At 66.9% G+C, this 56761-nt stretch carries 53 protein-coding genes (2 of these 53 only partly in view); 36 read left to right on the top strand and 17 right to left on the bottom strand.

All coding sequences use genetic code 11. The features are described 5' to 3' along the window. The 9 genes from LC066_RS01350 to LC066_RS01310 all read left to right on the top strand — a co-directional run. Positions 1-588 carry the 3' portion of a methyltetrahydrofolate cobalamin methyltransferase gene (locus tag LC066_RS01350; RefSeq protein WP_224896222.1) on the top strand. Its footprint begins 372 nt before the window's first position, so 588 of the gene's 960 nt are visible here — the last part of the coding sequence; the start codon falls outside the window, past its left edge; its stop codon occupies positions 586-588. A 266-nt stretch (positions 589-854) separates the two neighbouring features. Then, positions 855-1130, top strand: a complete 276-nt coding sequence (locus LC066_RS01345; protein WP_222480259.1) for an STAS domain-containing protein — start codon at positions 855-857, stop codon at positions 1128-1130. Continuing rightward, a complete protein-coding gene (locus LC066_RS01340) occupies positions 1127-1492 on the top strand; it encodes a response regulator (RefSeq protein WP_222480257.1) in 366 nt (121 codons plus the stop codon). The genes LC066_RS01345 and LC066_RS01340 overlap by 4 nt, the downstream gene beginning before the upstream one ends. Positions 1493-1506: 14 nt before the next feature. Next, on the top strand, positions 1507-3675 hold the full coding sequence (locus tag LC066_RS01335) for a chemotaxis protein CheA (RefSeq protein WP_224896221.1): 2169 nt from the start codon (positions 1507-1509) through the stop codon (positions 3673-3675). Next, positions 3668-4126 (top strand): chemotaxis protein CheW, encoded by a 459-nt coding sequence (locus LC066_RS01330; protein ID WP_222480253.1) that lies wholly within the window; start codon positions 3668-3670, stop codon positions 4124-4126. The genes LC066_RS01335 and LC066_RS01330 overlap by 8 nt, the downstream gene beginning before the upstream one ends. Continuing rightward, on the top strand, positions 4123-4983 hold the full coding sequence (locus tag LC066_RS01325; RefSeq protein ID WP_224896220.1) for a CheR family methyltransferase: 861 nt from the start codon (positions 4123-4125) through the stop codon (positions 4981-4983). The genes LC066_RS01330 and LC066_RS01325 overlap by 4 nt, the downstream gene beginning before the upstream one ends. A gap of 19 nt (positions 4984-5002) precedes the next feature. Beyond that, complete coding sequence (locus LC066_RS01320; protein ID WP_224896219.1) at positions 5003-5389, top strand: response regulator; 387 nt, start codon at positions 5003-5005, stop codon at positions 5387-5389. Next, the gene (locus tag LC066_RS01315; protein ID WP_224896218.1) at positions 5389-5817 is read left to right on the top strand and encodes a hypothetical protein; all 429 of its coding nucleotides are present in this window, start codon (positions 5389-5391) and stop codon (positions 5815-5817) included. Before LC066_RS01320 ends, LC066_RS01315 begins: the two co-directional genes overlap by 1 nt. A gap of 352 nt (positions 5818-6169) precedes the next feature. Then, positions 6170-6925: a LuxR family transcriptional regulator gene (locus LC066_RS01310; RefSeq protein ID WP_222480246.1), complete on the top strand. Its 756-nt coding sequence runs from the start codon at positions 6170-6172 to the stop codon at positions 6923-6925. Positions 6926-7276: 351 nt separating this feature from the next. Here LC066_RS01310 and LC066_RS01305 read toward each other — a convergent pair whose 3' ends face one another. From LC066_RS01305 to rpsB, 3 genes are all read right to left on the bottom strand, one after another. Further along, entirely contained in the window at positions 7277-8551 is a 1275-nt protein-coding gene (locus tag LC066_RS01305) for an MFS transporter (protein ID WP_224896217.1), read from the bottom strand. Between the two features lie 201 nt (positions 8552-8752). Further along, a complete protein-coding gene (gene tsf, locus LC066_RS01300) occupies positions 8753-9628 on the bottom strand; it encodes a translation elongation factor Ts (protein ID WP_222480242.1) in 876 nt (291 codons plus the stop codon). A gap of 79 nt (positions 9629-9707) precedes the next feature. Next, entirely contained in the window at positions 9708-10484 is a 777-nt protein-coding gene (gene rpsB / locus LC066_RS01295) for a 30S ribosomal protein S2 (RefSeq protein WP_222480241.1), read from the bottom strand. Between the two features lie 266 nt (positions 10485-10750). Here rpsB and LC066_RS01290 point away from each other — a divergent pair, with 266 nt between their 5' ends. Both LC066_RS01290 and LC066_RS01285 read left to right on the top strand, forming a co-directional pair. Beyond that, positions 10751-11656, top strand: coding sequence for a PfkB family carbohydrate kinase (locus tag LC066_RS01290; RefSeq protein WP_224896216.1), 906 nt, complete (start codon positions 10751-10753; stop codon positions 11654-11656). Between the two features lie 154 nt (positions 11657-11810). Next, complete coding sequence (locus tag LC066_RS01285; RefSeq protein ID WP_222480239.1) at positions 11811-12497, top strand: DUF502 domain-containing protein; 687 nt, start codon at positions 11811-11813, stop codon at positions 12495-12497. Positions 12498-12507: 10 nt separating this feature from the next. Here the strand turns inward: LC066_RS01285 and LC066_RS01280 are convergent, their stop codons facing one another. Next, positions 12508-13554, bottom strand: a complete 1047-nt coding sequence (locus LC066_RS01280; RefSeq protein WP_222480237.1) for a patatin-like phospholipase family protein — start codon at positions 13552-13554, stop codon at positions 12508-12510. Between the two features lie 63 nt (positions 13555-13617). Further along, the gene (locus LC066_RS01275; RefSeq protein WP_222480235.1) at positions 13618-14391 is read right to left on the bottom strand and encodes a 3-hydroxybutyrate dehydrogenase; all 774 of its coding nucleotides are present in this window, start codon (positions 14389-14391) and stop codon (positions 13618-13620) included. A 508-nt stretch (positions 14392-14899) separates the two neighbouring features. Here LC066_RS01275 and LC066_RS01270 point away from each other — a divergent pair. Further along, entirely contained in the window at positions 14900-16621 is a 1722-nt protein-coding gene (locus LC066_RS01270; RefSeq protein WP_224896215.1) for an extracellular solute-binding protein, read from the top strand. Positions 16622-16719: 98 nt separating this feature from the next. Further along, the gene (locus LC066_RS01265) at positions 16720-17067 is read left to right on the top strand and encodes a hypothetical protein (RefSeq protein WP_224896214.1); all 348 of its coding nucleotides are present in this window, start codon (positions 16720-16722) and stop codon (positions 17065-17067) included. Positions 17068-17080: 13 nt separating this feature from the next. On the opposite strand, the gene LC066_RS01260 is transcribed toward LC066_RS01265, so the two are convergent. Continuing rightward, entirely contained in the window at positions 17081-17704 is a 624-nt protein-coding gene (locus tag LC066_RS01260; protein WP_085890003.1) for a helix-turn-helix domain-containing protein, read from the bottom strand. Positions 17705-17784: 80 nt separating this feature from the next. Between LC066_RS01260 and LC066_RS01255 the strand changes: the two genes are divergently transcribed. The 4 genes from LC066_RS01255 (at position 17785) to LC066_RS01240 (ending at position 22741) form a co-directional block, all read left to right on the top strand. After that, a complete protein-coding gene (locus LC066_RS01255; RefSeq protein ID WP_224896213.1) occupies positions 17785-19308 on the top strand; it encodes a class I adenylate-forming enzyme family protein in 1524 nt (507 codons plus the stop codon). After that, positions 19305-19970, top strand: coding sequence for a DsbA family oxidoreductase (locus tag LC066_RS01250; protein WP_222480227.1), 666 nt, complete (start codon positions 19305-19307; stop codon positions 19968-19970). Before LC066_RS01255 ends, LC066_RS01250 begins: the two co-directional genes overlap by 4 nt. 172 nt (positions 19971-20142) lie before the next feature. Then, entirely contained in the window at positions 20143-21360 is a 1218-nt protein-coding gene (locus tag LC066_RS01245; RefSeq protein WP_224896212.1) for a multidrug effflux MFS transporter, read from the top strand. A gap of 166 nt (positions 21361-21526) precedes the next feature. Then, positions 21527-22741: an NADP-dependent isocitrate dehydrogenase gene (locus LC066_RS01240; protein WP_224896211.1), complete on the top strand. Its 1215-nt coding sequence runs from the start codon at positions 21527-21529 to the stop codon at positions 22739-22741. A 94-nt stretch (positions 22742-22835) separates the two neighbouring features. Here the strand turns inward: LC066_RS01240 and LC066_RS01235 are convergent, their stop codons facing one another. The 3 genes from LC066_RS01235 to LC066_RS01225 form a co-directional block, all read right to left on the bottom strand. Further along, a complete protein-coding gene (locus LC066_RS01235) occupies positions 22836-23231 on the bottom strand; it encodes a hypothetical protein (protein ID WP_224896210.1) in 396 nt (131 codons plus the stop codon). A 541-nt stretch (positions 23232-23772) separates the two neighbouring features. Next, positions 23773-25842, bottom strand: coding sequence for a methyl-accepting chemotaxis protein (locus LC066_RS01230; protein ID WP_224896209.1), 2070 nt, complete (start codon positions 25840-25842; stop codon positions 23773-23775). Positions 25843-26015: 173 nt separating this feature from the next. Continuing rightward, entirely contained in the window at positions 26016-26576 is a 561-nt protein-coding gene (locus LC066_RS01225; RefSeq protein ID WP_224896208.1) for a type 1 glutamine amidotransferase domain-containing protein, read from the bottom strand. Between the two features lie 289 nt (positions 26577-26865). Here LC066_RS01225 and LC066_RS01220 point away from each other — a divergent pair, with 289 nt between their 5' ends. From LC066_RS01220 to LC066_RS01210, 3 genes are all read left to right on the top strand, one after another. Continuing rightward, positions 26866-27492 carry a YitT family protein gene (locus LC066_RS01220; protein WP_222480216.1) on the top strand — a complete coding sequence of 209 codons (627 nt, stop codon included), beginning with the start codon at positions 26866-26868 and terminating at the stop codon, positions 27490-27492. A gap of 105 nt (positions 27493-27597) precedes the next feature. Further along, positions 27598-28245: a YitT family protein gene (locus LC066_RS01215; RefSeq protein ID WP_222480214.1), complete on the top strand. Its 648-nt coding sequence runs from the start codon at positions 27598-27600 to the stop codon at positions 28243-28245. 42 nt (positions 28246-28287) lie between these two features. Then, positions 28288-28620: a DMT family transporter gene (locus LC066_RS01210; protein WP_222480212.1), complete on the top strand. Its 333-nt coding sequence runs from the start codon at positions 28288-28290 to the stop codon at positions 28618-28620. A 66-nt stretch (positions 28621-28686) separates the two neighbouring features. Here the strand turns inward: LC066_RS01210 and LC066_RS01205 are convergent, their stop codons facing one another. Continuing rightward, a complete protein-coding gene (locus LC066_RS01205) occupies positions 28687-29559 on the bottom strand; it encodes an NAD(P)-dependent oxidoreductase (protein ID WP_224896207.1) in 873 nt (290 codons plus the stop codon). 164 nt (positions 29560-29723) lie between these two features. Here LC066_RS01205 and LC066_RS01200 point away from each other — a divergent pair, with 164 nt between their 5' ends. From LC066_RS01200 to LC066_RS01175, 6 genes are all read left to right on the top strand, one after another. Next, positions 29724-32219 carry a penicillin acylase family protein gene (locus tag LC066_RS01200; RefSeq protein ID WP_224896206.1) on the top strand — a complete coding sequence of 832 codons (2496 nt, stop codon included), beginning with the start codon at positions 29724-29726 and terminating at the stop codon, positions 32217-32219. Positions 32220-32413: 194 nt separating this feature from the next. Continuing rightward, positions 32414-33790, top strand: a complete 1377-nt coding sequence (gene trkA, locus LC066_RS01195; protein ID WP_222480206.1) for a Trk system potassium transporter TrkA — start codon at positions 32414-32416, stop codon at positions 33788-33790. Positions 33791-33896: 106 nt separating this feature from the next. Then, entirely contained in the window at positions 33897-35354 is a 1458-nt protein-coding gene (locus LC066_RS01190; protein WP_224896703.1) for a TrkH family potassium uptake protein, read from the top strand. Positions 35355-35489: 135 nt separating this feature from the next. Next, positions 35490-35729: an RNA chaperone Hfq gene (hfq, locus tag LC066_RS01185; RefSeq protein WP_085890017.1), complete on the top strand. Its 240-nt coding sequence runs from the start codon at positions 35490-35492 to the stop codon at positions 35727-35729. Then, a complete protein-coding gene (gene hflX / locus LC066_RS01180) occupies positions 35726-37000 on the top strand; it encodes a GTPase HflX (RefSeq protein ID WP_222480201.1) in 1275 nt (424 codons plus the stop codon). The genes hfq and hflX overlap by 4 nt, the downstream gene beginning before the upstream one ends. A 221-nt stretch (positions 37001-37221) precedes the next feature. Beyond that, the gene (locus tag LC066_RS01175) at positions 37222-38679 is read left to right on the top strand and encodes a trehalase family glycosidase (RefSeq protein WP_224896205.1); all 1458 of its coding nucleotides are present in this window, start codon (positions 37222-37224) and stop codon (positions 38677-38679) included. Between the two features lie 13 nt (positions 38680-38692). Here LC066_RS01175 and LC066_RS01170 read toward each other — a convergent pair whose 3' ends face one another. Both LC066_RS01170 and LC066_RS01165 read right to left on the bottom strand, forming a co-directional pair. After that, positions 38693-39157 carry a DNA polymerase III subunit chi gene (locus tag LC066_RS01170; RefSeq protein WP_224896204.1) on the bottom strand — a complete coding sequence of 155 codons (465 nt, stop codon included), beginning with the start codon at positions 39155-39157 and terminating at the stop codon, positions 38693-38695. Between the two features lie 4 nt (positions 39158-39161). Further along, positions 39162-40631 (bottom strand): leucyl aminopeptidase, encoded by a 1470-nt coding sequence (locus LC066_RS01165; protein WP_224896203.1) that lies wholly within the window; start codon positions 40629-40631, stop codon positions 39162-39164. Between the two features lie 290 nt (positions 40632-40921). Between LC066_RS01165 and lptF the strand changes: the two genes are divergently transcribed. The 5 genes from lptF to rsmA all read left to right on the top strand — a co-directional run bounded on the left by lptF (position 40922) and on the right by rsmA (position 47654). Further along, complete coding sequence (gene lptF / locus LC066_RS01160) at positions 40922-42079, top strand: LPS export ABC transporter permease LptF (RefSeq protein ID WP_224896202.1); 1158 nt, start codon at positions 40922-40924, stop codon at positions 42077-42079. Beyond that, the gene (gene lptG, locus LC066_RS01155; protein WP_224896201.1) at positions 42076-43191 is read left to right on the top strand and encodes an LPS export ABC transporter permease LptG; all 1116 of its coding nucleotides are present in this window, start codon (positions 42076-42078) and stop codon (positions 43189-43191) included. Before lptF ends, lptG begins: the two co-directional genes overlap by 4 nt. Then, complete coding sequence (locus LC066_RS01150) at positions 43192-45372, top strand: LPS-assembly protein LptD (protein ID WP_224896200.1); 2181 nt, start codon at positions 43192-43194, stop codon at positions 45370-45372. It begins immediately after the preceding gene. A gap of 167 nt (positions 45373-45539) precedes the next feature. Then, a complete protein-coding gene (locus tag LC066_RS01145; RefSeq protein ID WP_224896199.1) occupies positions 45540-46808 on the top strand; it encodes a peptidylprolyl isomerase in 1269 nt (422 codons plus the stop codon). A gap of 3 nt (positions 46809-46811) precedes the next feature. Further along, positions 46812-47654, top strand: coding sequence for a 16S rRNA (adenine(1518)-N(6)/adenine(1519)-N(6))-dimethyltransferase RsmA (gene rsmA / locus LC066_RS01140; RefSeq protein WP_224896198.1), 843 nt, complete (start codon positions 46812-46814; stop codon positions 47652-47654). 150 nt (positions 47655-47804) lie between these two features. On the opposite strand, the gene LC066_RS01135 is transcribed toward rsmA, so the two are convergent. From LC066_RS01135 to LC066_RS01115, 5 genes are all read right to left on the bottom strand, one after another. Further along, complete coding sequence (locus tag LC066_RS01135) at positions 47805-48590, bottom strand: DUF4167 domain-containing protein (protein ID WP_224896197.1); 786 nt, start codon at positions 48588-48590, stop codon at positions 47805-47807. A gap of 213 nt (positions 48591-48803) precedes the next feature. Next, positions 48804-49643, bottom strand: coding sequence for a peptide chain release factor N(5)-glutamine methyltransferase (prmC, locus tag LC066_RS01130; protein WP_224896196.1), 840 nt, complete (start codon positions 49641-49643; stop codon positions 48804-48806). Further along, positions 49640-50689, bottom strand: a complete 1050-nt coding sequence (gene prfA, locus LC066_RS01125; protein WP_222480180.1) for a peptide chain release factor 1 — start codon at positions 50687-50689, stop codon at positions 49640-49642. Before prfA ends, prmC begins: the two co-directional genes overlap by 4 nt. Before the next feature lie 101 nt (positions 50690-50790). Further along, the gene (gene speB, locus LC066_RS01120) at positions 50791-51759 is read right to left on the bottom strand and encodes an agmatinase (RefSeq protein ID WP_224896195.1); all 969 of its coding nucleotides are present in this window, start codon (positions 51757-51759) and stop codon (positions 50791-50793) included. 1 nt (position 51760) lies between these two features. After that, on the bottom strand, positions 51761-52930 hold the full coding sequence (locus LC066_RS01115; protein WP_224896194.1) for a M20 aminoacylase family protein: 1170 nt from the start codon (positions 52928-52930) through the stop codon (positions 51761-51763). A 63-nt stretch (positions 52931-52993) separates the two neighbouring features. Between LC066_RS01115 and mazG the strand changes: the two genes are divergently transcribed. The 5 genes from mazG to LC066_RS01090 all read left to right on the top strand — a co-directional run. Continuing rightward, positions 52994-53830 (top strand): nucleoside triphosphate pyrophosphohydrolase, encoded by an 837-nt coding sequence (mazG, locus tag LC066_RS01110; protein WP_224896193.1) that lies wholly within the window; start codon positions 52994-52996, stop codon positions 53828-53830. A 100-nt stretch (positions 53831-53930) separates the two neighbouring features. Beyond that, positions 53931-54938: a Fe(3+) ABC transporter substrate-binding protein gene (locus tag LC066_RS01105; RefSeq protein WP_224896192.1), complete on the top strand. Its 1008-nt coding sequence runs from the start codon at positions 53931-53933 to the stop codon at positions 54936-54938. 202 nt (positions 54939-55140) lie between these two features. Beyond that, the gene (locus tag LC066_RS01100; protein ID WP_222480170.1) at positions 55141-56085 is read left to right on the top strand and encodes a nucleoside hydrolase; all 945 of its coding nucleotides are present in this window, start codon (positions 55141-55143) and stop codon (positions 56083-56085) included. Further along, positions 56082-56528 (top strand): GNAT family N-acetyltransferase, encoded by a 447-nt coding sequence (locus LC066_RS01095; protein WP_224896191.1) that lies wholly within the window; start codon positions 56082-56084, stop codon positions 56526-56528. The genes LC066_RS01100 and LC066_RS01095 overlap by 4 nt, the downstream gene beginning before the upstream one ends. 68 nt (positions 56529-56596) lie before the next feature. Further along, positions 56597-56761, top strand: partial view of a protein adenylyltransferase SelO gene (locus tag LC066_RS01090; protein WP_224896190.1) — the 5' end (the start) only. The gene runs 1263 nt beyond the window's last position; only the first 165 of its 1428 coding nucleotides appear in the window; its start codon is at positions 56597-56599; its stop codon lies off the right edge, out of view.

Genomic DNA, 56761 nt, shown 5'->3' with positions numbered 1-56761 from the left:
TCCGTCACCGGGGAAGAAGACCGGCTGGAACTGGTCCTGCCGCTGATCAAGAAATACAACGTGCCCGTGGTGGCCATCTCCAACGACGACACCGGGATCTCCGAGGATCCGGAGGTGCGCTTTGCCGTGGCGAAGAAGATCGTCGAACGCGCCGCGGACTACGGCATCCCGGCCCATGACATCGTCGTCGATCCGCTGGTCATGCCCGTGGGCGCCATGGCCACCGCCGGGCGCCAGGTGTTCGAGCTGGTGCGGAAACTGCGCGACGAACTGGGAGTGAACACCACCTGCGGCGCCTCCAACATCTCCTTCGGCCTGCCCCATCGCCATGGGGTGAACGCCGCCTTCCTGCCCATGGCCATCGCCTCCGGCATGACCTCGGCCATCATGAACCCGGTGCGCCAGGTCGAAATGGAGGCGGTGAAGGCCGCCAACCTGCTGATGAACGCCGACCCCAACGGGGGCGACTGGATCCGCTTCTCGCGCGTGGTCGATGCCGTGGCAGAAGGCAGCACCTTCGCCGACGCGGCCCGCGCCTCCGCCAGCGCCGGAACAGGGCGCGGCGCACGCCGGCGCCGCCGCGGCTGACGGCTCCGCCCAGACCACCATTCCGGCCCAGACACCTGCCCCGCGTCGATTGAACCCGACGCGGGGCTTTCTCTTTTTCGACGCATTTTCAGAGATTTGTTTCCGTTCGCTGGCGGCCCCGACAGGCGCCGGAACCAAAAAGCCCGTCAAAGCCCATGCGGCGTAACTTCGTCTTAACGGGGCGGGCCCTATCACCATCACGACGCAATGGAATGATGGGAGACCGGCATGCAATCGCTCCGCCTTCTGAACCCCGGCAGGTGGCCATGACTGAGCCGCTGGTCCTTCAACCCAAGCTGGATCTGCCAGCGGCGGCCCCCCTGGCCGAGGCGCTGCGTGGGCGGCTCGACGGCGATGTGGTCCTCGACGGCAGCCAGGTCACCCAGGTCGGCGCGCTTTGCCTTCAGGTGATGCTTTCCGCCGCCACCTCCCTGCGCAGCAAGGGGCACGCGATGTCACTGACCAACCTCAGCGACAAGGTGGTCGAACAGCTCGCCCAGATGGGGTTCTCCCCCGAAACCCTCGCGGAGGGGCGCGGATGAGCATGAAAGTTCTCGCGGTGGATGACAGCCGAACGATGCGCGACATGATCCGCATGGCGCTGATGCCCGCCGGGATCGAGGTGCACCTGGCCGAAGATGGCGTGCATGGGATCGAGGTGCTCGACGGGCTCGGCCCCGACGCGATCATCACCGACATCAACATGCCGCGCATGGACGGCTTCGGCTTCATCGATGCCGTCCGCGACCAGGAAGAGCACCGCGCCACGCCGATCCTGGTTCTGACCACCGAAAGCGCACCGGAACTGAAGATGCGGGCGCGGGAGGCCGGGGCCACGGGCTGGATCGTCAAACCCTTCGATCCCGCCAAGCTGGTCAAGGCCCTGCAGATGGTCGCCGGTTAAGAGGAGAGCCTGGAATGTCCGATCAGAACGACCCGATGGCGGAAATCCGCGCCTCCTTCTTCATCGAATGCGAGGAGTTGCTCGAAGCCCTGCAGGATGGCCTGCAGGAAATGGATGAGGCCGAGGACGGCAGCGAGGACCCCGAGACCATCAACGTCGTCTTCCGGGCGGTCCATTCCATCAAGGGCGGCGCCGGGGCCTTCGGCCTGGAAGCCCTCGTTCGCTTCGCGCACCGCTACGAGACCGTTCTGGACGAGGTGCGCAACGGCGTCCTGCATCCCGACAGCGACGCGATGAAACTGTTCTTCCTGGCCGCGGACCACCTGTCTGACCTCGTCCGAGCCTGCCGGGATGAGACGCCCCTGCCGGAGGAGACCAGCGAGGAACTTTTGACCCGCCTCGACGCCCTTCTGGGCGATGAGGGCGGCGCGGAGGAAGTCGCTCCGGAGGACTTCCAGCCCATGGGGCTGAGCCTGGGCCTGGATCTGCCCGATCTCGACGCGCCGACGGCCAATCATTTCACCATTCGGTTCAAGCCCGAGCAGGAGCTGTTCGCAACGGGCAATGAGCCATTGATGCTGCTGCGCAACCTTTGCGACCTGGGCACCTCAAGCGTTCGCTGCAACCTGACCGACCTGCCCGCGCTGGAGGATCTGGCGCCCGAGACCCCCTATATCGAATGGCTGATCGAGCTGGAAACCGAAGCCGCCGAACCGGAGATCCGCGACGTCTTCGAGTTCGTTGATGGACTCTGCGAGATCGAGATCACCGGCGGAGCCTCCGAGCCTGAAACCACCGACAGTGCCCCCCTGCCCGAGGCGCCATCCGAGGAGGCCGAGCCTGAGGCAGCCCTTACCGAAATGCCGGAGCCGCAGGTCGCCCCACCTCCGCCTGCCGGTGCGAAGCCCGAGGACAAAGAGGCCGCGAAGGAAACCGGCGAGGGCCGCAAGGGCGGCGCGGCCGCAGCGAAATCCGTCGTGCGGGTCGATCTGGAGCGCATCGAGCGGCTGGTAAACCTGGTCGGAGAACTGGTGATCAATCAGGCCATGCTGTCGCAAAGCCTGGATGAGGCTGGCCTCTCTCCCCATTCCGACGCGATGAATGGCCTGGAAGAGTTTCAGCGGCTGACCCGCGACATCCAGGACAGCGTGATGATGATCCGCGCCCAGCCGGTGAAGTCGTTGTTCCAGCGCATGTCCCGGATCGTCCGCGAGGCCTCCGCCGCCGTCGACAAGGACGTCCGCCTGATCACAGAAGGCGAAGGCACCGAAGTCGACAAGACGGTCATCGAGCGGCTGTCCGACCCGTTGACCCACATGATCCGCAACGCGGTGGATCACGGGCTGGAGGGCGCAGCGGACCGGGAAACGGCCGGAAAACCTCGCGCTGGCACCGTGAAGCTGACCGCGGCTCACCGCTCGGGCCGCGTCATCATCGAAGTCGCCGACGACGGCGCCGGCATCAATCGAAAACGCGTGCAGGAAATCGCGGTCAACAAAGGGCTGATCCCGCCCGACATCCAGCTCAGCGACAGCGAGATCGACAACCTGCTCTTTCTGCCGGGTTTCTCGACCGCCAAGACGGTCTCGAACCTCTCCGGTCGCGGCGTCGGCATGGATGTGGTCAAGACCGCGATCCAGAGCCTCGGCGGGCGGATCACCATCAATTCGGAACCGAACAAGGGGACGACATTCTCGATCAGCCTCCCGCTGACCCTCGCTGTCCTCGACGGGATGGTGGTGAACGTTGCGGGCGAAACGCTGGTTCTGCCTCTGAACGTGGTCGTCGAAACCTTGTCCCTGGGCCCCGACGACGTACAGATGCTGCGCCCGGGGCACTATGTCGTTCGGGTCAGGGGCGGCTTTGTCCCGCTCTACGACCTGGGTGTGATGCTGGGCTATCGCCAGCAGCGCAAGACGGAGGCCGGTGCCATCGTCCTGCTGATCGTCCTGGAGGACAGTACGCGGGCAGCCCTTGTGATCGACGGGATCCAGGACCAGCGCCAGGTCGTGATCAAGGGCCTGGACGACAGTTTCTATCGCGCGCCGGGCATCGCTGCGGCAACGATCCTCGGGGATGGGCAGATCGCACTGATCCTCGACCCGGCCGATGTCATAGCCGGAATGGGCCATATGCGCGGTGCAGATCTCATGCTTTCGGAAAGGATGATCGCCAATGAGTGAACAGGGCCAGAACAACGATCTTGAGCTGCTGACCTTCCGGGTCGCGGATCAGGAATATTCGCTCGACATCATGTCGGTCCGGGAAATCCGGGGCTGGACACGCACGACGCCGATGCCCCATGCACCCGACTACATGCGCGGCGTCATCAATCTGCGGGGCACGGTCCTGCCGGTGATGGATCTGGCACGGCGCCTGCATTTGCCCTCTCAGGAAACCAATGATCGCAACGTGATCATCGTGGTCAACCTGAACGGCACACTCACCGGCCTGCTGGTCGACGCGGTCTCCGACATCGTCGCCATCACCGAGGATGACCTGCAACCGCCTCCCGACATGTCCACCGATCCCCAGATGTCGGTGGTTCGCTCGCTGACCGTGATCGACGATCGCATGATCCGGGTTCTCGACCTTAGGGCCGTCGTGCCCGCAGCAAGTGACGAGGTCGCATGACGCGCACCGCCTCGGAAAGTTCGGCAACGGTGATGGACTCGAAGTCCTTCGCCGCCATCGCCGAGATGGCCAAGAAAGAGGCCGGGCTTGTCCTGCCGGAAGGCAAGATGACCATGGTTCAGTCGCGCCTGCGCAAACGCTTGATGGCGACTGGCCAGCCAAACTACGAAAGCTACTGCCGCTTTGTTGCCTCCGCGGCTGGAGACGAGGAACGGCGCCAGATGATCTCGGCCCTGACCACCAATGTCTCGCATTTCTTTCGTGAATCTCATCACTTCGACATCCTGCGCGAAAAGGTTCTGCCGGTTCTTCAGCAGAAGGCGCGCAACGGACAGAAGATACGCATCTGGTCTGCCGGCTGCTCTTCCGGGCAGGAGCCTTATTCGATTTCCATGTGCCTCCACCAGGCGGCCCCGGACCTGTTCACCCGCGATATCCTGATCCTGGGCACGGACATCGATCCGGTGATCCTCGACAAGGCACAAGCGGCCACTTACTCGGAACAGCAGGTCAGCGGGATCCCCGCAGAGATGCGGAAGAGCTATCTCGAACGCGACGGCGCGGCCGGCCAGTACCGCGTCAGCGAGCAGATCAGACGGATCGTCCGCTTCCGCGAACTGAACCTGCTCCGCGACTGGCCGATGAAGGGGCAGTTCGACGCCATCTTCTGCCGCAACGTGGTGATCTATTTCGACGCGGCCACCCAGGCCTCGCTCTGGCCCCGTTTCCGCCAGCGCCTTGGCGACGGCGGCTGGATTTTCCTTGGCCATTCCGAGCGGATCTCGGACTCGGCCATGACCCTCTTTGACCCTAACGGGATGACGGCCTACCGGGCGGCCGCCTCCGCGACACGCTAAGCCGGGAAGGAATGCTTGAATGGCCCTGAGAGACCAGATCAGAATCATGGTGGTGGATGATATGTCGACCAGCCGCGGGCTCATCACCCAGGCGCTGGATGCCTTCGGCATTGCCAACGTCGCAAGCACGTCGGACGGCCCCTCGGCGCTCAAGACCCTGGAAACCAAGCCGGTGCACCTGGTGATCTCCGACTTCAACATGCCGGGTATGGATGGTCTGCAACTACTGCAGCACCTGCGCAGCGGCGCCAAGACCAAGGGCGTCGGTTTCATCCTGATCACCGGCAAGGCGGACAAGGCGATCATCGACAAGGGCAAGCAACTCGGGATGAACAACTTCCTCAAGAAACCGTTCGAGCCCAATGATCTGCGCGCCTGTATCGAGGCTGTTGTCGGGCGACTGTGATGCAGACCGGCGCCCCAGACCGCCCCGGCGATCCTCCGACCGACCATATCGAGATCGAGGCCCCGGAACTGGCCGAGATCCTCGCGGGACAGGTCGCCGGACTGCGGGCGCTGACCATCGGCCTGGAAGACGCGCTGTCCGCCAGCCTCTGCACCTGCAAGCCCCTGGCAGAAGACGCTGTTCTGAACCTGCAGCGGATCGACTACATGCGTCAGGCGCTGAAGGACCTGGAGGGGATCCTGCTCCGCTTCGGCCCGGCCCTGGGCTGGGCCGAAGGGCAGCGGTTGACCCACGCCGCTCTGCAGGAAACGGTCGACATGAAAGAGTCCATCGCCCCCATCCTGACGGCATCGAGGAAAGGCACGGGACCCACCGGGGCAGAGGATCATCCGCCGTCCCACGGCGCTGGCGACCTTGATCTCTGGTGATGACCCTGATTTGACATGACTTGGAAGCCCCCCAGGGCCGCAATGTCGCGGCGGGCTGAGGCGCGCGGACGCGAGGCGTCTCGGAGCCTGTCGGACCGCGAACGGTCTACGGCCGCGACGACACGCGTTGCCTCGCGGCCACCGCAGGCCAATGCACGACGCCCGTCGCGCAGGCAGGTAGCTCCACCCAACTGTCCGAGCGGTCAACGCGTCAATCCCACGCTCGACAAACCAGCATCACTCGGGCTAAACCCGCTGAGTGTTGTCGTGAATGCCGGACCTCTGTCGCGCCGTCCCGCATCTCCGACACCCCGCATTTCAGGGCCATGTCTACCGGGGGGAGACGACCAGAATGATGCGCCGCGAATACTTGGAACAGCTCACCAACGCCCCGTCGATCGAGGCGCTCTGGGATCTGCATTGCAGGCGCATGGCAGAGTTCGGCTTCGACCGTCTGCTTTATGGGTTCACCCGCTACCGAACCGCAACCTCGCTGGGCGACCCCGAGGATTTCGTCATCCTGACCAACCATTCGGCCACCTACCGCGACGCCTTCCTGGGCAAGGGGCTTTATTTCCATGCGCCCATGGTCCGCTGGGCGCTGGACAACGAGGGCGCCTGTTCCTGGCGCATCCTCGGGGAAATGACCGCCTCGGGCGTCTTGACCGAGAGTGAGCGGAAGGTGATCGAGTTCAACCGATCCATGGGCGTGCGCGCCGGCTACTCGATCTCGTTCAAGAGCATCTCGCCGCGCACCAAGGGCGCCATCGCCCTGACCGCCTGCGCCGACATGAGCCAGGATGAAGTGGATGCTGTCTGGGCCGAACATGGCCGCGACATCGTCATCATGAACAACGTCGCCCACCTGAAAATCCTGACCCTGCCCTATTCCGGCCCCGCGCGGGAACTGACCCGACGCCAGCGCGAGGCACTGCAATGGGTCGGCGACGGCAAGACGACACAGGACATCGCCCTGCTCATGGGGCTGACGACAGCGACCGTGGAAAAGCACCTGCGCCTGGCCCGCGAGAACCTGAACGTGGAAACCACGGCCCAGGCTGTGCTGAAAGCCGCCTTCCTGAACCAGATGTTCATCCTGGACGCTTGACGCCGCTTGGCGTCTTGCGGCAAAGGTATGGAATACCAGCCTTTTAGGCCATTTTCGCTAAGTCTCTGTGATTAGGTAAGGTTTCCCTTACTTTCTATCACGCGGTAAAAAACGCATTCTTCAGATGTTCCGTGAGTGGTGGCTTTGAGCCATGGAGCATCCGGCCTGCACCCCTGTGATTTCAGGGCCCTGCGGGTTGGCCGGGAGACCGGAGTCGGTTGGGGGGCGTATTGATCCGCCCTCCCATCCGGCAGTCTGGCTAGGATCTCGTGCCATCCCCATTAGACGAGCACCTGCCAAAGGCGGTGTCGGTTGTCCCGACCGGCACCGTTTTGGGCGCTCGCCTTTCCTTCACGCCGAAGAAACACCGGGCGGACGGCTAAAGCCGCGACCGATCCCGCGCCAGGCCAGAAGCGTCATCACCGCAACCCCGCCGCCGGCGACGAGGAAGGGAAGTGTCAGCGCCACCTCGCGCGGCACGATCCGCTCGCCCAGGTCCACGACTATCCCCGACACCGCCAGCCCCACGGGCATCATCCCCCAGGACGCCATCCGGTAGAGCGCGTTGACCCGCCCACGCATCTCGTCCGGCACGGCGCGCTGTCGGTAAGAGATCGACACGGTGTCCCACAAGAGCCCGAGGAAGGAGAACACCATCAGGCAGGCCGCCACCCCCACGCCACCGCCCGCGAACGGCACGGCCAGGAAGGCCAGGGCAATGACCGCCGACGACAGCTGCGCCAGCCGCGCCCCGCCAAAGCGCGCGATCAGGGGCGCGGCGACCAGACCGGCGACCAGCCCCCCCGAGGCCCCGGCGGACAGGACCAGACCATAGGCGCCTGCACCGAGGCCCAGCACCTCCTGTGCAAAGAGGACGAGTCCCACCACAACCATCTGGTGCAACCCGTTGAAGACCCCGGTGAAAATCGCCAGCAACCGCAGGGTCGGCTGCCGGATCAGGAACCCGGCCGCTTCGGTGAACTCATGCCGCCAGTGTCGGCGCGGGCCTGCGGCGCGGCGCTGGTGAATGCCGACCCCGGCCACCAGAACGGTGGCCGCGAGGTAGGCGGCGGCGTTCAGCAGGAAGGGCAGCGGCAGCGCGGCGGCGATCAGGAAGGCCCCCACGGCGGGCCCGAGCAGCGTGTTGCCCAGGATCTCCACCGCCGAAAAGCGTGCGTTGGCGCTTTCGAGGCGGTCGGGGTCCACCAGTGAGGGCAGCACCGTCTGGGCGGCGGTGTCACGGAAGACTTCGGCCAGGCCGATGGCGGCGGCACAAAGCGCCAGGGTGACGAAAAGCCCGACCTCGGCCACGCCGTCCTCGGGCGGCTCTGCCAGCGGCAGGGCCTGCCAGATGGCCGCCGCCGCCAGGGCAAAGGCCAACCCGCGCGCCACATCCATGGTCAGCAACAGCTTCTTGCGGCTGACACGATCGGTCACCAGCCCGGCGGGAATGGCAAAGAGGAACCACGGCAGCCGCAGCGCCACAGGCATCAGCGAGATCAGGAAGGGATCCCGGGTCAGCTGCGTGGCCAGCCAGGTCCACGCCAACGTCGCCACCCCGTCCCCGAGGTTTGTGAGCCCGCCCGCCGCGAGGAAGCGATGGAAATGCCCCTGTCTGCCTGCCATGCCTGCGTCCCTCCCCCGGGCCCCGAACAATACCAAGGCGAAGGTAACGCCTCGACCAAGGTCGAGGACAAGCGCAAAAGCGCCAGCCGTTCCAATATGTTGTAAAGAGCCTACCGGGCGCGCATGAAAAAGGGGCCGGGAAATCCCGACCCCTTTTCCGGATCTTTGCGGAACCAGCGGGCGCCGTGGCGCCCGGACCGATCAGCCCTGAGCGGCCTTGGCTACTTCGGCTGCGAAGTCTTCCTGTTCCTTCTCGATGCCTTCACCGACCTGCAGGCGGACGAAGCCCAGGATCTCGGCGCCGGCTTCCTTGGCGGCTTCCTCGACGGTCAGGTCGGGGTTCACCACGAAGGCCTGACCCAGCAGGGTCACTTCGCCGAGGAATTTCTTCATGCGGCCGACGATCATCTTCTCGATGACCTGCTCCGGCTTGCCGGATTCGCGCGCGATGTCGATCTGCACCTGGCGCTCTTTCTCGACGACGGCCGGGTCCAGCTCTGCTTCGTTCAGCGCGGCGGGGTTCGCGGCGGCGATGTGCATCGCGACCTGCTTGCCGAAGGCTTCGTCGCCGCCCTTCAGGGCGACCAGCACGCCGATCTGGCCGAGGCCGGGCGCGGCAGCGTTGTGGACGTAGGAAGCCACGACGTCACCTTCGACCTTGGCCATCCGGCGCAGGGTCATGTTCTCGCCGATCTTGGCGATCTTGTCGGTGACCACCTCGGAGACCTTCTTGCCGTCCAGCTCGGCGTCAGCCAGGGCTTCGACGCTGTCGACACCGGTGGCAACCTTGGCGATGCCGGCAACCATGTCCTGGAACTCGGCGTTCTTGGCGACGAAGTCGGTCTCGGCGTTCACCTCGACGGCGACGCCGGTGGTGCCGGAAACTTCGACGGCCACGAGGCCCTCGGCGGCGGTACGGCCGGATTTCTTCGCGGCTTTCGCCAGGCCCTTGGTGCGCAGCCAGTCAACGGCGGCGTCCATGTCGCCGTCGGTTTCGGTCAGCGCCTTCTTGGCATCCATCATGCCTGCGCCGGTCATCTCGCGCAGTTCTTTAACCTGTGCAGCAGTGATCGCCATCGGGAGATCTCCTTACGGTCTGAAATGGGGTCCGGCCGCCGTTAACATGCGGCCGGTGACAGTTCTGTAAAGCGCGGGCTTACGCCTGGGCTTCGGCACCTTCTTCGGCCAGGGCTTCCTCTTCGAGGCCCTCGACGAATTCGCCGACGTCGACGCCAGCGGCGCCCAGCTGGGCGGTCATGCCGTCCAGGGCAGCGCGCGAAGCCAGGTCGCAGTACAGGGAGATGGCGCGAGCGGCGTCATCGTTGCCGGGGATGATGTAGTCCACACCCTCGGGCGAGCAGTTGGTGTCGACCACGGCCACGACCGGGATACCCAGCTTCTTGGCTTCGGCGATAGCCAGCTGCTCTTTCTTGACGTCGATGACGAACAGAAGGTCCGGCACGCCGCCCATTTCACGGATACCGCCCAGCGACGCCTGCAGTTTGGTCTGCTCGCGTTCCATGCCCAGACGCTCTTTCTTGGTCAGGCCCTCGGCGCCGCCGTCCAGGCGTTCGTCGATTTCCTTCAGGCGGTTGATCGACTGGGAGACGGTCTTCCAGTTGGTCAGCGTGCCGCCCAGCCAGCGGTGGTTCATGTAGTACTGCGCACATTTCTCGGCGGCTTCGGCGATCGGGCCGGAGGCCTGGCGCTTGGTGCCGACGAACAGCACGCGACCGTTCTTGGCAACGGTTTCGCGGATCACGTTCAGCGCGGCGTCCAGCATCGGGACGGTCTGCGTCAGGTCGAGAATGTGGATGCCGTTACGGGCGCCGTAGATGAACTCGCCCATGCGGGGGTTCCAGCGCTGCGTCTGGTGGCCAAAGTGGACGCCAGCTTCGAGCAGCTGACGCATGGAGAACTCGGGAAGAGCCATGCTTCTATCCTTTCCGGTTTGCGCCTTGGCGGGGGTGTGAACCATCTGGTCAACCGGTGGACGCATGGGGATGTCTCCCCCATAGGCCCGACCCCGCCTGCGGGATTAAGTGGCGCTCTCATAGAGGCAAACGCGCCGGGGCGCAAGCCCGCTTGTCTTGGCCCGGTCCGGGGGCCATCGCGCAAGCTTGCGGCAGGGAGGAAATATCCCGCCCCGCGCGTCCTGCCAAGGCTTGCGCGGCCCGCGCAACGCCGCCAAAAGAGCGCATGACCAGACAGACCGCCCCCCTGCCCGAGATCCTCTGCATCGGCTCCGTCCTGTGGGACATCATCGGCCGCTCCGCCAGCCACATGCGCCAGGGCTCGGACGTGCCCGGCCGCATCACCCGCTTGCCCGGCGGCGTGGCGATGAACATCGCCATGACCCTGGCCCGCTTCGGGATGCGCCCCGTCCTGCTGACCGCCGTGGGCCAGGACCCCGAGGGCGACGAGCTGATCCATGCCTGTCATGAGCTGGGGATGGAAACCGCCCATGTCTACCGGTCCGAGGACCTGCCGACCGACCGCTACATGGCCATCGAGGGTGCCAACGGCCTGATCGCCGCCATCGCCGACGCCCATTCCCTGGAGGCCGCCGGCGCCAAGATCCTGCGACCGCTGACCGATGGCAGCCTCGCCAGCGAGGCCGCCCCGTTTGAAGGGCCGGTGGCGCTGGACGGCAACCTGACGCTGATGCTGCTGGAAGAGATCGCCGCCTCTCCCGCCTTCGCCCGCGCCGACCTGCGCGTGGCGCCGGCCTCGCCCGGCAAGGCCGAACGGCTGCGCCCCTTCCTGGCCCATGGCCGCGCCCTGCTTTACGTGAACCTCGAAGAGGCCGGGCTGCTGTGCCAGCGCGAATTCGACACCTCAGAGGCCGCCGCCGCCGGGCTGATCGAACGGGGCGCGGCGCGCGTGCTGGTGACCGACGGCAACAGGCCCGCCTGTGATGGCAGCCCCGAAGGCCTGGTGACCGGTTGTCCGCCCGAGGTCCTGGTGACCCGGGTGACCGGCGCCGGCGATACCTTCATGGCGGCTCATATCGTGGCCGAGGCCGAGGGCTGCGACCGGCAGGAGGCACTGGATCGCGCGCTGCGCGCCGCCGCCCGCTACGTGTCGGGCGAAACCGCATTCTGACCCCTCTCCGCGAGCCGCGCTGCCCGCAGGCAGGCGGATCGCCCCCGCGCCGCGCCCTCACCGCAATTTGCCTCACTGAATTGACGCTGGCCCATTGCGGGCCAGCGATTTCGTGCCTACCTTCCTGAGCCGAAACCCTCTTTTGCGGCGAGCCATGAACGACCCCCTGTCCGAGACCTCCTCCTCCACCCAGCGTCCGGGCGTCCTGGCCCGGCTGCGCTCGTCGTTCCTGACGGGCATCGTGGTGATCCTGCCTGTCGCGCTGACGATCTGGCTGCTCTGGTCCCTGCTGGGCTGGGTCGATGGCTTCGTGCTGCCGCTGGTGCCCGAACGCTTCCAGCCGGAGCAGTACATCGGGATCAACCTGCGCGGCGTCGGCATCATCTTCTTCCTGGTGTTCACCATCCTCATCGGCTGGATCGCCAAGGGCCTGATCGGCCGCTCGCTGATCCGCTACGGCGAGAACGTGGTGGACCGGATGCCCTTCGTCCGCTCGATCTACTCGGGCGCAAAGCAGATCGCCGAAACGGTCTTCGCCCAGTCCGAACGCTCCTTCGAGGAGGCCTGCCTGGTGCAATACCCGCGCAAGGGGATCTGGGCCATCGGCTTCGTCTCCACCGAGGCGCGGGGCGAGGTGGCGCAGCGCGCCGAAACCGGATCGCAGCTGCTGTCGGTCTTCGTGCCGACGACGCCCAACCCGACCTCGGGCTTCCTGCTGTTCTTCCCCGAAGAGGACGTCATCAAGCTGGACATGTCGATCGAGGACGCGGCGAAGCTGGTGATTTCGGCGGGCCTCGTCTACCCCAACGGGGTCGACCCGCGGAAGCTTCCCAAGGCCTGACCCGCGCGCGTCAGCCGAACATTTCCTGCAGATCGACGGTCGAGCGTTCGTTCAGCGCGTCGCGGTTCTCGCCCAGGAAGCGATCCGCGGCCGCCCGGCCGGCGGCCTTCAGCGACGTCAGCACGTAGCTGTTGGGGAACATCTTGGTCACCACCGACAGATCCTGCATCACGCTGTCCTCTGCGATCAGGTGCACCAGCACCTCCTTCTTCTCGGCGGTCGACACCTTTCCTTCCGACAGCAGGCGCTGAACGAAATCCACGGCGCGCAGTTCACGCAGCAGGGAAGAGTTGAAGCTGATCTCGTTGATCCGGTTCTGGATCTGGTTGGGCAGCATCGGCAGCTCGTCCCGTTCCAGCGGGTTCAGCGCCACGATCAGCACGTCGCCCGGCAGATGCGCCTTGAACAGCGGGAACAGCGCCGGGTTGCCGGAATAGCCCCCGTCCCAGAAGGCCTCCATCCGGTCCGACCTGGGGTCGTGGAACTCGATGGCGGTGAAGATCGTCGGCAGGCAGGCCGAGGCCAGGATCGCGTCGGCCGTCACCTCCGGCCCCTCGAAGACGCGTATCTTGCCGTCGCGCACCTTGGTGGCGGAGATATAGAGCTCTGGCCCCTCGCCCGCGCAGACGGCCTCGAAATCGAACCGTTCGACCACCGGGCGCAGCGGGTTGCGGTAGAAGGGGCCCAGGGCATAGGGCGTGGACATCAGCGACAGCATGTCGGCCACCTGCCCCGCGATGGAATATTCCACCGCCATGCCGATCTCGCGCGTGCCGGGCACCGGGATGCCGGCCATGAACCAGGGCCAGAACCCCTGCTCCTCCACCGCGCCCATCTGGGACCAGAACCAGTTCAGCTCCTCCCGCGCGCCGTCGCGCCCGCCCTTGGCCCAGCCGGCCTTCAGGGCGGCCCCGTTCATCGCCCCTGCCGAAGTGCCTGAGATGCCGGCGATCTCCAGGTCCTCGTCCTCCAGCAGGCGGTCCAGCACGCCCCAGGTGAAGGCCCCGTGGGCGCCGCCGCCCTGCAGGGCCAGGTTGATCCGTTTCTTTTGCGCCATGGGTCCGCTCCGGTGTGGCCAGGGGAAAGGCGAAGGCCCCGCGATGCGGGGCCTGTCCGGGGATCAGAGGGCGGTCCAGCCGCCGTCAATGCTGATCGTCGTGCCGGTGATCTGTTCGGCCGCCGGCGAACAGAGGAAGGCGACAGTGCCGCCGATCTGCTCGGTGGTGGCGAACTCCTTCGAGGGCTGGCGTTCCAGCAGGACGTTGCGCACCACGTCGTCGCGCGACATGTCGTATTTCTTCATGGTGTCGGGGATCTGCGCCTCGACCAGGGGCGTCAGGACGTAGCCCGGGCAGATGGCGTTGCAGGTGATCGGCTGTTCCGCCGTTTCCAGCGCCACTGTCTTGGTCAGGCCGACGATGCCATGCTTGGCCGCCACATAGGCCGACTTGTAGGGGCTGGCGGTCAGCCCGTGGGCCGAGGCGATGTTCACCACGCGGCCCCAGCCCTTCTCGCGCATGCCCGGCAGGGCGGCGGCGATGGTATGGAAGGAGCTACTGAGGTTGATGGCGATGATCGCGTCCCACTTCTCCGCCGGGAATTCGTCGATGGCGGCGACGTGCTGAATGCCGGCGTTGTTCACCAGGATGTCGCAGCCCCCGGCCTTCTCGACCAGCGCACGACAATCGTCACCCTTGGACATATCCGCCGCGATATAGCGCACCTCGGTGCCGTATTTCGCCGCCAGCTCCTCCGCCAGCTTGTGATCCTCGTCCCGGTCGGTGAAGGAATTCAGCACCACCTTGGCGCCGGCCTTCGCCAGTTCCTCGGCCACGCCCAGGCCGATCCCGCTGTTCGACCCGGTCACGATCGCCGTCTTGCCGCTCACACTCATTGGTCTCTCCTCTTCTCTCCGGGACAACCCGGTCGAGGCCGACAATAATGCTGCGTCTGCAAAAAGCGAGGGAAAGGCGCGGCGCGCCCTCAGTCTCGTGAGATTTCCTGATGGGTCCGTGTGTGGACTTCGGCCCGGTTCCCCCGGAAAAGCCGCCCCGGCGCCTGCTCGCAATGCGGATAAAAAAAACGCCGGCACGAAGCCGGCGTTCAGTTATTGAGGCAGGTTTCATACAGGCAAGAAACCTATCGAGCAGTGGCTTCTTTATAAGCAATCCGGCGCCGTCATGAAAGCTAAAAGTTTGAAAAGGCGAAGGTCCGCGGTTACCGTGAAGCCCAAGAAAACAAGGTTTCCAGGGAGCAGTGCCAAAATGAAACCCTTCCGACGTCGTCTCCAACCGGCCCCGATAGCGCAAGCAAGACAGCTTGTCACGCGCCTTTCGGCGGGGGCGATTCTCTGCGTCGCGGCAGCGATTCCCGCCCTGGCGGAGCCCTCCCACGGGCTTGCGATGTACGGCGAACCGGCCCTTCCCGCCGATTTCACCCATCTGCCCTACACGAATCCCGAGGCGCCCAAGGGCGGCACTTTCGTCACCGGCAATACCGGCGGCTTCGACAGCCTCAATCCCTTCATCATTCGCGGCACCGTGCCCTGGCAATTGCGGTTCATGACCCATGAGAGCCTGATGTACCGCACCCAGGATGAACCCTTCACCCTTTACGGGCTGCTGGCCGAATCGGTGGAAACGGATCCGAATCGCAGCTGGGTCGAATTCACCCTGCGCCCGGAGGCGGCGTTTTCCGACGGATCGCCGGTGACAGTCGAGGATGTCATGTGGACCTATGAAACCCTGGGCACCATCGGCAACGCCCGTTACCTCGGCCTGTGGCAGAGCATCGAGAACATGGAACAGACCGGCCCGCGTTCGGTCCGGTTCACCTTCGGCGGCGACGACCGCGAACAGGCCCTGGTGATCGGCCTCTGGCCGGTGCTGAAGAAGGCACAGTGGGCGGATGAGGATTTCACCCGCTCAGGACTCGACGTGGTGCCCATCGGGTCCTCCCCCTACGTGATCGACAGCTTCGACGCGGGCCGCAACGTGGTGCTGAAACGGAACCCAGACTACTGGGGCAACGACCTGCCGATCCGTCAGGGCATCGCCAATTTTGACGAGATCCGGATCGAATTCTTCGGTGACCAGGCCGCGCTGTTCGAGGCGTTCAAGGCCGGCGAAATTTCCTTCGTCCGGGAATTCAACGCTGAGAAATGGGACCGGGACTACGACTTTCCGGCCATCCGGTCGGGGGACATCGTGAAGGCGGAGATCCCCTCCGAACGCCCCTCGGGCATCACCGGCTTCGTGATGAACACCCGCCGCGCGCCCTTCGACGACATCCGCGTGCGCGACGCGATGATCCACGCCTTCAACTTCGAATACATCAACGAGACGATCACGGGCGGTAAGCAGCCCCGGATCACTTCCTACTTCTCGCATTCCCAGCTGGGCATGCGCGAAGGCCCGGCCGAGGGCCGCGTGCGCGAGCTGCTGGCGCCCTTCGCCGACCGCCTCGCCCCCGGCGCGCTGGAGGGCTACGCCCTGCCCGCCGGTGACGGCTCCGCCCGCAACCGCGCCAACATCCGTACCGCCGCCGGTCTTCTGGACGAGGCCGGCTGGGTCACCGGCGATGACGGGGTGCGCCGCAATGCCGCCGGCGATCCCCTGCGGTTCGAGATCCTGCTGCGCCAGGGCGACCAGCAGAACGAGGCGATCATCGACATCTACATGAACGCCCTGGAACGGCTGGGCGTCCAGGCCGGCGTGACCACGGTGGACAATGCGCAATACGCCATGCGGATCGAGAACTTCGACTTCGACATGACGGACATCCGGCGCCAGTTCTCCCTGTCGCCGGGCAATGACCAGCGCATCTACTGGGGTGGCGACACCGCCGACCAGCCCGGGTCGCGCAACCTGATGGGGGTGAAGAACCCGGCGATCGACGCCATGGTCGAGGCGATGCTGGCCTCGCGCAGCTCCGAGGATTTCACTGCCGCCGTGCGGGCGCTGGACCGGATCCTGACGACGGGCCGCTACGTGATCCCGATCTTCATGTTCGACAAGGGTCGCGTGGCCCATGATGCGGCGCTGAAATACCCCGAGGAGATCCCGATCTACGGTGACGGCGTCTACTGGCTGCCGGAGGTCTGGTGGATGGACCCAGAAGGCTGATCGCCTGCCCCATCCAGACGACAACATTCCGACCACAACGGAACGCCGGGCCATCGCCCGGCGTTTTGTTTCTGACAGACGACAAAAGGAGTGCCCCCATGCAATGGCCCGACATCGCCCGCAACTGGACCGCCTACGTCCCCGCCGTGATGGATCAATGGCCCGAGGCCGAGGAAGAGGACCTGCTGGCCCTCGACGGCTCGCGCGACGCGCTGGCGGCCTACCTGGCTCAGGCCACGGGACGCGACTACAACGACCTTCAGGACGAGATCGCCTCCTGGCGCGAGGGCGCCATGCCCGCCGATGTCCGCATGGACGAGGCAGAGGACATGGAGGCGATCAAGGAGTCGGGCAAATACGTGCCCGCGGGCGAAGACCCGTCGGATGACGACGCGGCTTTCGGCGATGAACAGATGGCCGACCAGCCCATCGGGCGCAGCGGCTGATCACCACTCGCGTTCAGCTCAACGAGGTCACCCAGAGGATCGTCGCATCCTCCGGGCTGACCGAGATCACGTTGTGCCCCATTGAGGCATCGTAATAGGCGCTGTCGCCCCGGCGCATCTCAACCGGCTCGTAGAATTCGGTGTAAAGCTTGATGACCCCGGTGAGGACATACAGGAATTCCTCTCCGTCGTGGCGCACCCAGCCGTCGAACTCTTCCATTGACCGGGCGCGGATGCGGGCGCGGTAGGGCAGCATCTGCTTGCGGGTCAGGTTGGCGGCCAGCAGATCGTGTTCATAGGTGGCGGTGGCATAGGCCTGCCCCTCGCCTTCCCGGTCAACGGCCATGCGGCCCATGACCTGCTGCGCCTTGGGTGGGGTGAACAGCTGCGGCACGGAAATGCCCAGCCCCGTCGCCAGCTTCTTCAGCGCGTCATAGGTGGGCGACATCTGGCCGTTCTCGATCTTCGACAGGGTCGAACGCGCCATGCCGGCCTTCACGGCGGCCTGTTCAAGCGTCCAGTCCCGTTCCCGGCGCAATTCACGCACGCGGGTGCCAAGATCCAGCGGCTCGGCACCGATGTCCTCTCCCGTCTCGCGGGCGATGCGGATCAGCTTGCGGGGGTCACTCTCGCTCATGGCGCAGTCTATAGGCCCGCCCGGCCCCGCTTGCAACGCCCGCGCTTGCCAGGGCGTCCCCGTCCCCCTAGCAAGGATCCATGACGCGTCTTTCGATCTGTGATCGCGGCCCCGCCGCACCCTGCCCCGCACCGTTCAACATGGCCGCCCATGTGCTGGCCAAGGGCCAGGCCACGCCCGACAAGGTGGCGCTGGCCATCCTCGGCCTTGGCCGCGCCGAACGCTGGTCCTATGCCCGGCTGGAGGCCGCCGTGCGCGGCACCGCCACGGGCCTCCGACAGGCGGGGCTGGTGCCGGGGGATGTCGTGCTGATGCGCCTCGGCAATACAGTGGAGTTTCCACTAGCCTACCTAGGCGCCATCGCCGCCGGTCTGGTGCCCGTGCCCAGTTCCGCCCAGCTGACCGCGCCCGAGGTCGCCCGGCTGATCAAGATCACCCGCCCCGCCGCCATCCTGCTGGGCGACGGCGTGGTCTGCCCCGAGACAGAGCTGCCGGTGCTCGACCAGGCGGCGCTGCTGGCGATGCGCGACCTACCCGCCGCAGACTATCACATGGGCGATCCGGATCGCCCCGCCTACATCGTCTTCACCTCCGGCACCTCCGGCACGCCGCGCGCCGTGGAACATGCGCACCGCGCCATCTGGGCGCGGCAGATGATGCACGCGGGCTGGTACGGGCTGGGCCCTGACGACCGGCTGCTGCACGCCGGCGCCTTCAACTGGACCTTCACCCTGGGCACCGGGCTGATGGACCCCTGGACCGCGGGCGCCACCGCCCTGATCCCGGCCGAGGGCGTGCCGCTGACCTCCCTGCCGCTGCTGCTGAAGCGGCACGAGGCGACGCTCTTTGCCGCCGCGCCGGGGGTGTACCGCAAGCTCCTGTCGGATCACCCGACCCTGCCTCTGCCCAAGCTGCGCCACGGGCTGGCGGCGGGCGAGAAACTGTCGGACCGCATCCGGGACGAGTGGCGCGAGGCCACCGGGCTCACGATCCATGAGGCCTTCGGCATGTCCGAGATATCCACCTTCCTGTCGGGCAGCCCCGCCGACCCCGCGGCCCCCGGCACCCTGGGCCGCCCGCAGCCGGGCCGCCGGGTGGCGATCCTGGGCGAGGACGGCGCGCCGGTGCCCCTGGGCGAGGACGGTATCATCGCCGTGGACCGCGCCGACCCGGGGCTGATGCGCGGCTACCTGAACGCACCCGAGGCCACCGCCGCCCGCATGTCCGGCGACTGGTTCCTGACCGGCGATCTGGGCCGCATGGACGAGGACGGCGCGATCACCTATCGCGGACGCTCGGGCGACATGATGAACGCCGGAGGCTACCGCGTATCGCCCGCCGAGGTCGAGGCCGCCCTGTCGGACCTGCCCGGCGTGACCGAGATCGCCGTCACCGAGATCGAGGTGAAGCAAGACGCCAGCGTCATCGCCGCCTTCTACACCGGCACCGAACAGGATCCCCTCACGCTGTCTTCACTGGCGGCCCAAAGACTGGCCCGTTACAAGCAGCCCCGCATCTGGCAGCACTGCGACGCGCTGCCGCGAAATTCGAACGGAAAACTGCAGCGCCCGGCTCTTCGCGCGCTCTGGGAGAAGACGCCATGACCGACACCCCCGTGAAGATCGACATCCTGTCCGACCCCATCTGCCCCTGGTGCTACATCGGCAAGACCCTTCTGGACCGCGCCCTGGCGGACCGTCCGGGCCACCCCTTCGTCATCGAATGGCATCCCTTCCAGCTGAACCCCGACATGCCGCGTGAGGGCATGGACCGGCGTGCCTACCTGGTGTCGAAGTTCGGCGAGGAAACGGCCGACAAGGTCTATGACCAGATCGCTGAGCGGGCGAAGGCTGACGGGGTCGAGGCCGATTTTACCCAGATCACCCGGACGCCGAACACCCTGGACGCGCACCGCCTGATCCACTGGGCGGGGCTGGAACAGGTGCAGCACAAGGTTGTCGATGCGCTCTTTGCCGCCAACTTCCGCGACGGGCGCGACATCGGCGATCATGAGGTGCTGGCCGATATCGCCGACAGCGCCGGCATGGACGCCGCCGTGGTCCGCCGCCTGCTCGAGAGCGATGCCGACGAACAGGCGATCCGCGACCGCGATGCGCATTCGCGCAAGATGGGCGTGAACTCCGTGCCCACCTTCATCGTCGCGCAGCAGCACGCGGTGCCCGGCGCCCAGCCGGTGGAGCTGTGGCTGCAGGTCATCGACGAGATCACCGGCAAGCTGGCCGAGGGCGACGCGCCCGAGGCCTGATCCGCCAGGGCGCGAACGCTCGGTTCCTCTGCACAGGAGAGACAGCCTGCCCGCCCCGGTGGCGGGCAGATGCGTCTGTGCGGGAATGCGCAGGCGGGCAACTGGCCCCCCCGCAGAAAACGTGCTAGCGGCATGCATCAAGACGAGATCCCTCAGACGAAAGACATTTCCCATGCCCAAACGCCTGCACCCCGTCGAATTCGTGGCGCTGATGGCGATGACGATGGCGACCGTGGCCTTCTCCATCGACTCCATGCTGCCGGCCCTGACGGAGATCGGGCGCGAACTGGCCGGGGGCGACGCCAAGGATGCCCAGCTGGTGCTGTCGTCCTTCATGGTGGGCATGGGCGTAGGCACCCTGTTCACCGGGCCGCTGTCGGACAGTTTCGGGCGCAAGACGGTGATCCTGTTCGGCGCCGTGGTCTATATCGCGGGCGCACTGATCGCCTGGCAGGCGCCGTCGCTGCAATGGCTGGTGATCGGGCGCGTCCTGCAGGGGCTGGGCGCCTCGGCACCGCGCGTGGTGGCCATCGCCATCATCCGGGATCTCTACGCGGGCCGCGAAATGGCGCGGCTGATCTCCTTCGTCTTCATCGTCTTCACCGTCTTCCCGGCCATGGCGCCGATGATCGGTGACTGGATCATCTCCGCCGGCGGCTGGCGCTCGATCTTCCTGGCCTATTTCCTCTTCTCCATCGTCGGCTCCACCTGGCTGATGGCCCGCCTGCCGGAACCCCTGCCCCGCGAACGCCGCCAGAAGTTCCGCGTCGTCGCCCTCTGGCATGCCCTGCAGGAGATGTTCGCGATCCCCATGGTGCGCCTGTCGGTGATGGTGCAGACGGCGATCTTCTCGGTCATGTTCACCTCGATCTCGATGATCGAGCCGACCTTCGGCCGCATCTTCGAGCTGGGCGAGGTCTTCCCCGTCTGGTTCTTCGGCATCGGCCTGTTCTGCGCCACATCCTCCATGGTCAACGCGGCCCTGGTCGGCCGGTTCGGCATGCGCCTGATCATCACCACGACCCAGGCGATCTTCCTCGCCATGTCCCTGGCCCTACTGGTGGCGCACCTGGTGCTGCCGCATACCCCTGGCTACAGCCCCTATTTCTTCGTCTACGTGATCTGGCAGGGCGCCGCGATGTTCCAGATGGGCCTGTCGATCGGCAACCTGAACGCGCTGGCCATGGAACCCATCGGCCATATCGCCGGCTTGGCGGCCTCGGTCCTCGGCGCGATCTCGACCATCGTGGCGGCGGTGATCTCCACCCTCGTCGCCCAGGCCTTCAACGGCACCATCCTGCCGCAGCTTCTGACCACCATCGTGCTGTGCAGCATCGCCATGCCAATGCTGCTGCGCATGCGCCGGCTGGAGCGTAAGCGCGACGTCTGACGCCGATCCGCCCCGCCCGTTCCGGCGGGACGCAGATCCCGGCTCACTTTTCTGTATACAACAGCATACCTAGGGTTCCCGCTAACGTCTCTTTAGTCTACAGAGGCGATGAAAGCCGCGCGCGGCTTGATTCCAGCCCGTTCCAGATATCGCAGGGAGCCAGCCCATGACGAAGATCAAGGTGGAGAACCCCGTCGTCGAACTCGACGGCGACGAGATGACCCGCATCATGTGGGATTTCATCAAGAAGAAGCTGATCGAACCTTATCTCGACATCGACCTGCTGTATTACGACCTGTCGATCCAGGTCCGGGATGAAACCGACGACCAGATCACCGTCGACGCCGCCAACAAGATCAAGGAAGTGGGCGTCGGCGTTAAATGCGCCACGATCACCCCCGACGAAGGTCGGGTCGAGGAATTCGGCCTGAAGAAGATGTGGCGCAGCCCCAACGGGACGATCCGCAACATCCTGGGCGGTGTGGTCTTCCGCCAGCCGATCATCTGCCGCAACGTGCCGCGCCTGGTGCCGGGCTGGACCTCTCCCATCGTCGTGGGCCGCCATGCCTTCGGCGATCAGTACAAGGCCACAGATTTCACCTTCCCCGGCAAGGGCCAGCTGACGATGAAATTCGTCGGCGACGATGGCACCGAGATCGAGAAGGTGGTCTATGACGCGCCCTCGGCCGGCGTCTACATGGGCATGTACAACCTCGACCAGTCGATCCGCGACTTCGCCCGTGCCTCCTTCAACTATGGTCTGAGCCTGGGCTGGCCGGTCTACCTGTCGACCAAGAACACCATCCTCAAGGCCTATGACGGCCGCTTCAAGGACATCTTCCAGGAGATCTACGAGGAGGAGTTCGAGGAGCAGTTCAAGGCCAAGAAGATCTGGTACGAACACCGGCTGATCGACGACATGGTGGCCTGCGCGCTGAAATGGAACGGCAAGTTCGTCTGGGCGCTGAAGAACTACGACGGTGACGTGCAGTCCGACACCGTGGCCCAGGGCTTCGGCTCGCTGGGCATGATGACCTCGCAGCTAATGACGCCGGACGGCAAGATCATCGAGGCCGAGGCAGCGCACGGCACGGTGACCCGTCACTACCGCCAGCACCAGGAGGGCAAGTCGACCTCCACCAACTCGATCGCCTCGATCTACGCCTGGACCGGCGGGTTGAAGCACCGTGCGAAGCTGGACGGGAACACCGCGCTGATGGCCTTTGCCACCACGCTGGAAAAGGTCGTGGTCGAGACGGTCGAGAACGGCTTCATGACCAAGGATCTGGCGCTGCTGGTGGGCCCCGACCAGGGCTGGCTGACAACCATGCAGTTCCTCGAAAAGGTGGACGAGAACCTGAACAAGGCGCTGGCCGGCTGAGGCCGCCGCGCGGCTTGAGAGATGCAAAGGCCCGCGCCCCGCGCGGGCCTTTGTCGTTCAGGGGGGCGTCAGGACCGGAACTGGCGCCGGCGGATCAGTCGCAGCGCCGGACCTCGCGGCTCAGCCAGTCCCGCAGGTCGCCAGAATAGTCCACGGACTCCATCGACACATCCCGGTTGTAGCGGGCATCCTCGCTGAGTTGCAGGTAGTAGCCGTCCCGGGTCGAGTTATAAGCATCGGCGCAGGCGAAAATTGCCTTCCGATAGCTTTCGGCCGAGTCACGGAAGGCGCCACGGGCCTCCCCGATCATTCCCTGGTAGCTGCGGATCGCATTGCAGGCGGCGGCATCCACCGAGGCGCCTCTCAGGCTCTCGATCCCGCGCTCGACCCGCAGGTACAGGGCATCGGCGCGATCATACTGGCGGTCGCCTTCATCCCAGTAGCCGTCGCAAGAGGCCGCGGCGGCGCCCGCGATGCAGGTGGACAGCAAGACCGACGCGACAACGCGCCCGAGCAAACTGCGGGGTGGCGAGAACCGCCGTAAAGTAAATGCCATTGAATAGAACTCCCTCTCTGGACAGCCCCAGGCTGGCAACGGCCGGGGCACGTCCCAAGGCAGATTACGGGGCAAATCAAAGTTACTCAAACTCTGGAAGATGAATAATCGCGTCATGACGGCTGACGCCGGCGCAGATCGCCCTGGGTGGACTCACTCTGCGAGAAGAGACCGGCGTCGTAGCGCCCCGTGGCCCCAAGCCAAGCTCTGTGCCTTCGGGGCTCTGGTGCGGCGCGTCCCACGCCTGACCGACTGTGTCCCGGCCTGCTCTGCGATGCCCTCTCCAAGCCACTGGCCGGCTTGTCCTGCCCACCCCAAGACGCCGCGCCCTGTCAGAGACAGACAGCACGCGTCGCCGCGACGGTGGTCGGCAGGACTTCCGGGACGAACCCCTCCTTTCCGACAAGGCCGCCTCTCCCGCAGCAGGTCTTTGCGCCGCATGGGGCCGAGGATCGCCGCTTCCCGGCTCCCGCCTCTAGCCGGCGCGGCGCAGGGACGGTCCGCGCGGTGCCCCCGCTTGGGCAGCGCCCGCGAAATAGCTGACTGCCTGCTGAACGTCGGCAATGCCCTCTGCCAAGGTCTGGATAGCCGCGCTGGTTTCCTCTGCCATGGCGGCGTTTTCCTGCGTGGCGTGATCGAGGTCGCTGACCGAGGAATTCATCTCGGAGATGCCCATGGCCTGCTCCCGCGACGAGGTGGCGATCTGGGCGACGATACGGTTGATCTCGCCGAAGCGGCTGTCGATCTCCTCGATCGAGCGCCCGGCCCGGCCCACCAGGTCGACCCCCTGGCCCACCTGACGCGTCGACATGGCAATCAGCTCGGCGATCTCGCGCGCCGCATCGGAGGACCGTTGCGCCAGGGCCCGCACCTCCTGCGCCACGACGGCGAAGCCGCGCCCGGCATCGCCCGCCCGTGCCGCCTCGACGCCCGCGTTCAACGCCAGCAGGTTGGTCTGGAAGGCGATGTCGTCGATGACATTGGTGATCGAGGTGATCCGGTTGGAGCTTTCCTGGATCTCCGTCATCGCGCCCACGGCGTCGCCGACGACGCGACCCGTCTCCTCGGTACTCTTCTTCGCCAGGTCCGCCTTGTCCTGCGCCTCGCTCGCCGCCTCGGCCGCATGCTGGACCGAGGCCGAAAGTTCGGTCAGGGCCGCGGCCGTGGTCTGCAGCGTTGCCGCCTGCTGTTCGGTGCGCTGCGACAGCTCCGTGGTGGCCCCGGTGATCGCGCCGGTTTCGCCGTAGACATCGCTGGCCCGCGCCAGCACCTGGCCGATCACCTCGTCGACCTTGCCGACCGCCTCGTTGAACTTCTGCCGGATCATGTCCAGGTCGCCCAGGTTCTGTTCCAGCCGCACCGACAGGTCGCCGGCGGCCAGCCGGTCCAGCCCCTGCTGCATCGTGTCCACCGCCAGTTGCAGCGCCGTGGTGTCGATGGCGTATTTCACCACCTTCACCACCTCCCCGGCGGCATTGAGGATCGGGTTGTAGCTGGCACGGATATGCACGATCCGCCCGCCCTTGCCGATCCTCTGGAAATTGCCCGCGTTCTCGCGCCCGGCGCGCAAGTCTTCCCAGAACTGACGATAGTCATCAGACCGGGCGTAGTCGGCGGGCACGAACATCGAATGGGGCCGCCCGACCAGTTCGTCGCGACTATAGCCCATGGCCTCGCAGAAGCGGTCGTTGACGCTGAGGATCTTGCCGGTGGTGTCAAAGGAAATGACCGCCTGCACCTTCTGGATCGCGTCGATCTGACTGGCCGCATCGGCCTCCAGATTCTTGGCCTCGGTCACGTCGAAAGCATATTCGACGACCTTGAACGGACGGCCTTCGGGATCGATCAGGGTTTCATAAGTGGCCTCCAGCCAGCGGATCCGCCCCATGCGGTCGCGCCGCTGCACCTGGCCCTTCTCGGAGGAGCCCTGCCGCAGCCGCTCCCAGAAGGCCTTGTAGTCGGCCCCCCCGGCCTCTTCGGGCGCCATGAAGATGCGGTGATGCTTGCCTTTCACGTCGCCCAGATCGTAGCCCATGGGCTTCAGGAATATCTCGTTCGCGTCGAGGATCGTGCCGTCGAGGTCATACTCCACCACGGCCATGGAGCGTTTCACCGCATCCACCTGGCTGCGGTTGTCGCGGCGGCGGAAATGATGCGCCGATATCTTGCGCGCAACGGAAATCACATGGCTGTAGCCACCCTCAGGCGCGGCGACGGGGGCATAGGTCACATCGAACCAGTCTTCCTCCTGCTCGCCGTTGAGCCGGGGCACGATGCGGTTGATGACCTTGCCCTCGGCCATGTCGCGCCAGAGGTTGCGCACCTCCGGCAGGTCATGATCCTTCTGGCGCACCAGAGTCAGGTAGGGCTGGCCGACGACCTCCTCTCGCCGGTGGCCGGTTTCCCGGCAGAAGGTATCGTTGACCGACAGGATCGTGCCCTGCATGTCGTAGCGCACCAACAGATGCGAGCCGTCGATCGCCGCAATCTCGTCGGCACAGGTCGCCGCCGCCTCACCGCGCTTGCCGCCGAAAATCTGGATCATGCTGCCCTCTCGCTCGCTGACCGGGGCGACGCTAAGGGGCGTCCCTTGCCGGGCGGTTAAGCGGACAACTCAAATGACGAAAATTGAAAGCATTGCCATTCAAGGTACCGCGCAAACAGAAGGGCCGGCCCCGAAGGACCGGCCCCACGGTCGGGCTGTAGAGAGCGCCTGTATCAGGCAGCCCGCCGTGTGTGACGCCCCTCGCGGACCTCTTCGACGATCTTCGACACGAAGGCCTCCAGATCGCCGGGGTTGCGCGAGGTGACGATCCCTTTCTCGCAGACGACTTCGCTGTCCTCCCAGATGCCACCGGCGTTTTCCAGGTCGGTGCGGATCGACGGGAAGGACGTGACGGGCAGGTCCTTCACCACGCCAGCCTCGACCAGCATCCAGGGGCCATGACAGATCGCGGCGACGATCTTGCCGGCATCATGGAACGCCTTCACCAGCTCCACCGCCTCGGGCTTGGTGCGCAGCACGTCGGGGTTGATCTGGCCGCCCGGCAGGACGATGGCATCGAAATCAGGGGCGCGGGCGTCCGTCAGAGACAGGTCGGCCTCGACCTCGTTGCCCCAGGTCTTGTCGTCCCAGCCACGGATCGGTTTGCCGTCCAGGCTGGCCACCTTCACGTCAGCGCCCCACTCACGCAGCTTGTCGCGGGGGAATTCCAGTTCGGATTGCTCGAAACCGTCGGTGGCAAGGATCAGGATACGGGATTGTGCGATGTTAGGCATCGGGATGTCTCCTTTCGGCTCATGTCGGTGGGACGTCTCGTCCCCGTTCATCCAACCAACACGCAGCCCCCCGGCCCGGGTTCCATCGCGGTCCGGGGCCGGAGGAAAGCCGCCACCCGTAATGTCCGGGGCCGATTGTTGGGCAGATCCGGTCAGATCGGCCAGGTGACGCGCCGTTCTGGCGGGCAGGCTCGCTTGGGCTCTGGTCTCTTCCCCCGAAGGCACGGTAGAAAGGAAGCATTACTGACCTATATCGTCGTCTCTCACCCGTCCGAACACGGAGTTGACCATGCCGGCCCCCTTTCCGATCCCGACCGAATACCGCCAGTCCCATACGCCGTTTGAAGATGCGCAGGGCTTTGCCATCGCGCTTCTGACCACGGCGACGGGGATCGTCTTCATCTCCTCGCTGGGCTTCATCACCGGCCAGACCGCGGGGCTGGCCCTGATCATCGCCTATGTCACGGGATGGAGCTTCGGCACGGTCTTCTTCCTGGTGAACCTGCCCTTCTACGCCTTCGCCTGGAAACGCCTGGGGGCCGAGTTCACGCTGAAGAGCTTCTTCTGCGTCACCGCGCTGTCGCTGCTGGTGGACTACATCCCCCTGGGACTGCAGTTCGAGTACCTGAACCCGATCCTCGGCACGGCGATCTTCGGGGTGCTGACGGGCTATGGCCTGCTGGGCGTCTTCCGCCACAAGGGGTCACTGGGCGGCCTGGGGGTGATTGCGCTGATGGTGCAGGACCGGACCGGGTTCCGCGCGGGCTATGTGCAGCTGATCATCGACGCGGTGCTTTTCGCGGTGGCCTATTTCCTCTTCGACACGCGCACCGTGCTCTACTCGCTCTTCGGGGCCGTCATCCTCAACACCGTCATCGCCTTCAACCACCGCCGCGACCGCTATATCGCGGACTGACCCGTCCACCTGCGGGCCGGACAGGCTCTGGACAGGCCTCCGACCCCGGACTAGGACGGACGGGACGACAGGCGCCCCGCGGGAGGGGCCGACGGGGAGAACTGCATGAGCAACGGGACGGAAACCGCGACCGAGGCCGAGGCCCAGGTGGCCGTGCGCAAGGGCAATCACACGTTGCTGGAAGATGCGCAGGGGCTGATCTACGGCACCACGATGTGCGGCTTCGGCATCGTCATCCTGACCCATCTCGGGCTGGTGACGGGCCAGACCGCCGGCCTTGCGGTGCTGATCTCCTACATCACCGGATGGAGCTTTGGCCCTGTCTTCTTCGTGGTCAACCTGCCCTTCTACTGGCTGGGCTATTCGCGCATGGGCCTGCGGTTCACCATCAAGACCTTCATCGCGGTGGCCATGCTGTCGCTGCTGTCGAAGTTCCTCGGCACCGAGATCCTCTTCGCCGAGCTGACGCCCTGGGTCGGCGCCATCCTCTTCGGCTTCGTCACCGGCTCGGGCCTGCTGGCGCTCTTCCGGCACGGCGCCTCGCTGGGCGGGATCGGTATCCTCGGGCTCTACCTGCAGGACAAGATCGGCTTCCGCGCCGGCTGGACCCAGCTGACCTTCGACCTGTGCCTGTTCACCGTGGCCTTCTTCGTGCTGCCGGGCGGCGCCTTCCTCTGGTCCCTGCTGGGGGCGATCGTGGTCAACTTCGTCATCGCGATCAACCACCGCAAGGACTGGTACGTCGCCACCTGACGGGCCAGCTGGCCCGCCTCTCCCCAATCCAGGACAACGCCCTTGCCCGCCTACCTCACGCTCATCATCGCCGTGGCGCTGGAAACCATCGGCACCTCGGCCCTGCACGCCAGCCAGCAGTTCACCCGGCTGGTGCCCGCCATCGTCACGGTCGTGGCCTATGGCGCCAGCTTCTATTTCCTGTCGCTGACCCTGCGGCACATGCCCGTGGGCGTGGTCTATGCCCTGTGGTCGGGGATGGGGATCGTCTTCATTGCGCTGATCGGCTTCGTTGTCTTCGGGCAGAAGCTCGACCTGGCGGCCGTGCTTGGCATGCTGCTGATCGGCGCGGGTATCGTGGTGATCCAGGTCTTCTCCAACGCCTCGCCACACTGAGCGGCCTGTTTGGCGGACACGGAAAAGGGGGCGAAAAAGCCCCCTTTTCTTTTTTCTGCCAGATACTTACTCGAAAGCCTTAAGGCGCTTGATGAGGCTTGAGGTATCCCAGCGGCCACCGCCCATGGCCTGCACGTCCTTGTAGAACTGATCGACCAGCGCGGTGACGGGCAGAGGCGCACCGATCTCGTCGCCCGTCGACAGGCAGATGCCGAGGTCCTTGCGCATCCAGTCGACGGCAAAGCCATGCTCGAACTCATCCGCCAGCATGGTCTTGTAGCGGTTGGCCATCTGCCAGGATCCGGCCGCGCCCTGGCTGATGACCTCGACCACCTTTTCACCGTCCAGCCCGGCCTTCTCGGAGAAATGCAGCGCCTCGGAAAGGCCCTGCACCAGCCCGGCAATGGCGATCTGGTTGCACATCTTGGTCATCTGGCCGGCGCCCGAGGGTCCCATCAGGCGGCAGATCTTGGCGTAGGCGTCGATCACCGGCGCGACCCGCTCGAAGACATCTTCGTCGCCGCCGCACATCACCGACAGGGCGCCGTTCTCGGCCCCCGCCTGCCCGCCGGAAATGGGGGCATCTACGAAACCAAGTCCGGTGTCGGCGGCCAGGGCGTAAAGCTCTGCCGTGACCTTGGCCGAGACCGTGGTGTGATCGACCAGCACAGCGCCCTCGGACATGCCCGAAAAGGCGCCATCCTCACCCGCGCAGACGGCGCGCAGGTCATCGTCGTTGCCGACGCAGGTGAAGACGATCTCGGCGCCCGTCGCGGCCTCGGCCGGCGTCGCCCCGAAGGCGCCGCCATGTTCGGCCACCCAGGCCTCCGCCTTGGCGCTGGTGCGGTTGTAGACGGTGACGTCATGGCCCTTGGCGGCCAGGTGGCCCGCCATCGGATAGCCCATCACGCCCAATCCCAGAAAGGCGACTTTCACCATGGCTCATTCCCCTGTATTGGTGCCCCCGCCGGGTCATCCCCCGGCAGGTCTGTTCTCATCTGACGCCACACTGTCCGGCTGCCTGCCGGAAGGCAAGGGCCGAGGCAGGCCGCAGACCGGACCGGTTTTCGGGACGGGACAAGGACATAAGGGCTGAAGATCGCATGACACTCCTGTTCCGCTGGCTGCTCCGCCTGGCCGGAGGCCTCGTCTTTCTCTCCGTCGTGGTGATCGCGGGGATCTACTATCTCGCCGCGCGATCTCTGCCGGAATACGACAAGACGCTGACCGTCGAGGGGCTGTCCGCCCCGCTGGAGATCGTGCGCGACACAGCGGACGTGCCGCATATCTTCGGGCAAAGCGACGAGGATGTCTTTTTCGGCCTGGGCTACGCCCATGCGCAGGACCGGCTGTGGCAGATGATGACCCTGCGACGCACCGCCCAGGGGCGCCTGTCGGAGGTCTTCGGCCTGCGCACCCTGCCCGTCGACCGGATCATGCGCCGCTTCGACCTTTACCGGCTGGCGATCGAGTCGGTCCCCGACCAGGACGCGCGCACCCGCGCCGCCCTGACCGCCTATGCAGCAGGCGTCAACGCCCGGCTGACCGAGATCAACGAGGATGCCCTGGGCCGCGGCGCGCCGGAGATGTTCCTGTTCAACGCCCCCGTCGCCCCCTGGCAGCCCGCCGATTCCATCGCGATCGGCAAGCTGATGGCCGTGCAGCTGTCCGGCGCGCTGGACAGCGAGGTGGAACGTGCCCGCGTCTCCCTGGCGCTGCCCGAGGCCGACATGCTCGCCGACATCCTGCCCGATGCGCCGGGGCCCGCGATCGCCGCGCCCGACTATGCCTCGCTGATGCCCGAGGGCAGCCTGACCCGGTTCGCCGCACTGGAGGCCCCCGTGCCCGGGATGACCGCCCAGGGCCTGCCGGAAACTGGCCTCTCGCCCTTCCCGGCCCGCGACATGGCCGGCGCCTCCAACGCCTTTGCCGCCGCGCCCGCGCGCTCGGCCACCGGCGGCACGCTGCTGGCCAATGACCCGCACCTGGGCTTCACCGCGCCGGCGATCTGGTATCTTGCTCGGATGGAGCTGCAACAGGGCGGCGTCATCGGCGCCACCATCCCCGGCCTGCCCTCGATCCTGTCGGGGCGGTCACATTTCCTGGGCTGGGGGCTGACCTCCTCCTACCTCGACGATCTCGACGTCTACATGGAAGAGGTGAACCCCGAAAACCCGGAGGAATATCGCACGCCCGACGGCTGGGCGCCCTTCCGCACCCGGCAGTCGATCATCAACGTGAAGGACGCCGCGCCCGTCACCCTGACCCTGCGCTGGACGGAAAACGGCCCCGTCATGCCCGGCAGCCACTACAAGCTGGCCTCGGTCACGCCCTCAGGCCACGTCGCCTCCGTCGCCTGGACGGCGCTGTCGCCCGATGACACCACGGTCACCGCCGGGGTCGAGCTGATGTATGCCCGCAATGTCGAGGAGGCCATCGACGCCGGGCGCTATCACATCGCTCCGTCGCAGAACCTGACGCTGGCCGATGCCGCGGGGATCGGGTTCAAGACCATCGGCGCCATGCCCGCCCGCGATATCCGCCACGACAGCCAGGGCCGCCTGCCGTCACTGGGCTGGAAGCCGGAAAACCGCTGGCAAGGCCTGCTGCCCTACGAGGACAACCCGGAGTTCATCGACCCCGAGGGTGGCCTGCTGGGCAATACCAACAACAAGTTCGTCGACCGCCCCTTCCCCGAGCACGTCAGCTTCGACTGGGGCGACACGCAGCGCATCCATCGCTGGCAGCGCCTGATGCAGACGCGGCAGGTGCACACCCGCGACAGCTTCATCGAGGCGCAGCTGGATACCGTCTCCTTCACCGCCCGGTCGCTGCTGCCGCTCATCGGCCGCGACCTGTGGTTCACCGGCGATGCGGCCCCCGAAGGCACGCCGGAACGGCTGCGCCAGGATGCGCTGACCCTGCTGGCCAACTGGAACGGCGAGATGAACGAACATCTGCCCGAGCCGCTGCTGTACGCCACCTGGCTGCGCACCCTGCAGGAGAAGCTGATCCGCGACGAACTGGGCCCGGTGGCCGATGACTTCACCCATGTCGATCCGGTCTTCATCGAGCGGGTCTTCCGCGACATCGACGGCGCCGCGCGTTGGTGCGACGTCCTGCAATCCACGGTGACCGAAACCTGCGCCGACGTCTCGCGCCAGGCGCTGGATGCCGCCCTGCTGGAGATCTCGGAACGCTACGGCGAGAACCTGGAAAGCCTCCGCTGGGGTGATCTGCACCAGGCGACCCACGACCACCCGGTCCTGGGCGAGGTGCCGGTGCTGCGCCATTTCGTCAACATCCGCCAAAGCACCTCGGGCGGGGACAACACGCTGATGCGCGGGCTGACCAAGGGCACCGGGCCGAACCCTTACCTGAACGTGCATGGCGCGGGCTACCGTGGGGTCTACGATTTCGCCGATCCCGACAGTTCGGTCTTCATCACCGCCACGGGACAGTCGGGGCATTTCCTGTCGCGCCACTACGACGACCTCGGCGAACGCTGGCGGCGCGGGGAATACATCCCCATGTCGCTGGACGAGGCACTGGCGCGCGCCGCCGCCGTGGGCGTCACCCGCCTGCGCCCGGCGCGCTAACCGCCCCCACGGCCTGCGCTCCTGCGCCCTGCCCCGCGCCCGTTTCCGGCCCATCGCGGCCCATCCATTGGCCCTGCCGCCGCCCCCGCCCGCCGCGGCGGGGGAATTGAATTGACCCTTTTGGGGCAACCTGCCATGCAGGTCATTCAGAACGGACGTTCGGCGACACGAGCGACAAGACGGGATCGGGACCCATGAAAGTCATCATCTGCGGTGCGGGCCAGGTCGGCTGGCAGATCGCGCGGCATCTTTCCGGTGAAAACAACGACGTGACCGTCGTCGACAACAACCCCGACCTGGTGCGGCGCGCAACGGATACGCTGGACGTGCGGGGGATCGCGGGCTTTGCCTCCTACCCCGATATCCTGGACCAGGCCGGCGCGCGCGACGCCGACATGATCATCGCCGCCACCTTTTCGGACGAGGTGAACATGGTCACCTGCCAGGTGGCGCATTCGGTCTTTTCGGTGCCGCGCAAGATCGCCCGCCTGCGGGCGCGCAGCTACCTCGACGCCATCTATTCCGACCTCTACCGCCGCGACCACATGCCGATCGACGTTGTGATCTCGCCCGAGCTGGAGGTGGCAGAGGCCGCGTTGCAGCGCCTGGCGGCGCCGGCGGCCTTCGACGTGGAACAGTTCCTCGGCGGGCGCGCGCAGCTTCTTGGGATCCAGATCGACGGCGACTGCCCGGTGGTCAACACGCCCCTACGCCAGCTGACCGACCTCTTCTCGACCCTGCGGGCCGTGGTCGTGGGCATCCGCCGCGACGGGCGCCTCTTCGCGCCCGAGGCCGACGACCAGATCTTCCCCGCAGACGAATGCTATGTCTGCGTCCATTCCGAGGACGTGTCGCGCTGCCTGGAGGTCTTCGGCAAGTCGAACAAGCAACAGGACCGCGTGGTGATCCTGGGCGGCGGCAACGTCGGCCAGACCGTGGCCAAGCGGCTGGAAAGCCAGAGCCGCCGCATCCGCGCCAAGGTGATCGAGAAAAGCCGCAAGGTGGCCGAACGGGCCGCCGACGTGCTGGAACGGACCATCGTGCTGAACGGCGACGGGCTCGACAGCGCGCTGCTGGCCGAGGCGGGCATCGCCCGCGCCGACGCGGTGCTGTGCATCACCGATGACGACAAGACCAACATGCTGGCCGCCGTGCGGGCCAAGAACCTGGGCTGCCCGATGGCCATCGCCCTGATCAACGACCCCACCCTGGTGCCGCTGATGGGTCCCCTGGGCATCGACGCCTACATCAACCCGCGCGCCACCACCGTCAGTTCGATCCTGCGCCACATCCGGCACGGGCGCGTGCGCGGCGTCTATTCCATCGGCGACGCCGAGGCCGAGGTCATCGAGGCGGAGGTGCTGTCGACCTCGCCCATGTCCGGCAAACCCATCCGCGACATCGCCTTCCCCGAAGGCGTGCTGGTCGGTGCCGTGCTGAAGGGCGAGAAGGTCCTGCGCCCGCAGGCCGATCTGGTGATCGACGAGGGCGACACCATCGTCCTCTTCGCGCTGTCGGCGGACGTGCCGGAGGTGGAGCGCCTGCTGCAGGTCTCCATCGACTACTTCTAGGACCGGGCCGGTGCGCGCCGCCTCCCCGTCCAATGCCCGCGGGCTGCGTCCCCTCCTGGAGGGGCAGCCCCTGTTCCTCGTCCTGTTCGCGCTGCTGTCGCTGTCGATGCTGGTGCCGGCGGGCCTGGCCCTGGGGGTCGAGGATTTCTCCACCGCGCGGCACTTTTTCTACACCGCGCTTCTGGGCACCGCGCTGGCGGTGATGATCGGTCTCGCGCGCGGCGCCCGCCCCGAGGAAACGACGGGCCGCGCCGATCTGCTGGCGCTTCTGTCGCTCTTCGCGGCCTTCCTGGTGCTGCCGCTGCTGCTGGCCGTGCCCTTTGCCGAGAGCCTGCCGAACACTCACTTCATCAACGCCTACGTGGAGATGGTATCGTCCTTCACCACCACCGGCATGACCTTCTTCGACGATCCGCGCCGGCTGAACGCGCCGCTACACCTGTGGCGAGCCCAGGTGGCCTGGATGGGCGGCTTCATGATCTGGGTCTGCGCCGCCGCCGTGATGGCGCCGCTGTCGCTCGGCGGGTTCGAGATCACCGCCGCCGGCCGGGACGAGACGACGACCCGCATGGCCCGCTTCCAGCGCGCCGGCGTCATGCGCCGGGTGATCCGCGGCGCGATCCAGCTGGGGCCGATCTACGTCGGGCTGACCTTCGCGCTTTGCGTGCTGCTGCTGATCGCCGGCGACCGGCCGCTGGTCGCGCTGATGCATGCCATGGCCACCATGTCGACCTCGGGCATCAGCCCCGTGGGCGGCCCGTCGCACTCGGGCTCGGGCGTGCTTGGCGAGGTCTTCATCGCGCTCTTCCTGCTGTTTGCCCTGTCACGCGTGGCGTTCTCCTCGGACACGGTGACGGCGCGCATCGGCCTGCACAAGGACCCGGAGTTCCGCGTCGGCCTGTCGCTGGTCGCCGTGGTGCCGCTGCTGCTGTTCCTGCGTCACTGGATCGGGGCCTTCGACGTGCAGGCCGCCGATGATCTGGGGCTGGGCTTCGGCGCGCTCTGGGGCGCGGTCTTCACCGTGCTGTCTTTCCTGACGACGACCGGCTGGGAAAGCCAGCAGTGGCAGACCGCGCAGGACTGGTCGGGGTTGACGACGCCGGGCATGGTCCTGATGGGGCTGTCGATGATCGGCGGCGGCGTGGCCACGACCGCGGGGGGCGTGAAACTGCTGCGGGTCTACACGCTCTACCTCCAGGGGCGGCGCGAGATGGACCGGCTTGTGCACCCCTCTTCGGTCTCGGGCAGCGGCATAACCGGGCGCCGTATCCGCCGCCACGGCGCCTTCCAGGCCTGGGTCTTCTTCATGCTCTTCGCCATCGTGCTGGCCAGTTCGATGACCCTGCTGGCGCTCTTCGGGATCAACTTCGAGGAGGCCACGGTGCTGTCGGTCGCGGCCCTGGCCAATGCCGGGCAGCTGACGGTGACGGGCGGCGCCGAACCGGTGGCCCTGCTGGAGCTGTCGAGCGCCGCCAAGCTGACGCTTTGTGCGGTGATGATCATGGGGCGGCTGGAATTGCTGGCCATTCTGGCGCTTTTCAACCCGGACCTGTGGCGGGACTGACGCAATCGCGCGTTCGGGCGTTGAAAACCCAAAGATCGGGGGTGGAATCTTCCCCGTATGGCCCCCATACTCGATGCGTTAATTCTGCAAGAGCCGCGAACGGCAAATAATAAACGAAAAAAAGGCGTAACAAGAATGGCTTCCGATAGACAGAACCTTCAGGACGCATTCCTGAACCACGTTCGGAAAACCAAGGTTCCGGTAACGATTTTCCTGATCAACGGCGTGAAACTTCAGGGCGTGATCACCTGGTTCGACAATTTCTGCGTGCTGCTGCGCCGCGACGGCCAGGCACAGCTGGTTTACAAGCATGCGATCTCGACCATCATGCCCTCGCAGCCCATTTCCCTCTATGAAGGCGACGGCGACAATTGATCGGACATGAGACGGCGCCGACCCGCGCCTTCGTGATCCATCCCGAGTTCAAGGGAGAAGAGGCGCGTCACGCGCCCCTTTACGCATTGGCGGAGGCCGTGAGCCTCGCCCATGCCCTGCCCGGACTCGACGTGGTGGGCGAACAGCTGGTGCGGATCGCAACGCCCCAACCCAAAACCCTTTTCGGATCCGGCAAGGTCGAAGAGCTGAAGGCGACGCTGAAGGCGGCCGAGGCCGAACTGGTGCTGATCGACGGCCCCGTGTCGCCGAAGCAGCAGCGCAACCTGGAGAAGGCCTGGGACGTGAAGATCCTGGACCGCACCGGGCTGATCCTGGAAATCTTCTCGGACCGCGCGCGCACCCGCGAGGGCGTGCTTCAGGTGGAACTGGCCGCCCTCGGCTACCAGCGGACCCGCCTGGTGCGCGCCTGGACCCACCTGGAACGCCAGCGCGGTGGCCTCGGCTTCGTCGGTGGTCCCGGCGAAACCCAGATCGAGGCGGACCGCCGCGCCATCGACGACCAGATGGTGCGCCTGCGCCGCCAGCTGGAAAAGGTGGTGAAGACGCGCGAGCTGCACCGCGCCTCGCGCGCCAAGGTGCCCTTCCCGATCGTCGCCTTGGTGGGCTACACCAACGCCGGGAAATCCACGCTGTTCAACCGGCTGACCGGGGCGGACGTGCTGGCCAAGGACATGCTCTTTGCCACGCTGGACCCGACCATGCGCCGGGTGAAGCTGGAAACCGGGGCCGAGGTGATCCTTTCCGACACCGTGGGCTTCATCTCCGACCTGCCCACGCAATTGGTCGCGGCCTTCCGCGCCACGCTGGAAGAGGTGCTGGAGGCAGACCTGGTGCTGCACGTGCGCGACATCTCGCACCCCGAGACCCGCGAACAGAAGGCCGATGTCGAGGACATCCTGACCGACCTGGGCCTCAGCGAGGACGTGCCGGTGCTGGAGGTCTGGAACAAGATCGACCTGCTGCCTGAGGACGAAGAGGCGCGGCTGCTGACGGCGGCCGACCGCGATCCCAAGATCCTGCCGATCTCCGCCATCACCGGCGCGGGCCTCGACGCGATGCTGACCGAGGTCACCCGCGCGCTGGACGCCGACCGCCGGCGCGAGACGGTGGTCCTGCCCTACTCCGACGGCAAGCGCCGCGCCTGGGCCTTCAAGGAAGGCATCGTGCAGGCGGAACGCCAAACCGAGGACGGGGTGGAGCTGGACCTGCTGTGGACCGCACGCCAGGCGGAGCGGTTCTGGGCGCTGTGAGACCCCGGCCGCCGGCCTGATCTTCACACAACGATTGGCACGCCCGCAGCCCGCACGGAAGGCTGCGGGCGTCCTGCCTCTTGCGCCGGCATCACGCGCCGGCCCCGTGGTGCCGAGCCGCCCTCCGCCCGGCCCTCGGTTGCCCTTCCGCCCGCGCAGCCGATAGGCTCGGATCACACGCTACCGCCCCTCCGGCACGCAACCGAGCCACAGGAGCCCCCATGGAATACCTCGACCAGAGCCTGAAGGAGCTGTTCGTCGACCTGCATGTCTCCGGCCTCTGGCCGGATGAAAAGGTCATCTCCGACTCGATCCTGCTGGCCCCCGCCGAGGAGATCCGCGCCGCCTATGCCGCGGCGAAGGCTGCGGCAAGTGGCGCACCGGACCTGCGCGCCTTCTACGCCGCCTGGTTCCGCCCCGCGACGCCCGCGGGCGAAAGCTATCGCACCGATCCGGCCCACGGCGCGGCGCAGCACCTAGAGGCGGTCTGGCCGCATCTGACCCGCCCCGCCGACGACCCCGCCGAACGCTCGACCCGCGTGCCGCTGCCGCACCCCTACGTGATCGCCGGCGGGCGGTTCCAGGAGGCTTATTACTGGGACAGCTACTTCACCTGCCTCGGCCTGCTGCGCAGCGGGCGCCAGGCGCTGGTGCGCGACATGCTGGACAATTTCGCCCATGCCATCGGGCAGTTCGGCTTCATCCCCAATGGCTTCCGCAGCTACTTCCTCACCCGCTCGCAGCCGCCCTTCTTCGCCAGCATGGTCGCCGATTACGGTGACGCCATCGGCGACCGGGCGGGCGTGCTGCAACATTACCTGGCGCCCATGGCCCGGGAGTATGCCTATTTCTGCGCGCCGCACCGGGGCACCGGCGATCTGACGACCTACTGGGACGAGGGCACCGGCCCCCGGATCGAGATGTACGGCACCGACCTGGACTGGACCGAACACGCCAGCCGCCATCTAGGCTTCTTCCGCGACCTGCGCGCCGCCTGCGAAAGCGGCTGGGACTTCTCCTCCCGCTGGCTGAAGGACCCGATGGACCTGGGCACGATCCGCACGACGGAAATCTTCCCCGTCGACCTGAACGCGATCCTGCTGGAGATGGAGCGGCTGCTGGCAGAGGCCTACGGGGCCGCGGGGCGCGACGAGGACGCGGCGACCATGGAGGCCACGGCCGAGCGACGCGCGGCGGCGATCCGCGATCATTGCTTCTGCCCCGAGCGTGGCTATTTCTTCGACCTGCACCGGGACGAGGGGCTGCTGTCGGTGACCAGTGCCGCCGGTCTCTTCCCGCTCTGGGCCGGGGCCGCGAGCCAGGCCCAGGCCGACCAAGCCGCCGCCTGGGCCGAGGCGCATCTGCTGCGGCCCGGCGGGCTGGTGACCACCGACATCGACAGTGGCCAGCAATGGGACAGCCCGAACGGCTGGGCGCCGCTGCAATGGATCGCGGTGCAGGGGCTGCGCCACTACGGCCATCATGGGCTGGCGGACACGCTCCGCGACCGCTGGCTGGCGACCTGCGATGCCGTCTTCAACGCCACCGGAAAGTTCGTCGAGAAATACAACGTCCTGGACCCTCTGGCCCCCAGCGGGGGCGGCGAATACGAGCTTCAGGACGGTTTCGGATGGAGCAACGGGGTCTACATCGCGCTGGCGGCGGAGCGCGCCGCCTGAGGGCGCGCGATGCCTATTTCCCCGCGCTCTCCGCCTTCTTTTCCCAGCGGCCGGATTCCTCGGACCAGTAGACGGCGGCGCAGCCCGCGCCGGTCAGGGCTTTCCACTGCACGCGGGCCTGCTGCACCGCGGGGTCGTCATGCCCGTCAAACAGGATGCAGGCCCGTTTCACGCCGCTCACCTCTTCGGGTTCCAGCGCGGCGCCGTCGATGGTCACCAGGCAATCCGGCGCATTGGCGGGCTGGCCGAGGGTCAGCAGGACGGGTTGCAGCTCTGCATGGGGATCCTTGTCCTGGCCATGCGGCAGGAACCCCTCTTCGGGCCCCAGCCACAGCTTCTGGTCCAGCCAGTTCAGCCGGTCGGCATCCTGCCCGCGCACCGCCACGCGCCAGCCGGCGGCCAGCGCGCGCGGCAGCAGGTTCTGCAGCGCCCCGTCCACGGTGGACCGGGTCAGGTGGTAGAAATAGACCTCGCCCAAGGGCTCAGCCCTCCCCGCGTTCAAAGGCGTCGGCAACCAGCCGGTTCAGCGCCAGAACACCCCAGCCGGTGGCCCCGGCGGGGGCCAGATCCGTGCCCGCCTTGATCGAGGCGGTGCCGGCGATGTCGAGGTGGATCCAGGGCGTTTCGTCCTTCACGAAGCGTTTCAGGAACTGCGCCGCGGTGACCGAGCCCGCGGGGCGCCCGCCGAGGTTCTTCATGTCGGCGATGCGGCTTTTCAGCTGGTCGTCGTAGCCCTGCGCCAGCGGCATCCGCCAAGCACCTTCGCCTTCGCTGCCCGCCGCCTTCAGGAACTCACCGCAGAAGTCGTCCTCGTTGGCATAGACCGCTGTCATCTCATGACCCAGGGCGATGATCGCAGCCCCGGTCAGCGTGGCCAGGTCGATCATCCCCGCAGGCTTGAAGCGATCCTGCGCGTACCACATCACGTCGGCCAGGACGAGGCGCCCCTCTGCGTCGGTGGAGATCACCTCGACCGTGTCGCCCTTCATCGTCGTCAGCACGTCACCGGGGCGATAGGCATTGCCCGCGGGCATGTTCTCGACCAGCCCCACGAGGCCCACGACATTGGCCTGGGCCTTGCGCAAGGCCAGGGTCTTCATCACGCCGGCGACGGTGCCCGCGCCGCCCATGTCCATGGTCATGTCTTCCATGCCGCCCACGGGTTTCAGGCTGATGCCACCGGTGTCGAAGACCACGCCCTTGCCGACCAGGGCCAGGGGCGCGGCATCCTTTGCCCCCCCTTTCCACTGCATCACCACCACCTTCGACGGCGTGACCGAGGCCTCGCCCACGGCCAGCAGGGCGCCCATGCCCAGCTCGCGCAGGGCCGGTTCCTCCAGAACCTCGACCTCCAGACCCAGAGAGTGTAGCTCGGCCAGCTGGTCAGCAAAGGCCTGCGTTGTCAGCACGTTGGCCGGGGCATTGACCAGATCGCGGGTGAAGAAGACGCCCTGGGCCAGCGCGTCCACGGCCCCCGCCTCCGGCAGCGGCGCGGCGCACATCATTGTGACGGCGCCCTTGGGATCGGCCTTGGTGGTCTTCTGCGCGTCGTAATCGTAGGCGCGCAGGCTCAGGCCCAGGGCCAGCTCTTCGGGCGCCTTGAGGTTGCCCGCCAGAACCAGCATGCCCGCCTTGTCCAGCAACTTGCCCAGCTTGGCGCCGGTGCGTCGTGCCAGCGCCGCCTCAGGCTTCTTCGGCAGGATCACCACGTCCAGCGCCTCGGCGGCGAGGCCCTGGGGCCATGCCAGGGTGATCACCTCCCCCGGCTTGCGATCGGCCCAGCTCTCGGCCTCGGTCAGCCGCGAAATGGCGCCGCGCGTCAGCTTGTTCACCCGCCGCACCGGCGCCGTCATCTTGCCCTCGGGTTCGATCACCAGGGCAATGCGGCCCGGACGCGTGGCCAGGTCGGTCAGATCGGTTTCGGCGAATGTCAGGACAACGGGATCAGTCACGGGTGTCTTCCTTCCGGATCAGGTGAGCGGCCGGGTCTTTGGGCGGACGGCAGCAAGACGCGGGCCGCGTCCCGGCCCGCCCGGCGCCCGCCGTCCCCGGCTTTGCGGCGAAGCTAGCCTGCCACTGCCGCAATGACCAGAATGCAGTTTTCCCGGCCGGGGAAACCCGCTAGACTTTCCTCCACGCGGAGCGCCGGGGGGCGACCCGCTGCTGCCTGTGTCTGCTGCGGCGGACCGAATAGATCAAAGAACGAAGGGCCGACGAGACGCGGCCGCCTTGGGGGGTGCGCGTGGCGCGATTCGACAGATATATCCTGTCGCAGCTGATGATGCTCTTCGGGTTCTTCGCCCTGGTCCTGGTGGCGATCTACTGGATCAACTCGGCCGTGCGTCTGTTCGATCAGCTCATCGCGGACGGGCAATCCGCCGCCGTCTTCCTGGAATACACCGCGCTGACCCTGCCCAACGTGATCCGGCAGATCCTGCCGATGGCCGTCTTCGCCGCCGCCGTCTACGTGACCAACCGGCTCAGCTCCGAATCCGAACTGGTGGTGATGCAGGCCACCGGGTTCTCTCCCTGGCGACTGGCGCGCCCGGTCCTGTGGTTCGGCCTGATCACCGCGCTGATGATGTCGATGCTGACCCATCTGCTGGTGCCGATGAGCCATGCGGAGATCGAGCGGCGCGACCAGGAGATTTCGCAGAACGTCACCGCGCGGATGCTGACGGAGGGCACCTTCCTGCACCCGGCGGCGGGCATCACATTCTACATCCGGGCGATCGACGCCGACGGCACGCTGCACGATGTCTTCCTGTCCGATCGCCGCGACAGCGAGGAGGTGCAGACCTTCTCCGCCGCCCGCGCCTACCTGGTCAATGCCAACGAGGACCCGGAGCTGCCGGCCGATCCGAAGCTGGTGATGATCGACGGGCTGGCGCAGAGCCTGACCCTGGCCACCAATCGCCTCTACACCACCCATTTCCAGGACTTCGCCTACGATCTCGGCGCGTTGATCGACACCTCGGGCGCGGTACGCTACGGGCTGCGCGACCTGTCGACCTTCGAGCTGCTGCTGACCCCGGAAGAGGCGGCGCTGCGCACCAGGTCCACCCCCGGCCGCGCCATCGAGGAGGGCAACGACCGCATCGCCCAGGCCCTGCTGTGCCTGGTGGCGGCGCTGATCGGATTCTCGGCGCTGCAGATCGGCAGTTTCTCCCGCTTCGGGGTCTGGCGGCAGATCATCTTCGCCATCCTGCTGCTGGTGGTGGTGAAATTCGTCGAGGGCAACGTGACCGACACCGTGCGCCGGGATGGCACGCTCTGGCCACTGCTGTACCTGCCCTCGGCCACGGGGATGGTGATCTCCATCCTGCTGCTGTGGTGGGCCGGCCGCGCCCGCCGTCCGCGCCGCCCGCGGGGTGACACCGGGCTGGGGGCGGCCGCATGATCCTGCACGCCTATTTCGCCCGCCGCTTCGCCCGCAGCTTTGCCATGGTCTTCGGCATCTTCTTCCTGCTGTCGTCGATGATCGACCTGGCGGAACAGGTGCGGCGGATGTCCAGCTATGACGTGAACCTGGGCCAGATCATTGGCCTGGTGCTGCTGAACGCGCCGCGCGGCCTGTATGAAATCCTGCCGCTGATCATGATCCTGGCGACGGTGGCGCTGTTCATCAGCCTGTCGCGGTCCTCGGAACTGGTCGTGGCCCGCGCCACCGGGCGCTCGGCGCTGAAGACCCTGCTGGCGCCCCTGGGCGTGGCGCTGGTGATCGGCATCGTGGCCGTGGCCATGTTCAACCCGATCGTCGCCTCCACGTCGAAACGCTACAACGACGTCTCCGAGGGCTACCGCTCGGGCGGGCGCGACACGCTGTCGGTCTCCGCCGAGGGGCTGTGGCTGCGCCAGGGCGGTGACGAGGGGCAGACGGTGATCCGCGCCGCGCGGTCCAACCCGCAGGCGACCGAACTTTACGACGTCACCATGATCTCCTACGCGCCGCTCGGCCCCAATGGCGAGGAAGGCGGCCCGCTGCGCCGCATCGAGGCCGGCCATGCGCAACTGGTGCAGGGCGCCTGGGAGCTGGACAATGTGAAGATCTGGCCTCTCGCCAACGGCATCAACCCCGAGGCCGAGGCTGAAACCCACGGCCACTACTCCCTGCCCTCGACCCTGACCGAGGAGCGCATCCGCGACAGTTTCGGCGACCCGTCGGCGATCCCGGTCTGGGAGCTTCCCTCCTATATTTCGCAACTCGAACAGGCCGGGTTCTCCGCCCGGCGACATGCCGTATGGTTCAACATGGAACTGGCCCGCCCTCTGTTCCTGCTGGCGCTGGTCGTGGTTTCGGCGGCCTTCACCATGCGTCCCGCGCGCTTTGGCAAGACCGGGCAATCGGTGCTGATCGCCATCCTGCTGGGCTTCACCCTTTACTACATTCGCAACTTCGCGCAGGTGCTGGGCGAGAACGGGCAGATCCCCGTCCTCCTGGCCGCCTGGGCGCCCCCTGTGGCGGCGCTGCTGCTGTCCACAGGGCTTTTGCTACAGATGGAGGACGGATAGATGGCCGCCCCCTTTGCCCGCCTGCGCCACGCTCCCCGTGCCGCCGCCCTGGCGCTGGCCCTTGCGGCCCTGACCACGCTGCCGCGCCCGGCCCTGGCGGCCGATCCGGCGATGCTGATCGCCGACCAGGTTTATCTTGCGGGCAACGACCGCATCGTGGCCGAGGGCAATGTCGAGGCGCTTCAGGGCGGCACCCGCCTGACCGCCACGCGCATCAGCTTCGACCAGGCCGAGGGCACCTTGCAGGTCGACGGCCCGATCCGCATCACCGAGGAAGGGGGCGACACGCTGATCGTGGCCGATGCCGCCGAACTGGACGCCGAGCTGCGCAACGGGCTTCTCTCGGGCGCGCGCATGATGCTGTCCAGCCAGGTGCAACTGGCCGCCGCGCAGCTGAGCCGCAGCGAGGATCGCTACAACTCGCTCTACAAGGCCACCGTATCCTCCTGCCAGGTCTGCGAGACCGGCAAGCCGCCGCTGTGGCAGATCCGCGCCAAGCGGGTGACCCACGACGAGGCGGAGGGCCAGCTCTATTTCGACGAGGCGCGGTTCGAGGTGATGGGCGTGCCGCTGCTCTACCTGCCGCACCTGCGCATGCCCGATCCCAGCCAGACCCGCGCCACGGGCTTCCTGATCCCCTCGATCAAGCGGAACTCCCTGCTGGGGACCGGGCTGAAACTGCCCTACTTCTGGGCCATCGACGACCAGCGCGACCTGCTGCTGACGCCCTACGTGTCGCAGAACACCAAGACGCTGGAGTTCCGCTATCGCCAGGCCTTCCGCACCGGCGCCATAGGCATCTCCGGGGCGCTGTCCAGCGATGACCTGATGACCGACGAGGACGCGCGCGGGTATATCGAGGCCGCGGGGCGGTTCGACCTGCCGCGGGATTACGTCCTGAGCTTCGACATCGAGGCGGTGGCGGATGACGCCTACCTGAACGACTACAACTATTCCGACAAGGACCGGCTGGACAGCCGGCTGGCGGTGGAACGGGCGCGGCGCGACGAATGGGCCTCGGTGGCGCTGACGCATTACTATTCGCTGCGCGAGGACGAGGACAATTCCACCCTGCCCTCGATCATCGGCGATGCCAGCTATGAACGCCGTTTCTTCCCCGACCGCACCGGGGGCGAGCTGCGACTGCGCACCGAGGCGCACAGCCATGTCCGCTATTCCCGCGATGACACCGACGGGCCCGATGCCGACAGCGTGGTCGACGGGCGCGATGTCACCCGGCTGACTGTCAGCGCCGACTGGCGGCGCTGGTTCACCCTGCCCGCCGGGATCCGTGCCGAGGTGATGACCGGCGTCGCCGCGGACGCCTTCCACACCGTGCAGGACGTGACCCTGCCCTCCGATCAGACCGGTGTGACGCCGACCACCGCGCTGACCCTGCGCTGGCCCATGTCGCGGTCGACCGCCGCAGGGGCGACACAGGTGATCGAGCCGGTGGCCCAGATCGCCTGGTCCGGCGGGAGCGACCTGGAGGTGGCCAACGACGAAAGCACCCGGCTGGAATTCGACGAAGGCAACCTGCTGGGCCTGACCCGTTTCACCGCGCCCGACCGGCGCGAACGGGGCTGGCGCGGCGCCTACGGCATCTCCTGGGCCCACTATGATCCCTCCGGCTGGCAAGGCCGGCTGGTGCTGGGCCAGGTGGTGCAGGAAAACCCCGACCCGGCCTTCTCGACCACCTCCGGTCTCAGCGGCGAGGTCTCGGACCTGCTGGTGGCCGGGCAGATCGCGGGCCCGGACGGTTGGTCGCTGGCGGCCCGCGGGCTCTTCTCCGACGCGCTCGACCCGTCCAAGGCCGAGGCCCGCGCCGCCTGGGAGAATGATCGCGCCGCCATCGCCGCCGCCTATGTCTGGCTGGGCAACGATCTGGCGGAAGACCGGCCCAACGTGATCTCCGAATGGCTGCTCGACGGCGACTACCGCTGGAACGACAGCTGGCTGACCTCCGCCAACTTCCGCTACGACGTGGCCGATGACCGCCTGGCCGAGGCCGGGCTGGGCGTGACCTGGTCGAACGAATGCGTCGATGTCTCGGTCGCCATGTCGCGCAGCTTCGCCTCCTCCACCGTGCTGTCGCCCTCCACCGACTTCAGCTTCACCATCGGCCTGCGCGGCTTCTCCGCCTCCTCGGGCGGCAGCGCCCGGGCGAAATCCTGCAGCTAGGCCGCCGGAGAAAGACGCAGGCGAAGAACGGCACGTCCGGGGCAGGAAGCGATTGAGACGAGACGCGAAAACGATATAGATAGGGCAAGACGGCCAGCGCAGCCACGGCAGGCGCCCCGGCCGGTCCCGGCAGATGGCCCGGCCAGGGCAGAAAGAGACTTGAGGCAATGATCAGATCCGCACAGACCCGCCCGCATCTCCGCAAGGCCCTTTCGCAGGTCCGCGCCCTGGCGCGTCCCGCGGTGCTGGGCCTCGCCCTGACCCTGGGCCAGGTGCTGCCCGGCCAGGCCCAGAACTTCGGCCCGGTGATCCGCGTCAACGACAAGGTCATCACCGGCTACGAGCTGGACCAGCGGGCACGGATGCTGCAGGTGTTCAACGCGCCGGGCAACCCGCAGGACCTGGCCCGCGAACAGCTGATCGAGGACCGCCTGAAGGCTGGCGCCGCCGACCGTTTCGGGCTGACCGCCGACGCGGAGGAGGTCGAGGCCGGCATGACCGAATTCGCCGGCCGCGCCAACATGGAGCTGCCGCAGTTCATCCAGGCACTGTCGGGCGAAGGCGTATCGCAGCAGACCTTCCGAGATTTCGTCGCCTCCAATGTGGTCTGGCGCCAGGTCGTGCGCGGCCTCTTCGCCAGCCGCGTGTCGGTGACCGAGGAAGAGATTGACCGCGCCATCGCCACCCGCGGCCAGGAAAGCGGCGTGCAGGTGCTGATCTCCGAGATCTTCGTGCCGACCGCGCGCAACCCGCAGCAGGCGGCGCAGGTTGCCAACCAGATTTCCCAGATCACCACCGTCGATGCCTTCGCCCAGGCCGCGCGTCAGTATTCCGCCGCCCCCAGCCGGGACCAGGGCGGTCGCGTCAACTGGATGAGCGCCGCCAACCTGCCGCCCGCCCTGCGGCCGCAGATCATGGCCCTCAGCCCCGGACAGGTCACCCAGCCGATCGAGATCGACGGCGCGCTGGCCCTGTTCCAGCTGCGCGCCATCCAGGAGGCCAGCGCCTCCCGCCAGGGCTACTCGGAAATCGAATACGCCAGCTACTACATTGCCGGGGGCCGGTCCGAGGACGCCATGTCCACCGCCGCGAAGATCCGCGCGGAGATCGATACCTGCGATGACCTCTACGGCGTGGCCAAGGGCCAGCCTGAAGAGGTGCTGGAGCGTGTGACCCTCGCCCCCTCCGAGATCCCGCAGGACATCGGCATGGAACTGGCGAAGCTCGATGACAACGAGGTGTCCACCGCGCTGACGCGCAACAACGGCCAGACCCTGGTCCTGCTCATGCTCTGCAACCGCACCCCCGAAGGCGTGCCGGACGAGGACGAGATCGACCGCAACGCCGTGCGGACCCAGCTGCAGAACGCCCGCCTGGGCTCCTACGCCGAGGGCTACCTGGCTCAGCTGCGCTCCGAAGCGCGCATCGTCGAGTAAGAAATGGCTGCCATCGACGGGCTACCGCCCCTGCGCGAAGTGATCGCGACCCATGGCCTGGCGGCGAAAAAGTCGCTGGGCCAGAACTTTCTCCTGGATCTGAACCTGACCGCCAAGATCGCCCGCCAGGCCGGGGATCTTGAGGGCTGCGACGTGCTGGAGGTCGGCCCCGGCCCTGGCGGCCTGACCCGCGGCCTGCTGGCCGAGGGCGCGCGCAAGGTGCTGGCGATCGAGAAGGACGCCCGTTGCCTGCCCGCCCTGGCCGAGATCGGGGCGCAGTATCCGGGCCGCCTGCAGGTGATCGAGGGCGACGCCCTGGAGATCGACCCGCTGGAGCATCTGACGCCGCCGATCCGCGTGGCGTCCAACCTGCCCTACAACGTGGGCACCGAACTACTGGTGCGCTGGCTGACCCCACCGGAATGGCCACCCTTCTGGGAGAGCCTGACCCTGATGTTCCAGCGCGAGGTTGCCGAACGCATCGTGGCGCAACCCGGCTCCAAGGCCTATGGCCGACTGGCGCTGCTGGTGTCCTGGCGGGCCGAGGCGCGCATCGCGCTTTCGCTGCCGCCCGAGGCTTTCACCCCGCCGCCCAAGGTCTCCTCGGCCGTGGTCCATGTGACCGCCCTGCCCGAGCCCCGCTATCCCGCCGATCCCAAGGTGCTGGAGCGCGTGGTGGCCAAGGCCTTCAATCAGCGCCGCAAGATGCTGCGTGCGGCCCTGAAGGGGCTGGCGCCTGACCTGGAGGACAGGCTGCTGGCCTCGGGCATCAAGCCGACCGACCGGGCAGAGACCGTGACGCTGGAGCAGTTCTGCGCCCTGGCCCGGAACGTCGCCGCCGTCTGAGCGGTGGTGACCGGCGGGGCCAGCCCCCGCGCGCACGGGGATATTTTCGGCAAAGAGAAGATGGGACGCGCCGCGCCGGCAAGATCCCCTGACCCCACGAGAAAGGGCGGCCCCGCGGGACCGCCCTTTTGCATCTGTAATCCGGATCGCTCAGCCTTCGACGGCGGCGGACCCCTCTTCGTTCGGCGTCTCGACCTGGGCATCGGCGGCCGGCTTCTTGGGGCTGCGCTTGCGCGGGGCGGGCTTGGTGCCGGCATCCTCGGGGGTTTCGACCAGCATCGAGCTGTCGTCACCGCTCATCTCGATGATGTCGTCGGAATTGCCGGACTTGGCGTTCCGCCCACGGGACGGCTTCGGCGCGGCCTCGACGTTGTCGTCGCCCGAACCGCCCTTGCGGCTGCGCGACCGCGAGCTGCGCGGCTTCTTCTCGGGCTTGTCGCCCTCGGCGGCCTCGGGCTGGGCCTGCGGCTTGTCCTGGCTCTTGCCGTCCTGCGCCTTGCCGTCGTCCTGGCCCTTCTGGCCGTCGTCGGCGCGGTTGTCCTGCCCCTTGCGGCCGCGGTCGTCAGATTTCCCGTCGCCCTTGCCATCGTCGCCACCGTTGTCGCGCTGCTCCTGGCGGGCGGCGCGTTCACGGTCCCGTTCGGCCTGGCGCTGACGGTTTTCCTGTTCCTGCTGCTCGCGGCGGTTGTCCTGCTCTTTCTGGGCTTCGCCCAGCATCCGCAGGTAGTGTTCCGCATGCTGCTGGAAGTTCTCGGTCGCGACGCGATCTCCGGCCAGCTGTGCATCGCGTGCCAGCTGGTTGTACTTCTCGATGATCTGCTGCGGCGTGCCGCGCACCTTGCCCTCCGGCCCCGAGGAGTCGAAGACGCGGTTGACGATATTGCCGACGGAACGGTTGCGCGACTTGCTGCGCGAACGTGATTTCGAAGATCTCATAAGGTCAGCTGTCCAGCCTTGTTCTGTCTAGGTGCCGCTGCGCTGTCTCGGCGCATCCTGCGTCGGATCTTTGCGAGCGGCTTCTCTCTGGCTTGGCATCCGGGGGGCGCGGTTGGAAAAACGACGCGGCCTCAGGCCCGGATAGTCCCGACTAACCATGCCGGGATGATGAAGACAAGGGGGAAGTGACAGTTTTACGCAGATTGTGCGACTTTAGACCGGGCTATGTGGTGCCCGGGCCCTGACGACCCTGTCCCTGCCATCAAGATCGGTGCGAATGCCGATCTCTTCAAGGCCGGCGGCGCGAAAAATTTCCGCCACGTCTTCGCCCTGCTGCCAGCCGATCTCCACTGCCAGCCGCCCGCCGGGGGCCAGGTGCGCCCCCGCGCCTGCGGCGATGATCCTGTAGGCCGACAGCCCGTCGCCCCCCGGGGTCAGCGCCATGGCCGGTTCGCGCCGCACCTCGGGTGCCAGCTCGGCCATCTCCGCCTCGGTGATATAGGGCGGGTTCGCCACGATCAGATCGAACGTCCCCTCGACGTCTGCAAACCAGTCCGACACCGCCAGCTCGGCCTGCTCTTCCAGCTCCAGCTCGGTGCGGTTGCGCTCGGCCACCGCCAGCGCCTCCGGCGACAGATCGACCCCCAGGCCCGTCGCCGCCTCACGTTCCGCCAGCAGGCTCAGCAGGATGCAGCCCGACCCGGTGCCCAGGTCCAGAACGCGGGTGAAAGGGCCGGAAAGCCCTTCGGCCACCAGCTCCTCGGTTTCCGGGCGCGGGTCCAGCACGTCGGGCGTGACATGGAAGAGCTGCCCCCAGAAGAACCGCCTGCCGGTGATGTGGCTGACCGGCTCGCGCGCGGCGCGGCGGGCGATGGCCTCGCCAAAAGCGGGCTCTGCAGCGCCCAGATCGGCAGGCATGTCGATCGACAGCCGATCCGGCGTCATCCCCAGGACGTGGGCCAGCAACCAACGGGCGTCTCGGGCCGGATAGTCGATACCGGCGGCGCGCAGGTCTGCCACCGCCTGCGCCAAAGCCAGACGTGTCTCGGTCATGCGTCATCCTCCGCCAGCAGCCGGGCCTGGTGATCGGCGATCAGCGCGTCGATCACCTCGTCCAGGTCGCCCTGCAGGATCTGCTCCAGCTTGTAGAGGGTCAGGTTGATGCGGTGGTCCGTCATGCGCCCCTGGGGGAAATTATAGGTGCGGATCCGCTCGCTGCGGTCGCCGCTGCCGACCTGGGCCTTGCGGTCGGCGGCGCGTTCGTCGGCGGCCTGCTGGCGCTGCAGGTCAAACAGGCGGTTGCGCAGCACCTGCATGGCGATGGCGCGGTTCTGGTGCTGGGATTTCTCCGAAGAGGTCACGACGATCCCCGTGGGCACGTGGGTGATGCGCACGGCCGAATCCGTGGTGTTCACGTGCTGCCCCCCGGCGCCCGAGGCGCGCATGGTATCGATGCGGATGTCGTTCGGGTCGATGCGAATGTCGACCTCCTCCGCCTCGGGCAGCACGGCCACGGTGGCGGCGGAGGTGTGGATGCGCCCGCCGCTTTCGGTCGTAGGCACACGCTGCACCCGGTGCACGCCGCTTTCGAACTTCAGCCGGGCGAAGACACCGTCGCCGCGCACAGCCGCCGTCAGCTCCTTGATGCCGCCAAGCTCGGTCAGCTGCTGTTCGACGATCTCGAAGCGCCAGCCCTTCGCCTCGGCATAGCGCTGGTACATGCGCAGCAGGTCACCGGCAAAGAGCGCGGCCTCGTCACCGCCCGTGCCGGGGCGGATCTCGATCATGGCGGGTCGGGCGTCGGCGGCATCTCGCGGCAGCAGGGCGATGCGCAGGGATTGCGCCATCTCTGGCAGGCGCTGGCGCAGGCCGGGCAGTTCCTCCTCGGCCAGGGCCCGCATCTCCGGGTCCGAGAGCATCGCCTCGGCCTCGGCCAGCTCCTGTTCGAGGGCCTGGTAGGCGCGCACGGCCTCCACCACCGGCTTCAGCTCGGCGTATTCGCGGGCCAGCGCGGCGAAGTCGCCCCCGCCCTCGGCCATCTGCGCCTCGATGTATTCGTATCGCCCGATGATACGGGCCAGCCTGTCTTCGGAAATCATGGAGCGAAGCTGTCCCCTAAAGCGCGGCCCTGGTCAAGCCTTGGCCCGTGCCGGGCCGCACCTTGCTAGGACATGCCCCGATCCTTGCCCCCTGCCCGGCCTCAGTCCTTGCGCCGCGTCCAGCACCAGAGCGCGATGATCTCCATCGCCACATGGGCCCCGGCGATGGCGGTGGCCCCGGTGGTGTCGAAGGGCGGAGAGACCTCGACAATGTCGCCGCCCATCAGGTTGACGCCGGCGATCTGGCGCAGGATCGCGGCGGCCTGAGCGGAGCTCAGCCCGCCCCAGACCGGGGTGCCGGTCCCAGGCGCGAAGGCCGGGTCGAGGCAGTCGATGTCGAAACTGAGGTAGGCCGGGTAATCGCCGACGATCTCGCGCACCCGGGCGGCGACGGCTTTCGGCCCGATCTCGTGCACCTCCGGCGCGTCGATGATGTTCATCCCAAACGCCCCATCCTCGTTCACCGTGCGGATCCCCACCTGGACCGAGCGCGCGGGGTCGATAAGGCCCAGCTTGATCGCCTTGTAGAACATTGTGCCGTGGTCGATCCGCTCCATGTCGTCATCGCGCCAGGTATCGCTATGCGCATCGAAATGGATCAGCGACAGCGGCCCGTATTTCTCCGCATAGGCCTTCAGGATCGGGAATGAAATGTAGTGATCGCCCCCCAGGGTGACCGAGCCAGCGCCCTGAGCCAGGATCCTGCGGATGTGGTTGGTCAGGGTTTCCGGAAACTCCGCCACCTTGGCGTAGTCGAAGGCCAGGTCGCCGTAATCGGCGATGGCGAACTCCCCCAGCGGGTCGAAGCCCCAGCCATAGGGCGGGTCGTAGGGTTGCAGGGTCGACGCCTCGCGGATGGCGCGGGGCCCAAGGCGCGTGCCGGTGCGGTTGGTCACCGCCTGGTCGAAGGGCACGCCGGTCACCGCCAGGTCAAAGCCCGACAGGTCCTTGGTGTAGCGCCGCCGCAGGAAGCTGGGCGCGCCGCCGAAGGCGTTTTCATAGCTCAAACCGCGTGAGGTTTCGCGGGTAAAGGCCTGGTCCACCTGGGTTTTGGCATCTTCGAGGGCCATGTCACGCCTCCTTCAGGGGCAGCGCGGTCTCCACGGTACGGGCAAAGAAACTGGCCCCCACCGGCGCGATCGCGTCGTTGAAATCGAACTTCGGGTGATGGACCGGGGCGGTGTCGCCCTGGCCCAGGAACAGGTAGGCGCCCGGGCGGGCGTTCAGCATGAAGGAGAAATCCTCGGCCCCCATCTGGCGTTCATCATTGACAACAACGGCCTCCTCCCCGGCCACGTCGCGGGCCACGCGGGCGGCGAACTCGGCCTTGTCGGCCGTATTGATGGTCGCCGGATACCAGCGTTCGTAGATCAGTTCCGCCTCGACGCCATAGGCCGCCGCCTGCCCCGCCACGATCTCGCGCAGGCGCTCCTCGACCATGTCCTGCACCTTTGGATCATAGGTGCGCACGGTGCCGTTGATATAGGCCTTTTCGGGGATCACGTTCTCAGCCGAGCCGGTGTGGATCTGGGTGATCGAGACCACCAGGTCCTGAAGCGGGTCGTGGTTGCGCGACAGCACGGTCTGGATGGCGGTGTAGATACCCACGGCAGCGGCGATGGGATCGCGGGTCACATGGGGTTTCGCCGCATGGCCGCCGACGCCGGTGATATGGATATGGATCGTGTCCACCGCCGCCATCATCGCGCCGGGTGCGGTGCGGAACCGGCCCAGCGGTTCGCCGGGCGCGTTGTGCAGCGCGTAGACCTCGGCGATCTCGAACCGGTCCATGACGCCGGCCTCGACCATCCGGCCCCCACCACCGCCGTCCTCTTCCGCCGGCTGGAAGATCAGCGCGACACGGCCCGCGAAGTTGCGCGTCTCCGCCAGGTATTTCGCCGCGCCCAGCAGCATGGTGGTATGGCCGTCGTGGCCGCAGGCGTGCATGGCGCCCTCGTGGGTCGAGGCATGGTCCAGCCCCGTTTCCTCCTGCATCGGCAAGGCGTCCATGTCGGCGCGCAGCCCGATGGTGGGCCCCGCCTGCCGCCCTTCGATGATCGCCACGATGCCGGTCTTGGCGATGCCTTCGTGGATCTCGTCCACGCCGAACTCGCGCAGCTTGCCGGCCACGTAGGCGGCGGTCTGGAAACAGTCGAACCCGATCTCGGGGATGGTATGCAGATGCTTGCGCCAGCCTTCCATTTCCTCGGCGAGACCGGCGATGCGATTGACCACGGGCATGGTCTGGACTCCTTGGGGTTCACTCGTCAGGTTGCAGGAAATCCCAAAGCACGAGGCGCTGCAATGGCCGATCAAGCCCGCGATCCCATCCATGACGTTCCGGCAGGGCTGCCCCGCCTGCGCGAGATCATGCGCCGCCTGCGCGACCCCGACGCGGGGTGTCCCTGGGATATCGAGCAGACCTTCGCCTCCATCGCGCCCTACACCATCGAGGAGGCCTATGAGGTCGACGATGCGATCCAGCGCGGCGCCTGGGATGAGCTGGAGGGAGAACTGGGCGATCTGTTGCTGCAGGTGGTCTTCCACGGGCAGATGGCCGAGGAAGAAGGGCTGTTCGATTTCGACCGCGTGGCGGAGACCGTGGCCCAGAAGATGATCTTCCGTCATCCCCATATCTTCGGAGATGAGAGCCGCGACAAGTCGGCGGCGCAGCAGACCGTCGACTGGGAGAAGATCAAGGCCGCCGAACGCGCCGCCAAGAAGGAAACCCGTGTGCTCGACGGCGTGGCCATGGGGCTGCCCGCCCTGATGCGCGCGGTGAAGCTGCAAAAGCGCGCCGCGCGTGTCGGCTTCGACTGGCCGCAGACTGGCGAGGTGGTCGACAAGATCGCCGAGGAGGCCGCCGAGCTGGTCGAGGCGCGCGACGAGCTGACCCAGGCCGAGGTGGCGGAGGAATACGGCGACCTGATGTTCGTCATGGCAAACCTCGGCCGCCACCTGGGTGTCGACCCCGAAGAGGCCCTGCGCGCCGCCAACGCCAAGTTCACCCGCCGTTTCAACGCCGTCGAGGATGCGCTGACCGCCCAGGGCCGCAGCCCGACCGAAAGCGATCTGGCGGAGATGGATGCCCTGTGGGACGCCGCCAAGGCCGCCGAGAAGGCTGCGAAGGCGGCCGAGTGAGTCAGGTCAGAAAACTTATTCTTTTAATCGGGTATTGACCGGCGGGTAGGCCCTTCGCCATAACCGGGCGCAGTCAACAGTATGCGACCCGGAGAGGCCCATGTTCCTGCGTTCCACCACCACCCTCGTGACCCTTGCCGCCCTGACCGTGCCCGCCATGGCGGACGAGCTGAACATCTATTCCTACCGTCAGCCCGAGCTGATCGCCCCCCTGGCCGAGGCCTTCACCGAGGAAACCGGGATCGACGTCAACATCGCCTACCTGGAACAGGGCATGGTGGAACGGCTGAAGGCCGAGGGCATGCGCTCTCCTGCCGATCTGGTGCTGACCGTGGACATCGCGCGCCTGTCGGCCATCGTTGACGCCGGCGTCACCCAGGCCGTCGACAGCGAGGTCCTGCGCGAGGCGATCCCAACCGCTCTGCACGACCCCGACGGCCATTGGTGGGGCGTGACCACCCGCGCCCGTGTCGTCTATGCCAGCAAGGAGCGCGTCGCTGACGGCGAGCTGGAAAGCTATGAGGATCTGGCCGACCCCAAGTGGAATGACCGCATCTGCACCCGTTCCGGCACCCATGCCTACAATGTCGCCCTGGTCTCGGCCTACCTGGCCCATCACGGCGAAGAGGCCACGAAGACCTGGCTGGAAGGCGTGAAGAGCAACCTTGCACGCAAGCCGCAGGGGAACGACCGCGCCCAGGTGCGGGCGATCTGGGCCGGGGAATGCGACATCTCGCTGGGCAACACCTACTACATGGGCAAGATGCTGGAGGACCCCGAGCAGCAGGAGTGGGCCAACTCCGTGCGCATCGTCTTCCCCCACTTCGAGGAGGGCGGCGCCCACGTGAACGTCTCGGGCATCGCCATGACGCAATCCGCGCCCAACCGCGACAACGCGCTGACCTTCATGGAATTCCTCGTCTCCCCCGAGGCGCAGCAGATCTATGCCGAGAAGAACTACGAATACCCGATCGTGCCGGGCATCGAGGCCTCCGAGCTGGTGGCAAGCTGGGGCAGCTTCACCCCCGATGACGTGCCGCTGATCGAGCTGGCGAACTTGCGCCCCGACGCGCTGCGTCTGATCGAGGAAGTCGATTTCGACGGCTGATCGCACAGGGCTGGCGCGGCGGAACTCCGTCGTGCCAGCGCCCTCCTTATGCCGCGGCCCGCTGAAGGCGCAGATCGCCCAGCCTCGCCGCGGCCTCTGACCCGGCCAGAGGGATTTCCGCCGGCCCCGCGCACATGCCATGGACAATCCCGCCGCGCGGCCACATGGTCCGCGCGACACGAGGACGACCAAGGAAAGACACATGGCGCGCAAGATCATCATCGACACGGATCCCGGGCAGGACGATGCCGTTGCCATCCTGCTGGCCCTGGCCAGCCCGGAAGAGATCGAGCTGCTGGGAATCACTGCCGTGGCCGGCAACGTGCCGCTGTCGCTGACCGGCGTGAACGCCCGCAAGGTCTGTGAACTGGCCGACCGCCCCGACATCCTGGTCTATGCCGGCTGCGACGCGCCGATGAAGCGGCCGCTGCACACCGCCGAGCACGTGCACGGCAAGACCGGTCTCGACGGGCCGGAACCGCCGCTGCCTGAACCGGTCATGCCCCTGCAGGACAAGCACGGCGTCGACTTCATCATCGACACCCTGCGCACCGAACCCGCGGGCACCGTCACCCTCTGCCCCATGGGCCCGCTGACCAACATCGCCACCGCCTTCGAGAAGGCCCCCGACATCGTCGAGAAAGTGCAGGAAATCGTCCTGATGGGTGGCGCCTACTTCGAGGTGGGCAACATCACCCCGGCGGCGGAATTCAACATCTGGGTCGACCCCGAGGCGTCGGACATCGTGTTCAAATCCGGCGTGCCGATCGTCGTCATGCCGCTGGACGTCACCCACAAGGTGCTTTGCACACCGCCCCGGATCGAGGCGATCCGCGAGTTGGGCAGCAAGGTGGGCATCGGCGTGGCCGAGATGATCGACTTCTTCGAACGTTTCGACACCGAGAAATACGGCTCCGACGGCGGGCCGCTGCATGACCCCTGCGTCACCGCCTACCTGCTGAAGCCCGAGCTGTTCACCGGCCGCCACATCAACGTCGAGATCGAAACCCGCTCCGAGCTGACCCTGGGCATGACCGTCGCCGACTGGTGGCGGGTCACCGACCGGCCGGCCAATGCGCTGTTCATCGGCGATGTCGACGCGCAAGGTTTCTTCGATCTGCTGACCGAAAGGCTGGCGCGTCTGTGACGGTGCTGCACCTGGCCCGTGAGGGCGACGAGACCCGGCTGCTGCCGATGCTGCGGGCCTGCCATACGGAACTGGGCCTGCAGAGCGAGGAATGGGCGCTGCGCGAGGCGATGGCGCCGATCCTCGAAGGTGCACCGCACGGGGCGATCTACATCGCCGGCCCGGCGCGGGCGCCCATCGGCTATGCCGCGATCAGCTTCGGCTGGTCGCTGGTGGCCGGCGGTCTGTCGGCGGAACTGGACGAAATCTGGGTGCGCCCCGCGATCCGCGGACGCGGCATCGGCGGCGAACTCCTGTCGACCCTGCCCCGCGCCCTCTCGGCCGCCGGGCTGCGGCGCCTGCGCCTTCAGGTGCCTAGCCCCGACCACGCCCTGGCGCGGCTGGCGCGCGCTGCGGGCTATCGCACCACCGAGGGCGCGCTGAGCTTCTCCCGCGCCTTCTGATCGCCTGACGCGCCCGGGTTTGCCCGGGCGGGCTGGCAAAAGGCACAGCGAAGACCTAGCTTTCCCTCATGAGCATCACCTTCCCCTTCGACAATTCCTTCGCCTCCCTGCCCGAGGGGTTCTTCCTGCGCCAGGAACCGCGCCCGGCTCCCGCTCCGGAGCTGCTGGCCTTCAACGCCCCCCTGGCCGCCGAGCTGGGCATGGGCGGCACCCCCACCGAGACGGAGCTGGCG

It is taken from the genome of Pseudooceanicola marinus (assembly GCF_020177265.1).
GTDB lineage: Bacteria > Pseudomonadota > Alphaproteobacteria > Rhodobacterales > Rhodobacteraceae > Pseudooceanicola > Pseudooceanicola marinus_A.
This window is presented reverse-complemented; position numbering and strand designations above follow the sequence as displayed.

Coding starts and splice junctions, on each gene's coding strand:
- LC066_RS01190 (WP_224896703.1), top strand. CDS start 33,897: ATGCTGGTGCCGGCGGGCCTGGCCCTGGGGGTCGAGGATTTCTCCACC.
- LC066_RS01325 (WP_224896220.1), top strand. CDS start 4,123: ATGACGCGCACCGCCTCGGAAAGTTCGGCAACGGTGATGGACTCGAAG.
- LC066_RS01175 (WP_224896205.1), top strand. CDS start 37,222: ATGGAATACCTCGACCAGAGCCTGAAGGAGCTGTTCGTCGACCTGCAT.
- LC066_RS01150 (WP_224896200.1), top strand. CDS start 43,192: ATGGCCGCCCCCTTTGCCCGCCTGCGCCACGCTCCCCGTGCCGCCGCC.
- LC066_RS01340 (WP_222480257.1), top strand. CDS start 1,127: ATGAGCATGAAAGTTCTCGCGGTGGATGACAGCCGAACGATGCGCGAC.
- trkA (WP_222480206.1), top strand. CDS start 32,414: ATGAAAGTCATCATCTGCGGTGCGGGCCAGGTCGGCTGGCAGATCGCG.
- speB (WP_224896195.1), bottom strand. CDS start 51,759: ATGGCCCTCGAAGATGCCAAAACCCAGGTGGACCAGGCCTTTACCCGC.
- prmC (WP_224896196.1), bottom strand. CDS start 49,643: ATGACCGAGACACGTCTGGCTTTGGCGCAGGCGGTGGCAGACCTGCGC.
- tsf (WP_222480242.1), bottom strand. CDS start 9,628: ATGGCGATCACTGCTGCACAGGTTAAAGAACTGCGCGAGATGACCGGC.
- LC066_RS01205 (WP_224896207.1), bottom strand. CDS start 29,559: ATGGTGAAAGTCGCCTTTCTGGGATTGGGCGTGATGGGCTATCCGATG.
- LC066_RS01220 (WP_222480216.1), top strand. CDS start 26,866: ATGCCGGCCCCCTTTCCGATCCCGACCGAATACCGCCAGTCCCATACG.
- LC066_RS01305 (WP_224896217.1), bottom strand. CDS start 8,551: ATGGCAGGCAGACAGGGGCATTTCCATCGCTTCCTCGCGGCGGGCGGG.
- hfq (WP_085890017.1), top strand. CDS start 35,490: ATGGCTTCCGATAGACAGAACCTTCAGGACGCATTCCTGAACCACGTT.
- LC066_RS01265 (WP_224896214.1), top strand. CDS start 16,720: ATGCAATGGCCCGACATCGCCCGCAACTGGACCGCCTACGTCCCCGCC.
- LC066_RS01330 (WP_222480253.1), top strand. CDS start 3,668: ATGAGTGAACAGGGCCAGAACAACGATCTTGAGCTGCTGACCTTCCGG.
- LC066_RS01345 (WP_222480259.1), top strand. CDS start 855: ATGACTGAGCCGCTGGTCCTTCAACCCAAGCTGGATCTGCCAGCGGCG.
- LC066_RS01245 (WP_224896212.1), top strand. CDS start 20,143: ATGCCCAAACGCCTGCACCCCGTCGAATTCGTGGCGCTGATGGCGATG.
- LC066_RS01230 (WP_224896209.1), bottom strand. CDS start 25,842: ATGATCCAGATTTTCGGCGGCAAGCGCGGTGAGGCGGCGGCGACCTGT.
- LC066_RS01115 (WP_224896194.1), bottom strand. CDS start 52,930: ATGCCCGTGGTCAATCGCATCGCCGGTCTCGCCGAGGAAATGGAAGGC.
- LC066_RS01225 (WP_224896208.1), bottom strand. CDS start 26,576: ATGCCTAACATCGCACAATCCCGTATCCTGATCCTTGCCACCGACGGT.
- LC066_RS01240 (WP_224896211.1), top strand. CDS start 21,527: ATGACGAAGATCAAGGTGGAGAACCCCGTCGTCGAACTCGACGGCGAC.
- LC066_RS01200 (WP_224896206.1), top strand. CDS start 29,724: ATGACACTCCTGTTCCGCTGGCTGCTCCGCCTGGCCGGAGGCCTCGTC.
- rpsB (WP_222480241.1), bottom strand. CDS start 10,484: ATGGCTCTTCCCGAGTTCTCCATGCGTCAGCTGCTCGAAGCTGGCGTC.
- LC066_RS01315 (WP_224896218.1), top strand. CDS start 5,389: ATGCAGACCGGCGCCCCAGACCGCCCCGGCGATCCTCCGACCGACCAT.
- LC066_RS01270 (WP_224896215.1), top strand. CDS start 14,900: ATGTACGGCGAACCGGCCCTTCCCGCCGATTTCACCCATCTGCCCTAC.
- LC066_RS01320 (WP_224896219.1), top strand. CDS start 5,003: ATGGCCCTGAGAGACCAGATCAGAATCATGGTGGTGGATGATATGTCG.
- rsmA (WP_224896198.1), top strand. CDS start 46,812: ATGGCTGCCATCGACGGGCTACCGCCCCTGCGCGAAGTGATCGCGACC.
- mazG (WP_224896193.1), top strand. CDS start 52,994: ATGGCCGATCAAGCCCGCGATCCCATCCATGACGTTCCGGCAGGGCTG.
- LC066_RS01280 (WP_222480237.1), bottom strand. CDS start 13,554: ATGGCGCAAAAGAAACGGATCAACCTGGCCCTGCAGGGCGGCGGCGCC.
- LC066_RS01275 (WP_222480235.1), bottom strand. CDS start 14,391: ATGAGTGTGAGCGGCAAGACGGCGATCGTGACCGGGTCGAACAGCGGG.
- LC066_RS01260 (WP_085890003.1), bottom strand. CDS start 17,704: ATGAGCGAGAGTGACCCCCGCAAGCTGATCCGCATCGCCCGCGAGACG.
- lptG (WP_224896201.1), top strand. CDS start 42,076: ATGATCCTGCACGCCTATTTCGCCCGCCGCTTCGCCCGCAGCTTTGCC.
- LC066_RS01255 (WP_224896213.1), top strand. CDS start 17,785: ATGACGCGTCTTTCGATCTGTGATCGCGGCCCCGCCGCACCCTGCCCC.
- LC066_RS01135 (WP_224896197.1), bottom strand. CDS start 48,590: ATGAGATCTTCGAAATCACGTTCGCGCAGCAAGTCGCGCAACCGTTCC.
- LC066_RS01250 (WP_222480227.1), top strand. CDS start 19,305: ATGACCGACACCCCCGTGAAGATCGACATCCTGTCCGACCCCATCTGC.
- LC066_RS01285 (WP_222480239.1), top strand. CDS start 11,811: ATGAACGACCCCCTGTCCGAGACCTCCTCCTCCACCCAGCGTCCGGGC.
- LC066_RS01215 (WP_222480214.1), top strand. CDS start 27,598: ATGAGCAACGGGACGGAAACCGCGACCGAGGCCGAGGCCCAGGTGGCC.
- LC066_RS01105 (WP_224896192.1), top strand. CDS start 53,931: ATGTTCCTGCGTTCCACCACCACCCTCGTGACCCTTGCCGCCCTGACC.
- prfA (WP_222480180.1), bottom strand. CDS start 50,689: ATGATTTCCGAAGACAGGCTGGCCCGTATCATCGGGCGATACGAATAC.
- LC066_RS01290 (WP_224896216.1), top strand. CDS start 10,751: ATGACCAGACAGACCGCCCCCCTGCCCGAGATCCTCTGCATCGGCTCC.
- LC066_RS01145 (WP_224896199.1), top strand. CDS start 45,540: ATGATCAGATCCGCACAGACCCGCCCGCATCTCCGCAAGGCCCTTTCG.
- LC066_RS01335 (WP_224896221.1), top strand. CDS start 1,507: ATGTCCGATCAGAACGACCCGATGGCGGAAATCCGCGCCTCCTTCTTC.
- LC066_RS01100 (WP_222480170.1), top strand. CDS start 55,141: ATGGCGCGCAAGATCATCATCGACACGGATCCCGGGCAGGACGATGCC.
- LC066_RS01310 (WP_222480246.1), top strand. CDS start 6,170: ATGATGCGCCGCGAATACTTGGAACAGCTCACCAACGCCCCGTCGATC.